Source organism: Parageobacillus thermantarcticus (assembly GCF_900111865.1).
GTDB classification, from domain to species: domain Bacteria; phylum Bacillota; class Bacilli; order Bacillales; family Anoxybacillaceae; genus Parageobacillus; species Parageobacillus thermantarcticus.
Window position 1 is genome coordinate 57672 of the sequence record NZ_FOJS01000003.1, and the last position, 57671, is coordinate 115342.

The 57671-nt window shown below is 45.4% G+C and carries 59 protein-coding genes (2 of these 59 cut by a window edge); all 59 read right to left on the reverse strand.

The genetic code is table 11. The features are described 5' to 3' along the window. A protein-coding gene (locus tag BM278_RS03470) for a BMP family lipoprotein (protein WP_090947971.1) crosses the window boundary here: on the reverse strand, positions 1-1059 show its 5' portion. Its footprint begins 27 nt before the window's first position; 1059 of the gene's 1086 nt are visible here — the first part of the coding sequence; the start codon lies at positions 1057-1059; the stop codon falls past the left edge of the window. Between the two features lie 93 nt (positions 1060-1152). After that, positions 1153-1884 (reverse strand): GntR family transcriptional regulator, encoded by a 732-nt coding sequence (locus BM278_RS03475; RefSeq protein WP_090947972.1) that lies wholly within the window; start codon positions 1882-1884, stop codon positions 1153-1155. 204 nt (positions 1885-2088) lie between these two features. Then, on the reverse strand, positions 2089-4365 hold the full coding sequence (locus BM278_RS03480) for a DNA translocase FtsK (RefSeq protein WP_279625736.1): 2277 nt from the start codon (positions 4363-4365) through the stop codon (positions 2089-2091). 67 nt (positions 4366-4432) lie between these two features. Next, complete coding sequence (locus BM278_RS03485) at positions 4433-4690, reverse strand: YlzJ-like family protein (RefSeq protein ID WP_090947973.1); 258 nt, start codon at positions 4688-4690, stop codon at positions 4433-4435. Beyond that, on the reverse strand, positions 4687-5415 hold the full coding sequence (locus BM278_RS03490) for a ClpP family protease (RefSeq protein ID WP_090947974.1): 729 nt from the start codon (positions 5413-5415) through the stop codon (positions 4687-4689). Before BM278_RS03490 ends, BM278_RS03485 begins: the two co-directional genes overlap by 4 nt. 110 nt (positions 5416-5525) lie before the next feature. After that, positions 5526-7190: a ribonuclease J gene (locus BM278_RS03495; protein ID WP_090947975.1), complete on the reverse strand. Its 1665-nt coding sequence runs from the start codon at positions 7188-7190 to the stop codon at positions 5526-5528. Between the two features lie 141 nt (positions 7191-7331). Further along, positions 7332-8204, reverse strand: a complete 873-nt coding sequence (gene dapA, locus BM278_RS03500; protein WP_090947976.1) for a 4-hydroxy-tetrahydrodipicolinate synthase — start codon at positions 8202-8204, stop codon at positions 7332-7334. Between the two features lie 22 nt (positions 8205-8226). Then, positions 8227-9462 (reverse strand): aspartate kinase, encoded by a 1236-nt coding sequence (dapG, locus tag BM278_RS03505; protein WP_090947977.1) that lies wholly within the window; start codon positions 9460-9462, stop codon positions 8227-8229. Positions 9463-9492: 30 nt separating this feature from the next. Next, a complete protein-coding gene (gene asd / locus BM278_RS03510; RefSeq protein ID WP_090947978.1) occupies positions 9493-10539 on the reverse strand; it encodes an aspartate-semialdehyde dehydrogenase in 1047 nt (348 codons plus the stop codon). A gap of 113 nt (positions 10540-10652) precedes the next feature. After that, positions 10653-11261, reverse strand: a complete 609-nt coding sequence (locus BM278_RS03515; RefSeq protein WP_090947979.1) for a dipicolinate synthase subunit B — start codon at positions 11259-11261, stop codon at positions 10653-10655. After that, positions 11262-12164 carry a dipicolinic acid synthetase subunit A gene (dpaA, locus tag BM278_RS03520; protein WP_090947980.1) on the reverse strand — a complete coding sequence of 301 codons (903 nt, stop codon included), beginning with the start codon at positions 12162-12164 and terminating at the stop codon, positions 11262-11264. 104 nt (positions 12165-12268) lie between these two features. Further along, positions 12269-12508 (reverse strand): YlmC/YmxH family sporulation protein, encoded by a 240-nt coding sequence (locus BM278_RS03525; protein ID WP_090947981.1) that lies wholly within the window; start codon positions 12506-12508, stop codon positions 12269-12271. 104 nt (positions 12509-12612) lie between these two features. Beyond that, positions 12613-13854 (reverse strand): M16 family metallopeptidase, encoded by a 1242-nt coding sequence (locus tag BM278_RS03530; RefSeq protein ID WP_090947982.1) that lies wholly within the window; start codon positions 13852-13854, stop codon positions 12613-12615. A 13-nt stretch (positions 13855-13867) separates the two neighbouring features. Continuing rightward, complete coding sequence (locus BM278_RS03535; protein ID WP_090947983.1) at positions 13868-14830, reverse strand: polysaccharide deacetylase family protein; 963 nt, start codon at positions 14828-14830, stop codon at positions 13868-13870. A 92-nt stretch (positions 14831-14922) separates the two neighbouring features. Further along, the gene (gene pnp, locus BM278_RS03540) at positions 14923-17061 is read right to left on the reverse strand and encodes a polyribonucleotide nucleotidyltransferase (RefSeq protein WP_090947984.1); all 2139 of its coding nucleotides are present in this window, start codon (positions 17059-17061) and stop codon (positions 14923-14925) included. Positions 17062-17219: 158 nt separating this feature from the next. Further along, entirely contained in the window at positions 17220-17489 is a 270-nt protein-coding gene (gene rpsO, locus BM278_RS03545; protein WP_003251659.1) for a 30S ribosomal protein S15, read from the reverse strand. A 91-nt stretch (positions 17490-17580) separates the two neighbouring features. Beyond that, positions 17581-18564 (reverse strand): bifunctional riboflavin kinase/FAD synthetase, encoded by a 984-nt coding sequence (ribF, locus tag BM278_RS03550; RefSeq protein ID WP_090947985.1) that lies wholly within the window; start codon positions 18562-18564, stop codon positions 17581-17583. A gap of 34 nt (positions 18565-18598) precedes the next feature. After that, on the reverse strand, positions 18599-19507 hold the full coding sequence (gene truB / locus BM278_RS03555) for a tRNA pseudouridine(55) synthase TruB (RefSeq protein WP_090947986.1): 909 nt from the start codon (positions 19505-19507) through the stop codon (positions 18599-18601). A gap of 82 nt (positions 19508-19589) precedes the next feature. Further along, positions 19590-19970: a 30S ribosome-binding factor RbfA gene (gene rbfA / locus BM278_RS03560; protein ID WP_090947987.1), complete on the reverse strand. Its 381-nt coding sequence runs from the start codon at positions 19968-19970 to the stop codon at positions 19590-19592. A gap of 15 nt (positions 19971-19985) precedes the next feature. Next, complete coding sequence (locus BM278_RS03565; RefSeq protein ID WP_090947988.1) at positions 19986-20264, reverse strand: DUF503 domain-containing protein; 279 nt, start codon at positions 20262-20264, stop codon at positions 19986-19988. Further along, on the reverse strand, positions 20261-22483 hold the full coding sequence (gene infB / locus BM278_RS03570; protein ID WP_090947989.1) for a translation initiation factor IF-2: 2223 nt from the start codon (positions 22481-22483) through the stop codon (positions 20261-20263). Before infB ends, BM278_RS03565 begins: the two co-directional genes overlap by 4 nt. 19 nt (positions 22484-22502) lie before the next feature. After that, positions 22503-22805, reverse strand: a complete 303-nt coding sequence (locus tag BM278_RS03575; RefSeq protein WP_090947990.1) for a YlxQ family RNA-binding protein — start codon at positions 22803-22805, stop codon at positions 22503-22505. Further along, entirely contained in the window at positions 22795-23085 is a 291-nt protein-coding gene (gene rnpM, locus BM278_RS03580) for an RNase P modulator RnpM (protein WP_090947991.1), read from the reverse strand. The genes BM278_RS03575 and rnpM overlap by 11 nt, the downstream gene beginning before the upstream one ends. Positions 23086-23097: 12 nt before the next feature. Then, positions 23098-24246 carry a transcription termination factor NusA gene (gene nusA / locus BM278_RS03585; RefSeq protein WP_090947992.1) on the reverse strand — a complete coding sequence of 383 codons (1149 nt, stop codon included), beginning with the start codon at positions 24244-24246 and terminating at the stop codon, positions 23098-23100. 24 nt (positions 24247-24270) lie between these two features. Further along, entirely contained in the window at positions 24271-24744 is a 474-nt protein-coding gene (gene rimP / locus BM278_RS03590; protein WP_090947993.1) for a ribosome maturation factor RimP, read from the reverse strand. 321 nt (positions 24745-25065) lie between these two features. Further along, a complete protein-coding gene (locus BM278_RS03595; RefSeq protein ID WP_090947994.1) occupies positions 25066-29376 on the reverse strand; it encodes a PolC-type DNA polymerase III in 4311 nt (1436 codons plus the stop codon). A 124-nt stretch (positions 29377-29500) separates the two neighbouring features. Beyond that, positions 29501-31204 carry a proline--tRNA ligase gene (locus tag BM278_RS03600; RefSeq protein WP_090947995.1) on the reverse strand — a complete coding sequence of 568 codons (1704 nt, stop codon included), beginning with the start codon at positions 31202-31204 and terminating at the stop codon, positions 29501-29503. A gap of 30 nt (positions 31205-31234) precedes the next feature. Continuing rightward, on the reverse strand, positions 31235-32494 hold the full coding sequence (gene rseP / locus BM278_RS03605; RefSeq protein ID WP_090947996.1) for an RIP metalloprotease RseP: 1260 nt from the start codon (positions 32492-32494) through the stop codon (positions 31235-31237). A 17-nt stretch (positions 32495-32511) separates the two neighbouring features. Continuing rightward, entirely contained in the window at positions 32512-33657 is a 1146-nt protein-coding gene (gene dxr / locus BM278_RS03610) for a 1-deoxy-D-xylulose-5-phosphate reductoisomerase (RefSeq protein ID WP_090947997.1), read from the reverse strand. A gap of 20 nt (positions 33658-33677) precedes the next feature. After that, positions 33678-34472, reverse strand: coding sequence for a phosphatidate cytidylyltransferase (locus BM278_RS03615; protein ID WP_090947998.1), 795 nt, complete (start codon positions 34470-34472; stop codon positions 33678-33680). Between the two features lie 5 nt (positions 34473-34477). Then, on the reverse strand, positions 34478-35254 hold the full coding sequence (locus BM278_RS03620) for an isoprenyl transferase (RefSeq protein ID WP_090947999.1): 777 nt from the start codon (positions 35252-35254) through the stop codon (positions 34478-34480). Positions 35255-35409: 155 nt separating this feature from the next. Beyond that, a complete protein-coding gene (frr, locus tag BM278_RS03625; protein ID WP_090948000.1) occupies positions 35410-35967 on the reverse strand; it encodes a ribosome recycling factor in 558 nt (185 codons plus the stop codon). Between the two features lie 2 nt (positions 35968-35969). Continuing rightward, positions 35970-36692, reverse strand: a complete 723-nt coding sequence (gene pyrH, locus BM278_RS03630) for a UMP kinase (protein WP_090948001.1) — start codon at positions 36690-36692, stop codon at positions 35970-35972. A 134-nt stretch (positions 36693-36826) separates the two neighbouring features. Then, the gene (tsf, locus tag BM278_RS03635; protein ID WP_090948002.1) at positions 36827-37711 is read right to left on the reverse strand and encodes a translation elongation factor Ts; all 885 of its coding nucleotides are present in this window, start codon (positions 37709-37711) and stop codon (positions 36827-36829) included. A 155-nt stretch (positions 37712-37866) separates the two neighbouring features. After that, positions 37867-38574 (reverse strand): 30S ribosomal protein S2, encoded by a 708-nt coding sequence (rpsB, locus tag BM278_RS03640; RefSeq protein WP_090948003.1) that lies wholly within the window; start codon positions 38572-38574, stop codon positions 37867-37869. 158 nt (positions 38575-38732) lie between these two features. Then, positions 38733-39206, reverse strand: a complete 474-nt coding sequence (locus BM278_RS03645) for a hypothetical protein (RefSeq protein ID WP_090948004.1) — start codon at positions 39204-39206, stop codon at positions 38733-38735. Positions 39207-39215: 9 nt separating this feature from the next. After that, positions 39216-39461 (reverse strand): hypothetical protein, encoded by a 246-nt coding sequence (locus tag BM278_RS03650; RefSeq protein WP_090948005.1) that lies wholly within the window; start codon positions 39459-39461, stop codon positions 39216-39218. A 22-nt stretch (positions 39462-39483) separates the two neighbouring features. Then, entirely contained in the window at positions 39484-40248 is a 765-nt protein-coding gene (locus tag BM278_RS03655; RefSeq protein WP_090948006.1) for a FliA/WhiG family RNA polymerase sigma factor, read from the reverse strand. An 85-nt stretch (positions 40249-40333) separates the two neighbouring features. Next, positions 40334-40792: a chemotaxis protein CheD gene (locus BM278_RS03660; protein WP_208601741.1), complete on the reverse strand. Its 459-nt coding sequence runs from the start codon at positions 40790-40792 to the stop codon at positions 40334-40336. A 38-nt stretch (positions 40793-40830) separates the two neighbouring features. Further along, positions 40831-41463, reverse strand: coding sequence for a chemotaxis protein CheC (locus tag BM278_RS03665; RefSeq protein WP_090948008.1), 633 nt, complete (start codon positions 41461-41463; stop codon positions 40831-40833). A gap of 36 nt (positions 41464-41499) precedes the next feature. Beyond that, on the reverse strand, positions 41500-41952 hold the full coding sequence (locus tag BM278_RS03670) for a chemotaxis protein CheW (RefSeq protein WP_090948009.1): 453 nt from the start codon (positions 41950-41952) through the stop codon (positions 41500-41502). A 31-nt stretch (positions 41953-41983) separates the two neighbouring features. Continuing rightward, positions 41984-44029 (reverse strand): chemotaxis protein CheA, encoded by a 2046-nt coding sequence (locus BM278_RS03675; RefSeq protein ID WP_090948010.1) that lies wholly within the window; start codon positions 44027-44029, stop codon positions 41984-41986. Between the two features lie 13 nt (positions 44030-44042). Next, positions 44043-45101 (reverse strand): protein-glutamate methylesterase/protein-glutamine glutaminase, encoded by a 1059-nt coding sequence (locus tag BM278_RS03680; RefSeq protein WP_090948011.1) that lies wholly within the window; start codon positions 45099-45101, stop codon positions 44043-44045. Positions 45102-45108: 7 nt separating this feature from the next. Further along, a complete protein-coding gene (locus tag BM278_RS03685; RefSeq protein ID WP_090948012.1) occupies positions 45109-45981 on the reverse strand; it encodes a MinD/ParA family protein in 873 nt (290 codons plus the stop codon). Next, positions 45978-47108, reverse strand: coding sequence for a flagellar biosynthesis GTPase FlhF (gene flhF, locus BM278_RS03690; protein ID WP_090948013.1), 1131 nt, complete (start codon positions 47106-47108; stop codon positions 45978-45980). Before flhF ends, BM278_RS03685 begins: the two co-directional genes overlap by 4 nt. Continuing rightward, the gene (gene flhA / locus BM278_RS03695) at positions 47105-49144 is read right to left on the reverse strand and encodes a flagellar biosynthesis protein FlhA (RefSeq protein WP_090948014.1); all 2040 of its coding nucleotides are present in this window, start codon (positions 49142-49144) and stop codon (positions 47105-47107) included. The genes flhF and flhA overlap by 4 nt, the downstream gene beginning before the upstream one ends. Before the next feature lie 19 nt (positions 49145-49163). Continuing rightward, the gene (flhB, locus tag BM278_RS03700) at positions 49164-50246 is read right to left on the reverse strand and encodes a flagellar biosynthesis protein FlhB (protein ID WP_090948015.1); all 1083 of its coding nucleotides are present in this window, start codon (positions 50244-50246) and stop codon (positions 49164-49166) included. Then, positions 50247-51020, reverse strand: a complete 774-nt coding sequence (gene fliR / locus BM278_RS03705; protein WP_090948016.1) for a flagellar biosynthetic protein FliR — start codon at positions 51018-51020, stop codon at positions 50247-50249. A 6-nt stretch (positions 51021-51026) separates the two neighbouring features. After that, positions 51027-51296, reverse strand: coding sequence for a flagellar biosynthesis protein FliQ (gene fliQ, locus BM278_RS03710; protein ID WP_090948017.1), 270 nt, complete (start codon positions 51294-51296; stop codon positions 51027-51029). 14 nt (positions 51297-51310) lie between these two features. Further along, entirely contained in the window at positions 51311-51979 is a 669-nt protein-coding gene (gene fliP, locus BM278_RS03715) for a flagellar type III secretion system pore protein FliP (RefSeq protein WP_090948018.1), read from the reverse strand. Then, on the reverse strand, positions 51972-52640 hold the full coding sequence (fliZ, locus tag BM278_RS03720) for a flagella biosynthesis regulatory protein FliZ (protein WP_090948019.1): 669 nt from the start codon (positions 52638-52640) through the stop codon (positions 51972-51974). Before fliZ ends, fliP begins: the two co-directional genes overlap by 8 nt. Positions 52641-52661: 21 nt before the next feature. Beyond that, positions 52662-53021 (reverse strand): response regulator, encoded by a 360-nt coding sequence (locus BM278_RS03725; protein ID WP_013401257.1) that lies wholly within the window; start codon positions 53019-53021, stop codon positions 52662-52664. Positions 53022-53043: 22 nt separating this feature from the next. Further along, complete coding sequence (fliY, locus tag BM278_RS03730) at positions 53044-54219, reverse strand: flagellar motor switch phosphatase FliY (RefSeq protein WP_090948081.1); 1176 nt, start codon at positions 54217-54219, stop codon at positions 53044-53046. Beyond that, complete coding sequence (gene fliM / locus BM278_RS03735) at positions 54212-55216, reverse strand: flagellar motor switch protein FliM (protein ID WP_090948020.1); 1005 nt, start codon at positions 55214-55216, stop codon at positions 54212-54214. The genes fliY and fliM overlap by 8 nt, the downstream gene beginning before the upstream one ends. A 28-nt stretch (positions 55217-55244) precedes the next feature. Beyond that, entirely contained in the window at positions 55245-55673 is a 429-nt protein-coding gene (fliL, locus tag BM278_RS03740; RefSeq protein ID WP_090948021.1) for a flagellar basal body-associated protein FliL, read from the reverse strand. After that, positions 55663-55887 carry a flagellar FlbD family protein gene (locus tag BM278_RS03745; RefSeq protein WP_090948022.1) on the reverse strand — a complete coding sequence of 75 codons (225 nt, stop codon included), beginning with the start codon at positions 55885-55887 and terminating at the stop codon, positions 55663-55665. The genes fliL and BM278_RS03745 overlap by 11 nt, the downstream gene beginning before the upstream one ends. Positions 55888-55932: 45 nt before the next feature. Further along, entirely contained in the window at positions 55933-56790 is an 858-nt protein-coding gene (flgG, locus tag BM278_RS03750; RefSeq protein ID WP_090948023.1) for a flagellar basal body rod protein FlgG, read from the reverse strand. A gap of 20 nt (positions 56791-56810) precedes the next feature. Next, the gene (gene flgD, locus BM278_RS03755) at positions 56811-57236 is read right to left on the reverse strand and encodes a flagellar hook assembly protein FlgD (RefSeq protein WP_090948024.1); all 426 of its coding nucleotides are present in this window, start codon (positions 57234-57236) and stop codon (positions 56811-56813) included. Positions 57237-57247: 11 nt separating this feature from the next. Beyond that, positions 57248-57671: the end of a flagellar hook-length control protein FliK gene (locus BM278_RS03760; RefSeq protein WP_090948025.1), read on the reverse strand. 902 nt of this gene lie beyond the right edge of the window; 424 of the gene's 1326 nt are visible here — the last part of the coding sequence; the start codon falls outside the window, past its right edge — the gene reads right to left on this strand; the stop codon is at positions 57248-57250.

A 57671-nucleotide genomic window follows, 5' to 3' on the forward strand; every position in this document is an offset into this window, starting at 1 on the left:
ATATTCTTTGCGGGTCATTGGAACTTTTACTTCGCCTTTAATAATTTTTTGCTTCCATTCATCGACCGCTTTTAACACTTCTGGCTTAATGTTGTCTTGCGTTGGCGCAATGCCGACTCCGTTTTCTGGAAGACCGTATTCAAGCGTTTTTCCGCCAGGGAAATCGCCTTCTTTGGAACGTTTTGCTACGTCATATACGGCAACATCGACCCGTTTTACCATCGATGTCAATGTGACGTTATATGTTTTTCCGTCCACTTTGACAACGCCTTCTGGAGCTTGGTCTTTATCGACGCCAATCACCCAAATTTCACGGTTCGGATCTTTCTTTTTCAAGTCTTTTGCTTCCGAGAATACGCCGTTTCCTGTTCCGCCAGCAGCATGGTAAATGACGTCGATGCCGGAAGCGTACATGCTTGATGCGATCGCTTTTCCTTTATCGGCTTGATCAAACGCACCGGCATATTGCACTTCCACTTTGGCGTTTGGATTAACCGCTTTTACTCCTGCACGGAATCCGCTTTCAAACTTTTCAATTAACGGAATTTCCATCCCGCCGATAAAGCCGATTTTATTCGTTTTCGTCGTTAATCCGGCAACAACCCCGACAAGGAACGAACCTTCATGCTCTTTAAACGTAATGCTCGCCACATTTGGTTCGTCAACGACCGTGTCAACGATCGCAAAATGTTTTTTCGGATTTTGTTCAGCAACTTCTTTTACAGCATCTCCCATTAAATATCCGATCCCATAAATGACATCAAAATCGCTGCGCACAAGTTTATTTAAGTTCGTCGCATAATCGGCGTCGCTAGATGACTGCAAATAATCGTAACCGCCTCTGCCCTTTTTCATCCCATTATCTTTTCCGAATTTTTGCAATCCTTCCCACGCCGATTGATTAAAAGATTTGTCGTCAATGCCGCCAACGTCCGTTACCATCGCAACACTAAACGTGTCTTTGCCGCCGGCATTATCGCCCCCTTGACCGCCACATGCACTTAATAGCATGCCTGTCGCCAACATAAGAGAAAGGGCGAAGCCAAATCGTTTTTTCATGATCAAATTACCCCCTAATCCAATAAAAAATGTGATACTTTCTCATCTTAAATTATGATGATGAAATGATCCTAATATTCGGATGTCACCTCCTTAAAAGTTAAGCCGTTTTCGCAGCACATGGAAGCTAAATTTGTCGGAGCGAAAGTAGTTAATCGAATAAAAAATCGGTTCATCATTTTTATCAAAGTGCATCTGCTTTAAGACAAGCAGCGCAGTTTCCGGCTCGCATTGCAAAATCGGCGACACTTTCTCATGGTAGCCGAGCGGCTCGATGCGGGCTACAGCATAAGCGATATCGCGGTTCACCTGATTATGTAAATTTTCGAACAAGGACTCCTGCTCATAAGAAATTCCTTTCGGCAAATATTTGCATAAAATTTTGTCGATGCAATAGACGACGGGCTCCCCGTCAGCGGTGCGGACGCGCTCGATTAAAAGGATTTCGTCGTCCGCCGAGCATTGGAATTTCCGCATGTCATCTTCCGTCGGCTGTTGCACCGAAGAAGATAAAAAAATCGTCCCAGGCTTCCGGCCCGCCTTCCGGATCATATCGGTGACGCTGTTTAGCTGTTCGATCCCGGACGTGAATAACGGTCTCGAGTTCACAAACGTTCCGACGCCATGCCGGCGGATGATAACGTTTTCTTCTTCCAAAACGCGCAGCGCCTCGCGCAATGTCGCACGGCTGACACCTAGCTGCTTCGCTAATTCAAACTCCGAGGGAAGCTTTTGCTTTTCTTTATACACGCCTGTTTCGATATCATGCTTAATTCGATCAATCACTTGTAAGTATAGGTGGCGGTTGTCTGATTTAATGGACATTGTAAAAAGCCCCCATTTTTCCATTTTGCAGATATCAGACCTCTGACGTTAGACATGTTACCTTTTCGAGATTACTATACCATTTTTTTTTGAATAAATAAATATAGCAAATAAAAATTTTGTCGATGAAAGCAAAAAAAGGTTGACAGCGGTTTCAATGTGACATATTTTTAAAGGAAACAGGCAACACGTTTGCCTGCTTCCCTATGACGTTTTTGCGTTTTCTTTTGAAATGAGCACGGCGCGAGGTTTGCTTCCTTCGTACGGCCCAACGACTCCGCGCGCTTCCATCGCATCAATGAGACGTGCCGCGCGATTATAGCCGATGCGAAAGCGCCGCTGCAACATGGAAACGGAAGCACTTTGCATCTCGACAACAAGCCGGACCGCTTCATCGTACAATTCATCCTCGAATTCTTCGCCATCATTATTCTCTTCGTTTACCATCATTTCTTCATAATATTGTGCTTTTTGCTGGGAAATAACAAAATCGACGACCTCTTCGACTTCTTCGTCGGAAACAAACGCCCCTTGCACGCGCACCGGCTTGGAAGCGCCCATCGGCAAAAATAGCATATCGCCGCGGCCAAGCAGTTTTTCCGCTCCTCCCATATCCAAAATCGTCCGCGAATCGGTTTGCGAAGAAACGCTAAAAGCGATCCGTGACGGAATGTTTGCCTTAATGACGCCGGTAATGACGTCAACGGAAGGGCGCTGTGTCGCAATAATAAGATGGATTCCCGCTGCGCGCGCCATTTGTGCCAACCGCGTAATCGAATCTTCGACATCGGAAGAAGCGACCATCATCAAATCTGCCAACTCATCAATGATGACAACGATGTAAGGAAGAAGCGGCTGCTTTTCTTCCGATTCTTGATTATGGCGCCGTACATATTCATTATACCCTTCGATATTTCGCGTGCCTGTATGTGAAAATAATTCATATCGTCTTTCCATTTCCTGAACCACTTTTTTTAGCGCTTGCGACGCTTTTTTCGGATTCGTCACAACCGGAGCAAGCAAATGCGGCACTCCGTTATATACACTTAATTCCACCATTTTCGGGTCAATCATCATCAATTTTACTTCATGCGGCTTTGTGCGCATAAGCAAGCTTACGATGATTCCGTTAATACATACGCTTTTTCCGCTTCCGGTTGCCCCGGCGATCAACAAATGCGGCATTTTATTCAACTCGGCGACAACGACTTCACCCGAGATGTCGCGGCCTAACGGGATTAATAGTTTTGCCTCTTGTTTGTAGTGGTCAATCGCTTCTAGCACTTCCCGTAAAGAAACGGTCGCAATTTCTTCATTTGGCACTTCAATGCCGATCGCCGATTTTCCCGGAATCGGCGCTTCAATGCGAATGTCTTTCGCAGCAAGGGCAAGCGCAAGGTCATCGCTTAAACTAACGATTTTACTTACCTTCACGCCAACATCCGGGTATACTTCATATTTCGTGACCGCAGGACCAAGATGCACTTGCGTCACTTTCGCCTTTACGCCGAAGCTTTGAAATGTTTTTTCCAGCTTGCGCGCATTTGCGTAAATGTTCGCATGATCTTTCGCTTGGCTTGTTTGTTTCGGAAGGCGGAGCAAATCAAGCGGCGGGAGCTGATAATCGGCGTTTTCCATTTCGGAAAACGCAAGCGGCGGAGACTCTTCTTCCTCCGCGCTTTCCGCCTTTTCTTGCTCTCGTTCTTGTTCTATCTCATTCGAACGCGCCGCAGTAAAATCGGAAATAATCGGCGGCGGGGAGAGCGTCTCTCCCTCTTGCTGCGCGATCGGCTCCGGTGTTTTTGGTTTGCGCCGTTTCTGTTTTTGCGCTTTACTGCCCCAACGTTTTACATCCGCGGCAAATGCTTGCCATTGCCGCCGCAAGAAAGACGCAAATATCATCACCGCTTTTCCGACGGTTTCGCGCAACGATTTTCCCGTAATGAAAACGGCTCCGATGACAAAAAGGAAAAAACAAATCCATTTTGTGCCGAGTTCATCAAATAATTGATAACTGGCGGCAAAGAAAAACGCGCCGATCATCCCGCCGCCTAAATCGGCACTAGCCGATCCGCCGCGCACTTCATCCCAAAACAACTCCCATGTCGTGCGAATGATGCTAGGGTCCAATTGGCCGCGTCGGGACAACAAATCGAATAACGTTTCATGACTAAGCATTAGCAGTGATGAAACGATAATATATGAACCGAGGAGAACTCGGTGGGTAAACGGAGGCCATCGTCGCTTCCAAATGATATAAAATGACAATAGAAACGAGGCGACAAACAATAGCATATACCATTCTCCAAAGAAAAAGCGCGCGATGAACACGAGCGTCTTTCCAACTAACCCAAGGCGCGCCATCGCGATGACGGAAATTGCCAACATCGCAAGACCGATTAGCTCTAATTGAAACGTTTCTTTCCAATGCCGCTTTGACCGTCTCGCTTTTTTTTGCCGTTTCCGTTTTGCCACTATCATTCACTCCAATAAACAAACTGAAAGATGGGAAAAAAGCAGCCAAACTTGGCTGCTTTTTTCCGTCTGTTTATTTATTATACCATGAATGGAGGAGGAATTCATTACGTGTTGCAACGGACATCGGGAATCTTGTTCCCGGCGCGTATTTTTGTTCTAAAAAATGAAGCGGGTTCGTGCTTAAATTTCGCACTATTTCATATTCGCCTGTTTCCGCCTTTTGCACGAGAAACGGAATTCCATCGTAATATACCGTTGTTTGTTTTTCATACTCTTCCGCTGCCGCTTGAAAGACAAGATGCTCCGGCATGATCGTATATAAAATCATTGGATCATCTTCCTTTCACCTGATTTGTTCAGTTCAATCAGTTCGCGCAACTTGTCCATCGCTTTGGAAACGCCGCCGACTTCATCAATAAGCCCGTATCTCACCGCATCAGGGCCGACGACGTTCGTGCCGATATCGCGCGTTAAATTTCCTTTCGAAAACATAAGCTCCTTAAACTTTTCTTCCGTAATTTTTGAATGTTTTGTCACAAAGCGAACGACCCGTTCTTGCATTTTGTCCAAATACTCAAATGTTTGCGGAACGCCGATGACCAACCCGGTCAAGCGAATCGGATGAATCGTCATCGTTGCCGTTTCAGTAATAAATGAATAATCGCAAGAAACAGCAATCGGCACGCCAATCGAATGACCGCCGCCTAACACAATGGAAACGGTCGGCTTCGATAAAGAAGCGAGCATTTCCGCGATCGCTAACCCTGCTTCGACATCCCCGCCTACCGTATTTAAAATCACGAGCAGCCCTTCAATGTTTTGGTTTTGTTCAATCGCCACAATTTGCGGAATGACATGTTCGTATTTTGTCGTTTTATTTTGCGGTGGAAGTTGAATATGCCCTTCAATTTGTCCGACAATTGTCAAACAGTGAATGTTCGTATCAGGCGTCATTTGCGGGACGTTTGTTTGCCCTAGCTGTTGAATCGCTGATGCTGCTTGCTCCTCTTTCGTTTCTTGTTTTTCTTCTGATATGTAGCTTTCTTTTTCCATGCACATTCTCCTTTCTTTCCATCATACGTTTAGTATGCTCGAACTCGAAAAGAAAAATGCCGATAGGAAACTCCTATCGGCATCGTTCGTTGACTTTGAGCATGATCGTATTATACTTCCATAATAATTGGCAAAATCATCGGTTTGCGTTTCGTTTTTTCAAATAAAAATTGGCTTAATGCTTCGCGAATGTTCGATTTTAACGAAGACCATTCGATCACATATGTTTGTAAACATTTATTCACGATATTGGCTACGATTTTCGTCGCTTCATCAAGCAACGTTTCCGATTCTCTTACATAGACAAAACCGCGCGAAATAATCTCTGGTCCCGCGATAATTTTTTTCGCTTCTTTGCTTAATGTAACGACAACGATTAAAATTCCGTCTTGTGAGAGAAGACGCCGGTCTCTTAAAACGATGTTACCAACATCGCCAATGCCAAGACCATCAATTAAAATGTTGCCGTACGGAACTTTTCCGCCAGGACGAGCGACACCGTTGCGAAACTCGATGACATCCCCTTTGTCGATCAAAAACGTTCTTTCTTCGGAGATGCCAACCGCTTTCGCAAGATTGGCGTGTGCCTTTTGCATGCGATATTCGCCGTGAACAGGAATAAAATATTTCGGTTTCATCAAATTAAGCATTAACTTTAATTCTTCCTGACATCCGTGTCCGGAAACATGCACTTTTCTCTCGCGGTAAATGACATTCGCTCCGGCGCGATACAACGAATCAATCGTTTTCGAAAATATTAATTCATAGCCTGGCATCACCGATGCCGCAACGATGACGGTATCTCCTTTTTTGATGTTGACTTGCTTGTGCGCTTGTTTGGCCATGCGAGCTAATGCGCTCATCGGTTCGCCATGCCCGCCGGTTGTCAAAATAATCAATTCTTTATCATCGTAGCGGTCAATGTCATAAATGGAAATCGTCACTTTTTCCGGAAGATGCAAATATCCTAGCCGAACAGCAATATCCATCACTTTATGCAACGTTTTCCCCACAACAGCAACTTTCCGTCCATACTGTTTTGCCGCATGCAATACTTGTTGAATTCTTGTCACGTTTGACGCATAACAAGCAACAAACACCCGACCGTCCGCATTATAGATCACATCGGCAATTTCCTGGGCAACAAGCGTATCCGATCCCGTATATCCCGGTCTTTCCGCATTCGTGCTATCAGATAATAAGCAAAGCACCCCTTGTTCGCCAATTTGCGCCATTTTCCCCAAATCCGCTCGATTTTTGCCATATGGAGTCTGGTCAAATTTAAAGTCGCTCGTATAGACAATGGCGCCTTGGGACGTATGAATGCTAATTCCAACCGAATCAGGAATGCTATGAATCGTTCGGAAAAACGTCACTTTTGCTTTATCAAAAAAAATTTCCGAATCGGAGCGAATTTCGATCAGTTTTGCGTTTGTAATTCCTTGTTCTTTTAAAATCGATTCCGCCAATCCTAACGTCAGCTTCGTTCCGTACACTGGCACCGCGATTTTTTTTAACACATAGGCGATGGCACCGATATGTTCCTCATGTCCGTGTGTTAAAAAAATGGCTTTAATGCGGTCTTGGCGTTCAACGAGATAGCTAATGTCAGGAATTACTTTATCAATGCCAAGCATCTCGTCTTCAGGAAACATGACACCGGCGTCGATGACAAATATGTCGTCATCCAACTCGACTACATACATGTTCTTACCGATTTCCCCGACTCCCCCAAGGGAAAAAATCCTTATTTTCTCTACTTGTTTCGTTCTCAATGCTACGTCCTCCTATGATGATACTAACCCGCTCAAAGTCACTTGACTTTATTATAACTGATGGGAGTTTTTGAATACAAGATTGATGATAGAGCGCTTTTCACGAAAAAACCAACCCACGTAAGGTGGATTGGTTTTTCATCATAGTGTGTTTAGTAGGTTCATTAGTTTGACGCGCTCTTGTTCGGTAAGCGGAACGAGCGGCAGACGAACAGAGCCGACATCTAGCCCTTTTAGTTGCAGCGCTGTTTTTACCGGTACAGGGCTTGGGGCGGCAAACAGTCCTTTCATAATCGGCAATAGTTTTTGGTGCAGTTTCGCCGCCTTAGCAAGTTCGCCAGCTTCGAAAGCGGCGATCATTTGCTTCATTTCATTGCCGATAATATGGGAAGCCACGGACACAACGCCAGCGCCGCCAATCGACAATACCGGAAGCGTAATGCCATCGTCGCCGCTGTAAAGGAGAAAGTCATCGCGCGTGCGGGCAATGATTTCCGTCATCGCATCCAAATTGCCGCTCGCGTCTTTCACGGCGACGATATTTGGAATTTCCGATAGACGAACAATCGTATCGACAGAAATGTTCACGACAGAACGGCCAGGAATGTTGTAAAGCATCACTGGAAGCGACGTGCTTTCGGCAATCGCTTTAAAATGCTGATACAACCCTTCCTGATTCGGCTTATTATAATACGGCGCTACTAACATCACGGCGTCGACGCCAACTTCCTCCGCTTTTTTCGTCAACTCAATCGATGCCCGCGTATTGTTGCTTCCCGTTCCGGCAATTACCGGAACTCGTCCGTTTACGACGGAAACGACATGGCGGAACAAAGCGACTTTTTCTTCCGTCGTCAACGTTGGCGATTCGCCTGTCGTTCCGGCAACAACGAGCGAATCGGTTCCGTTTTCCAGCAAATAGTCGATAAGCTTTGTCGTCTTCGCAAAATCGACATTTCCTTTGCGATCAAACGGCGTTACCATCGCTGTCACGATTTTACCAAATTGGACCAATGCTTTCACTCCTCACTTCAATTTAATCGTATTCCCCCGTTGGCTCCTCGGAAAGATGAAACGCGTCATGCAGCGCGTTCACCGCTTTTTTCATATCTTCTTCTTTCACCAATACCCAGATGGTCGTATGGCTATCGGCCGATTGCAAAATTTGAATTCCTTGTTCCGAAAGAGCCGTAACAATCTTTGCCGTCACCCCAGGGACGCCGGCGATCCCTGCACCGACGGTAGACACTTTCGCGCATCCCGTTGTAACGATCGGTTCATAACCAATGCGGCGCAGAGCAGCGACCGCCCGCTCTGTCATTTCGCCGGAAACCGTATAAACAACACCGTTTGGCGAGATGTTGATAAAATCGACGCTAATTTCTTCATTTGCCATCGCCTTGAAAACGTCAGATTGCAATTCGTAATGCCCTTCTTTTGCCTGCACTTTAATTTGCGTAATATTGGAAACGTAAGTGATGCCCGTCACTAACCGCTCTTTTACATCGCTTCCTTTCTTCGAGCGGATCGAAGATGTGACAAGCGTTCCTAAAGAATCGGAATAGGTCGAACGAACGCGCAGTGGAATTTTTGCCTGCATCGCAATTTCAACAGCGCGTGGATGAATGACTTTTGCCCCTTGATAGGCCATGTTGCAAATTTCTGTGTATGTGACAACATCGAGCGGACGGGCGTTTTCAACAATGCGCGGATCGGCGGTCATGACTCCCTCGACATCTGTAAAAATATCGACCCATTCGGCGTTTAGCGCCGCGCCGAGCGCCGCCGCGGACGTATCGCTGCCGCCGCGGCCAAGCGTGGTAATATCGCCATTTTCCGCTGCTCCTTGAAAGCCGGCAACGACAACGACGTCGTATTCGTTCAACGCTTCCAATACGCGTTCGCAGCGCATTTCAATAATTTTTGCGTTCGTGTGGTCGCTGTTCGTGCGAAATCCTGCTTGCGCGCCGGTAAATGCGGTTGCTTTTATTCCGTGTTTGTTTAGGAGGTTTGTAAAAACAACGCTGGAAATAATTTCACCACAAGCCATCAGCATATCTTGTTCACGCTTCGTGACGTAATTGTCAGCCCCGCCGATGAGGCTAAGGAGCGTATCGGTCGCGTACGGCTCCCCTTTCCGCCCCATCGCCGAGACGACGACAACTACTTTATAGCCGTCTTCCAGCGCTTTTTCAATATGTTTGCGGGCGAAATCGCGCCCGCGGTCATCGCGGACGGACGTGCCGCCAAATTTCTGGACGATAATTTTCATGTTAACACCTCGATGCCATTCGCTCCCCTTTTATTTTACAAGTCCTAGTTTAATTAAACTTTCCGCAATTTGCACAGAGTTCCATGCCGCACCTTTTAATAAGTTATCCGATACGACCCATAAATGGAACGACCGGTCATTGTCTAAATCTTTGCGAATGCGCCCGACGAACACATCGTATTTGCCAACGCAGTCAACCGGCATTGGATATACTTGCTCGCTCGGGTCATCTTGCAAAATGACGCCTGGGGCATCTTTTAATACCGCTTTAATGTCGTCCGCGCTGACGCCGTCTTTTTCAATTTCGATATATACCGATTCGGAATGGCCGCTGACAACCGGAATGCGCACACATGTTGCCGCCACTTGCAGCTCTGGCATATGCATGATTTTTTTCGTTTCATTAATCATTTTCATCTCTTCAAACGTAAAGCCGTTCTCTTGGAATTTGTCAATTTGCGGGATGGCGTTAAACGCAATTTGATAATGTTTGCGGTCCGATTTTACCGGTAAAATTTTCGGAACGACCGGCTCGCCGTTTAACACCGCTTTCGATTGCGCCTTTAATTCTTCGATCGCCTGCGCCCCGGCACCGGATACCGCTTGATATGTGGAAACGATCACTCGTTTTAGGCCGAACGCTTGGCGAATCGGTTCAAGCGCAACGACCATTTGGATCGTCGAGCAGTTTGGATTGGCGATAATGCCGTTATGCCATGTTAAATCGTTTTCGTTCACTTCCGGAACAACAAGCGGTACATTTTCGTCCATGCGAAACGCGCTTGTGTTGTCGATCACGATCGCCCCGCGTTTCACCGCTTCCGGCGCCAATGCTTTTGAGACAGAGCCGCCTGCACTAAAGAGGGCAATATCCACCCCAGAAAAACTTTCCGGAGTCGCTACTTGCACTTCGATTTCTTCATCGCGAAAGCGCATTTTTTTGCCTGCAGAACGTTCCGATGATAATAAAGTCAGTTTTCCAACTGGAAAGTTTCTATTTTCGAGCGTTTGCACCATTTGTTGACCAACTGCACCTGTTGCTCCTACGACTGCGACGTGAAAGCGTCTTTCTTCCATAACCCATTCTCCTTCCGCGTAATCACTCAATCACTTTGGTAAATTTATAGTTTTTATTTTACCATATTCCACTTTATAAGGAGAGAAAATTTTTATGCATACGAATGAATTTTCTACCGATGGTTTGTTTCATCGCGGAACTTCTCAATGATGACAGGCTGAAGCTGCCTTCCTTCCAAAGCGGCGAGAACAGTATCGCGCAAAAGCGACATTTTCGCCACCATCGAATTCGGCTTTGTATGCGGAGCGTCTTGGCCGAACGGAATAAAATAAATGTTTTTCGCCGCCATTAAGCGCATTAAGTTTACCCCGTTTAATCCTAACGCATCGTTCGTGGAAACGCCAAGGACAACCGGACGATGGTTGCGCATCGTCGCCTTTGCCGCCATCAATACAGGGGAATCTGTCATCGCGTTGGCAAGTTTACTCATCGAGTTTCCCGTCAGCGGCGCAATCACCATGCAATCGAGAGGAATTTTCGGACCGAGCGGCTCCGCCTTGACGATCGTATCAATGACTTTGTTGCCCGTTATTTCTTCGAGTCTTTTCACCCATTCTTCCCCTTCGCCAAAGCGAGTGTTTGTCGTTTTTACCGTATACGTAACAATAGGCAGCACCTCCGCTCCTTCTTTTACCAATTTTTCAATTTCCGGCATGACCGCATCATACGTGCAATGTGAACCTGTCAACCCGAATCCGATTCGTTTTCCCTTTAAGCTCATTTACCCATTCCCCTTTCTTTTTTGCAAATCTGCATATAGTAATTGCGAAAGGACATTCGCGATAATTTGTCCCGCCGTTTTTGGCGCGACGACTCCCGGAAGCCCTGGCGCGAGAATCGCTTTCACCCCGCGCTTTTCGGCATAGCGAAAATCGGTGCCGCCCGGCTTTGAGGCTAAATCAACGATAAGCGTATGTGCCGGCATCTTCGCGATGACGCTTGCCGTTACAATGAAATGCGGGACGGTATTAATGCAAATATCGATATCTTGCACTTCTTTTTCTAAATCATTGAGGTGAAAAGGGACAAGGCCCATTTCCGTGATGCGGGCAAGATGCTCGGAACGGCGTGCCCCCACTTTCACTTTTGCGCCAAGAGCAGCAAATGTGCGCGCGACCGTCATGCCGATGCGGCCAAGCCCAAGAACCGCTACGCGCGACCCATGAATCGTAAAATCGGTATGCTGAATGACGATCATGACAGCTCCCTCTGCGGTCGGGATCGAGTTGTAAATCGCGACATCATCGCGTTCAAACAATTGGACGTATTTGCGACCAACTGCTTTCATTAAGTCGTCCAAATAGCGGTTGCTTATTCCTGTATAGACGGTGCAATGCTTCGCTGTTTTTAACAGCATTTCTTCTGTAAACGGAATTTGTTCGTGTGAAAATACCGTATTTACTTTTCCTTCTAACGTCGTTCCATGAACCGGCAAAATAATCGCATCTAAGTCAGCAAAGTCCACTTCATCGATTCGCAGCTTCGTCGCGCCCATAAACTGATGCGCCAATTGGTCAAAACCAACTAAAGATAATTTCGCATCCAATTCAATTAATTTACGAATGACTTCCAATTGCCGCGCGTCCCCGCCGATAATAGCAACATGCATGCCTGTTAGCATCATCTGCTCACCTTCTTTCAGCTTCGTTTCCTTTCACATCTTATGTAAAAAGGGAAATATAGGTGAATATCCTAAAAAAGAAAAGCGACCGCCGTTGGCGATCGCCGTCATTGTTCAGGAAAATCGATAATAATCATATCTGTGCCGATTTTTTTAATATATTTCCACGGAACGCGAATTTCATTTCCATCTTTTCGAAACCGGAACCATTTTCCCGTTGGAATAAGCAACGCTTGAATTTGCCCGGTTTGTTCATTAATTTCTAAATCCGTCTGTCCCAACACCCCAAGCCGTTCGGCTCGTCTTGCATCGACGATTTCCTTGCCGCTTAACTCGCTTAGTCTCACTGCATATTCCTCCTTCCTTTTTATTATTGTAAGATGGGGGAAATAAAAAAATGCCTGCATTTTTTAAGCAGGCATTGCGCAACGATCATGCGATAAACGTATGCTTACGAGCGAATTCGGTTCGGCAATTGACCGCTCGGACTGATTAAGGCGAGCGCACAATCTTCCGCAAAAATGCGGCGCGCAAGTTCATTTACTTTTTCTACAGTGACGCTATTAATTTCTTCAATAATCTCATCAAGCGTGCGATGGCGCCCGAGCAGCAATTCGTTTTTGCCGTTTCGGCTCATCCGGCTATTGGTGCTTTCTAGTCCTAACATTAAACTTCCTTTCATCTGTTCTTTGCTGTTTTTCAGCTCTTTTTCGGTAATCCCGTCCTCTTTTAATTTATCAATCGTTTCTTGAATCGTTTCAAATAACAAATCAAGCTGGTTGCTGCCTGTTCCGGCGTAAATCGCCAATAAGCCGCTATCTTGATAAGAAGAGTGATAAGAAAAGACCGAGTACGCTAAACCGCGCTGTTCACGAACTTCTTGGAAAAGCCGACTGCTCATGCTGCCGCCTAAAATGTTATTTAAAATAATCAATGTGTAAATATCCGGATGGCCGACAGGGAGCCCGTTAAATCCGATGCATAAATGCGCTTGTTCCGTCTCTTTTTGACGCGCTAATTTTTGCGGCTGAAACGACGGCGCTGGCGAGCCGCCAGCTTTTCGCTTTGCCGTGAAAGAACCGAAATAGCTTTCCACTTGCTGAATAAAGCTTTCGTCAACATTTCCGGCGACCGAAATGACGACGCGGTCTGGGGTATAATAATCAGCCATATATCCGCGCAACGAATCGCCTGTAAACGTGCGCAACGTTTCTTCCGTTCCTAAAATTGGATAACCAAGCGGATGGTTCGCATAACACGCTTTGCTTAATAAATCATGAACAATATCATCTGGAGTATCTTCATACATTTTAATTTCTTCTAGTACGACATTTCTTTCTTTTTGCAATTCCTCGTCAACAAACGTAGAATGGAAAAACATATCCGCTAACATTTCAAGAGCAAATGACGCGTGCTCATCTAGCACTTTAGCGTAATAGCAAGTATATTCTTTCGACGTAAACGCATTGACTTGACCGCCGATGCTATCAAACGCTTCGGCAATCTCTTTTGCCGTGCGCGTTTTTGTCCCTTTAAAAAACATATGTTCTAAAAAATGGGAAATACCGTTGTTTTGCTCGGTTTCATTGCGTGAACCTGTTCCAATCCACACCCCGATCGCAACAGAACGCACTGTTGGAATTTGTTCTAGCACAATTCGTACACCATTTTTGCAAGTATATTTGTTAATCAACGCCACGTTCCTCCTATTTTTTTACAATTCTCTTTTCATCTAGTAATGTAGACACATTACCAATTTCATATTCTTTTTGCTGAATCGATATAATCAGCGGCTCAAGCGCTTCCGCCGTCGGCAGCGTCGGGTGCATCAAAATCATGGCACCGCGATGAACTTTGGACATTACCCGTTTCACTATAACAGATGGCGACGGATTTTGCCAATCAATTGTATCGACGCTCCACATAATTGTTTTCATGTCTAAATCCGCAGCGATTTCCACTACATCATCACGATAGCTGCCGCTTGGCGGGGCAAACCATTTGCATTTCACCCCTGTTGTCGCTTCGATCACTTCGTTCGTTTTTACTAGTTCCTCGCGGATTTTTGCATTGCCAAGCGTCTTTAAATCAGGATGGCTATATGAATGATTTCCTATTTCATGACCGGCGTCTACAATCATTTTTGCCATATCGGGGTGATTTTTTACCCAACGGCCTTCCAAAAAAAACGTTGCTTTTACGTGATGCTTTTTTAAAATATCCAGCATTTTCGGAATATATTCATTTCCCCACGCCACATTGATCAGAAGCGCAACCATCGGCTTATCCGGATGTCCGCGGTAAATCGCTTCGGGCGGCAAATCGTCCAAATGAACGCGCGGGGAAACTTGTTTGTACACGAGCTTCCGTTCATCAAATTTTCCATCCTTTTTCATGCTTTCATACGAAGCTTGTACATCCACCTTTAATCCGTTGTAACCGGGAATTGCTTTCCACACTTTATCGATGACCGCATCTTGCGGAGGAATTTCATACTGTTTTGCTTTTTCCACAATTTCCGCATACAGCTTATCGTGTCCTTTCATCGCTACCATGCTCTGTTGTTGCAAGCTGGCAATATATCGGTTCACCGATGGCTGATTGACGATCAACCAAGCAAAGAAAAAAATGATCGCCACCAATAAATAGCGGGTATCGTTTTTGTTCACAACTGTCCCTCCTTTTTATACTACAAATATGTAAAGAAGGGACAAGATAGAACTATCCAAACCATAACAAAGAAGCCTTAAGGAACCAAATCCTAAGGCTTCATTCTATGCCGCTCCGGCCGTCTTCCTCTTTTTTCTTTTTGCTCGCGCAATACCGCTTTTCGCGATAAATTCACGCGTCCTTGTTTATCAATTTCCATTACTTTTACTAAAATTTCGTCGCCAATCGAAACGACGTCCTCGACTCTTCCAACACGCTCTTCCGCCAATTCGGAAATATGAACAAGGCCGTCTTTACCATTGAACAATTCAACAAATGCGCCGAATTTTTCAATGCGCTTCACTTTTCCTAAATAAATCTGCCCGACTTCGACTTCGCGGACAATATCTTCGATAATTTGCTTCGCTTTTTCGTTCATCGCTTCATTGACGGATGAGATAAAAATCGTTCCGTCTTGTTCAATATCGATTTTCACGCCGGTTTCGTCAATAATTTTATTAATTTGTTTGCCGCTCGGTCCAATGACTTCGCGAATTTTATCTGGATTAATTTGCATCGTTAAAATTTTCGGCGCGTACTTCGACAGTTCTTTGCGCGGTTCGCGGATCGTTTGCATCATGTGGTCTAAAATTTCCATCCGGCCTTTTCTTGCTTGCAGCAGCGCTTCCTCTAAAATTTCGCGAGTCAAGCCTTTGATTTTGATATCCATCTGCAAAGCGGTAACGCCTTTTCTCGTCCCGGCTACTTTAAAGTCCATATCGCCAAGATGATCTTCGATTCCTTGAATGTCGGTTAAAATTGTATAATGATCATCATTTTTCACAAGCCCCATCGCAATTCCCGCCACCGGCGCTTTTATCGGCACACCTGCGTCCATCATCGCCAGCGTGCTTGCGCAAATGCTCGCTTGTGAAGTGGAGCCGTTCGATTCAAGCACTTCGGATACGAGACGGATCGTATACGGAAACTCTTTTTCCGATGGAACGACCGGCTCTAACGCCCGTTCGCCAAGCGCGCCGTGTCCGATCTCGCGGCGCCCCGGACCGCGCATCGGCCCCGTTTCGCCGACGGAAAACGGCGGGAAATTGTAATGGTGCATAAACCGCTTCGTTTCTTCAATGCCGAGCCCGTCCAATATTTGCACATCGCCAAGCGCCCCTAACGTGCAGACGCTGAGCACTTGCGTTTGCCCGCGCGTAAACAATCCCGAACCGTGCGTGCGCGGCAGGACGCCGACTGCCGAGGAAAGCGGACGGATTTCGTCGACTCTGCGGCCGTCTGGGCGAATTTTTTCTTCGGTAATAAGCCGTCTTACTTCCTCTTTGACGAGCTTATGTAAAATTTCATTCACTTGTTTTAACGTTTCCTCGTCCGCTTCCTGCTCTTCATATTTCGCGATGACGCCTGCTTTTACTTCTTCAATCGCCGCATCGCGCGCCAATTTTTCTGGCACTTGCACCGCCCGTTTAATATCCGCTTCGGCAAGCTGACGGATTTCCGCCTCCAGCTGCGGGTCAAGCTCGTACAACACGACTTCCATTTTTTCTTTGCCGACTTGGGCGGCGATTTCCTCTTGAAAAGCGATTAGCCGTTTTACTTCCTCGTGTCCGAACATAATCGCTTCTAGCATAATCTCTTCCGGCACTTCATCAGCGCCGGCCTCGACCATGTTAATCGCGTCTTTCGTCCCAGCGACGACAAGATGCATATCGCTTTTTTCCGATTGTTCGACCGTCGGATTAATGACAAACTTTCCATCGACACGGCCGACGGTGACGCCGGCAATCGGTCCTTCAAACGGAATATCGGAAATCGTCAGCGCAAGGGAGGCGCCGAGCAATGCCGCCATTTCCGGCGAGCAGTCTTGATCAACGCTCATCACCATCGAAACGATTTGCACTTCATTGCGGAATCCTTCCGCAAATAGCGGCCGAATCGGCCGGTCAATCAAGCGGCTTGCTAAAATCGCTTTTTCGCTAGGACGTCCTTCCCGCTTAATAAATCCTCCCGGAATTTTGCCAACCGCATAAAGACGCTCCTCATAGTTGACCGTCAGCGGGAAAAAGTCGACGTTTTTCGCTTCTTTGGACGCCGTTGCTGTGCTTAATACGACCGTATCACCATAGCGGACTAACACCGCTCCATTCGCCTGTTTGGCTAACTCGCCGATTTCGACAACGAGCGGCCGTCCGGCCCAGTCTATGGAAAAAACGCGTTTTTCTTGCTCCATATAAGTGAGTACTCCTCTCTATGTACAAATCGAGAATAACGGAATGTATATACTGTTAGTATGGACGAATCATTGACGATGTATCAGTTCCCATTTATTTAATCATAGCGAAAAATCGCCTATATAACTAGCAAAAAAGCGGGAATGCTCCCGCTTTTTTATCGACGTAATCCAAGTTTGTTAATCAATTCACGATAGCGCGTAATGTCCTTATTGCGCAAGTAATTCAATAAGTTGCGGCGTTTACCAACCATTTTCAGCAGTCCGCGACGTGAATGATGGTCTTTTTTATGAACGCGCAAATGCTCATTCAAATTGTTGATTTGCTCTGTAAGGATAGCAATTTGCACTTCCGGAGAACCTGTATCGTTCTCGTGAATTTTAAACTGTTCGATAATTTCTCTTTTACGCTCTTGCGATAATGCCATCCTTGTTCACCTCCTCATCGATAAAACCCCAATTACCGAGCAAGCGGCGGTGACTCGACTTGCCAAGCAATGGTTATTTTGCATACATTCATTAGAATACCTCTTTTTGCGATAAAATGCAAGTGTTTTCCGTGAAATTGCGGAAATATGCTTGCGCTTTTTCTTTGTCCCGCTGAATTTGCGTGATCAATTCGTCCACACTCGCGAATTTTTGTTCGCTTCTTAAGCGCATATGCCACTCGATCGTCATCGTTTCCCCATAAATGTCTTTGGCAAAATCGAAAATGTGCACCTCAATACTTGGCAATCCTTCGCGGGTAGAGTGAAAAGTCGGTTTATAGCCAACATTGCACACTCCTTGCAACACGTCCGACCCCAATTTTACTTTTACTGCATATACGCCAAGCGCCGGCAATAAATAGTCATCATTTAACGCAATATTCGCCGTTGGGAACCCAATCGTTCTTCCGCGGCGTTCGCCGTCCACTACCGTGCCTTCCACTTCATAAAAGCGGCCGAGCAAACGCGGCAGCTGATCGACATCTCCGTTTTTCAGCAACTGCCGGACATAAGTGGAACTTATTTTCTCTCCATCGATGCTCAATTTTGGAATCACCGTCTGCGTAAATTGCTCGCGTGAATGGAACGGCAATGTTTCCATCGTCCCTTTTCCGAGGCGCCCGTAAGTAAAATCAAAACCGGCGACGACGTGCTTCACATGAAGGCCGATAATGTACTGATCAACAAATTCTTGCGGAAATAGTTGCGCAAACGAAGGGGTAAACTCGACAATATATAAATAGTCGACGCCAAGTTCGGCAATTAACTGCTCTTTTTTCTTTAGCGGCGTAATCAAACGAACATGTTTTTCCTTCTTTCCAAGCACGACGGAAGGATGTGGGTGAAACGTCATGACTGCGCTTTTATATCCTTTCTCCGCCGCGATTTTCACCGCGGTGCGAATCACTTTCTGATGCCCAAGGTGGATGCCGTCAAAATAGCCAAGCGCCATAACGGTCGGCGGCAGTTCTTCTTTTTTTATATGATGGGGATGCGAAATAAATAATGTTTTCATTTTTTTTACTCACCTTCTATTTTTGCCTTTTTGGTTATCGAAACACTTTCAGCGGCTTCATCAAGTGAGGTTTACTAGGATGCTTTATATAAAGTGCAAGCGCCTCGTTTTGTTTAGTCATCATCAATACCGGTCCTTGCAATGACTGCAAAAAAGCGGGAAGCGGCAATATCGCACCGTTTTTTACTTTCTCTGCTACTTTATCATTTATTTCATATTTCGGCAAATGAAAAAGCGCCTTTTCCATCGGAAGCAATACGGATTGCACTTGCCCGTTCTCGATGTAATGCTCTAATTGTTCAAATGTGACACAATCTTGCAACGAAAACGGGCCGGATGCAGTGCGAACAAGTTCAGACATATGCGCCGGATATCCAAGTCGTTCGCCGATCATCACGGCTAAAGTGCGGATATAGGTACCTTTGCTGCAAGTGACACGAAAGCGAAACGAAACGGTGTCACCGGAAAACATATCTCGTTCGTCAAGCAACGTTAGTTCATGGATCGTGACGATGCGAGTCGGTCGCTCGACTTCAACGCCCGCGCGCGCGTATTCATATAGTTTTTTTCCTTTCACTTTTACAGCGGAATACATTGGCGGCGTTTGCGCAATTTCTCCAGTCAACTGCCGGAACACTTCTTCGATTTCGCTGCGGCAAATGGCGCGATCTACTTTTTTCTTTGCGATGATTTCGCCATCGCTGTCTTCCGTCGTTGTCGCGATCCCTAATGTCACCTCACCTTCGTACGTTTTCGTCGCTCCTGTTAAAAACTCGGCGATGCGCGTCGCCTTTCCAATGCAAATTGGCAAAACTCCCGATACGTTTGGGTCAAGCGTGCCCGTATGGCCTACTTTTTTTACTCGCAGCATGCGGCGAATGCGCGCAACGCAGTCGTGTGACGTCATTCCAGGCGGTTTGTGCAATAACAATACTCCGTCCATTTGCGCACCCTTTCTGATAAAGTTAATAAAAACAACTTATGTACATAATGGAAATGGATAGACAAATCGTCTATCCATTCATTTATTCCTTTTCGTTTTCCTCTTCTTTTTTCTCGCTTTCGCGTTCCGCGGAAATTTGTCGGATTAACTGTTCAATGCGGTTTCCGTATTCGATCGATTCATCAATTTCGAAAAAGATTTCCGGCGTTTTCCGCAAACGAATGCGTTGACCGATTTCGGAACGGATAAATCCTTTTGCTTTCTCCAGTCCTTTTAAAGTGTTTTGCCGCTGCTCTTCATCACCGAACACGCTAATATACACTTTTGCTTGTTGCAAGTCGCCTGTGACGCGCACATCGGTAACAGTGACAAAGCCGATGCGCGGATCTTTTAATTTGCGGCCAATAATATCGCTTAATTCTTTTTTCATTTGTTCACCGACACGTGTAGCCCGTAAATTCATCACCTATCACCTCGATTAAAACCACTCAAATGTCGTAACCGTCCTTTCCACTTCTGGAAAGGAGTCGATCAAAGCGAGCGCTCGTTGCAGCTCCCGCTCGGTTGTCACTCGGCTCGATGTAATCGCGACAATCCCAAGCGTCGTCCGTTGCCATACGTTTTGGTGATCGATTTCAGCTACGGATATATTATATTTTTGTTTTAGCCGCGTTATTATTCGTTGTAACACGGCGCGTTTCTCTTTTAATGATTGCGCGTCGTAAATAAGGCATTCACAGGCGACAAAGCCGATCATTGTCTTTCCACTTCCTGCATGACGTACGCTTCAATAATGTCTCCTTCTTTAATATCGTTGAAGTTTTTAATGGTCAATCCGCATTCATATCCTTGCATCACTTCTTTGACATCGTCTTTAAAGCGTTTCAATGAATCCACTTCACCTTCATAAACGACAACGCCTTGACGAATGAGGCGGACTTTGCTGTCGCGCGTCACTTTTCCTTCTGTCACATAGCATCCAGCAATCGTTCCGACTTTCGATACTTTAAACGTTTGCCGTACTTCCGCTTGACCGATAACTTTTTCTTCATATTCAGGATCAAGCATCCCTTTCATCGCCGCTTCAATTTCTTCGATCACTTTATAAATGATGCGGTGCAAACGAATATCGACTTTTTCCGATTCGGCGACGCGTTTTGCGTTCGCGTCCGGGCGAACGTTAAAGCCGATGACAATCGCGTTCGATGCGGTCGCCAAAATAATGTCGGATTCTGTGATCGCCCCAACTCCAGCGTGAATAATTTTCACGCGCACACCTTCCACATCGATCTTTTGCAAGGCGGAAACGAGCGCTTCCACTGATCCTTGAACGTCCGCTTTGACAATAATATTTAATTCTTTCATTTCGCCTTGCTTAATTTGTTCAAAGAGGTCGTCTAGGCTGACGCGCGTCTTCATGCTGCGTTGTTCCATCAATTGTTTTTGCGCACGCGCTTCACCGATTTGCCGCGCCTTTTTCTCATCCTCAAACACCATAAAGCGGTCTCCAGCTTGCGGCACTTCGTGAAGACCGGTAATTTCCACAGGTGTCGAAGGACCTGCTTCTTTCACGCGACGTCCCGTATCGTTGACCATCGCCCGCACGCGGCCATACGTGCAACCAACAACAATCGGATCGCCGACATGCAACGTTCCCGCTTGAATGAGCAGCGTCGCAACCGGACCGCGGCCTTTATCAAGTTTCGCCTCAATGACCGTTCCTGTCGCGCGGCGATTTGGATTTGCCTTTAATTCTTCCATTTCGCTAACAAGCAAAATCATTTCCAGCAAATTGTCAATACCTTCACCTGTTTTTGCCGATAGTTTACAGAAAATCGTATCTCCGCCCCATTCTTCCGGAACGAGATTGTACTCCATCAATTCTTGCATCACGCGGTCTGGGTTGGCATCCGGTTTATCGATTTTGTTGATGGCGACAATAATTGGAACATTCGCCGCTTTCGCATGGTTAATTGCTTCTACCGTTTGTGGCATAACACCATCATCGGCGGCGACAACGAGAACGACGATATCGGTGACTTGCGCTCCCCGCGCCCGCATCGTCGTAAACGCCTCATGCCCCGGCGTATCAAGGAACGTAATCTTTTTATCATTGACTGTCACTTGATATGCGCCAATATGTTGCGTAATGCCCCCTGCTTCTTGCTCCGTCACTTTCGAATGGCGAATCGAATCCAATAACGTCGTTTTTCCATGGTCGACGTGCCCCATAATCGTGACGACCGGCGGGCGTTCCACTAAATCTTCCGGATTATCGACGATTTCAATCGATTCGAATTCTGTTTCATCGATAACGACTTTTTCTTCCACTTCTACGCCATAATCGGAACAAATGAGTTCGATCGCATCTTTATCCAAATCTTGATTGATCGTCGCCATCACGCCGAGCATAAATAGCTTTTTAATAATTTCCGACGGTTCGCGACCGAGTTTTTTCGCGAGTTCGGCGACCGTCAACGTTCCTTCGTACGTAATTTTCTTAGGAAGTTCTTTTTCTTTTTTCGTTGGAGGTTCTTGTTGCTGCACAGGCTGCTCGTCTTTTGCTTTTACCTTCGCTTTCACTTTTCCTTTGTTTTTCTTCTTATGCTGATGAAAAATTTTCTTTTCTTGCTGTTGCAATTGTAAATCGTGTTTTTTTCCTTCTTTCTTTTTGCCTGCTCCTTTTTTCTTCGGCACTTTCGCTTTCACTACTTCTTCATCTTCATCATCAAAATCATCGACATAGTTTTTCGGCTTCACTGTTGCTGGACGTTTTTCCTTTGGAGCAGAAGCATGCGGTCGTTCAGGCCGTTCATTTTTTTTGTTGTACGTATGATCAAGCTTTTCCACTACTTCCGGCTCTAACGTCGCCATATGATTTGTCACGTCAATGTTCATTTCTTTCAATTTATGAATAACGTCTTTACTCGATACATTGTTTTTTTTCGCGTACTCATATACACGCATTTTAGACATAGATTCACCCCCATAAAGATCAATCGAGCATCGTTAGTAGTTTGTTGGCAAAACCTTCATCGATCACTGCAACAACGACGCGGGCGTCTTTACCGATCGCGTGCCCGAGCGTATAACGATCAGACACTTTGCGAAGCGGAACACCGTATGAAGAACATTTATCTTTAATTTTTTTCGTTGTATTTTCTGACGCATCCTCCGCTAAAAGCACGAGCTTCGCCCTTCCGTTGCGAATTTCTTTGACCGTCAGCTCCTCGCCTGAAATTACTTTCCGCGCTCGATTCGCCAGTCCTAATAATGATGCCCACCGTTCATTGCTCATTTCGAGCTGCCGTCTCCTTTTCCGCTAACTGAAGCAATTCGTCATACAGCGAATCCGAAATTTCCGTCTTTAAATGATGGGCTAAAACGTTTTTCTTTTTCGCTAATAAAATGCATTCTTTATCTAGCGTAATATACGCTCCACGTCCCGCCTTCTTCCCAGTTGGATCAATCGAAACTTCTCCATCTTTAGAGCGAACGATGCGCACCATTTCTTTTTTTGGCTTCATTTCTCCAGTCACGACGCACTTTCGCATTGGCACTTTCTTTTGACCAGCCATGTCGCTACCCCCTCACTCGATTTTCTCATCTTGCAAATCGAATGATTGGTTGCTGTCATTTTCATTATTGATCGGCGTTTCTTCCGAATCAAGCAAAGTGGATTGCGCGTACGGATCGATTCCCAGTTCTCTCGCTTCCGATTCGCTTTTAATATCGATTTTCCAATTTGTTAGCTTCGCGGCGAGCCGGGCGTTTTGCCCGCGTTTGCCGATCGCTAGCGACAGCTGATAATCCGGCACGATCACCGTCGTCGCCTTTTGTTCTTCGTTGACGATCACACGCAGCACTTTCGCCGGGCTTAATGCGTTCGCGACAAACTCAACAGGGTCTGCAGACCAGCGGACGATATCAATTTTTTCCCCGTTTAGCTCATCGACAACCGCTTGAACGCGCTGTCCTTTTGGACCAACGCAAGCGCCGACCGGATCCACTTCCGGATTGTCAGAATGCACCGAAATTTTCGAGCGGTCCCCCGCTTCGCGGGCAATTGATTTAATTTCGACCGTGCCGTCGTAAATTTCCGGAACTTCTAGTTCAAAAAGGCGCTTCAACAGCCCCGGATGGGTGCGCGATACAAAAATTTGCGGTCCTTTCGTCGTTTTTTCTACTTTTGTTATATACACTTTAATGCGGTCGTGCGGTTTGTACGTTTCGTTTGGCATTTGTTCACTCGCCGGCAAGAGCGCTTCCGTCTTGCCGAGACTGACGTAAACAAAGCGAGGATCAATACGTTGAACAATCCCTGTCATAATATCTTCTTCACGGTCGACAAACTCCGCATAAATAACGCTTCTTTCCGCTTCGCGCACCCGTTGCGTAACGACTTGCTTCGCCGTTTGTGCCGCGATGCGTCCGAAATCTCTCGGCGTTACCTCCAACTCTACGACATCGCCGATTTGATAGTTTGGGTTGATACGTTGCGCCTCTTCTAAAGAAATTTGCAGACGCGGATCATTTACTTCTTCCACTACTTCTTTACGCGCAAATACGCGGATGGTTCCTGTTTCCATGTTCAAATCCACCCGTACGTTTTGCGCTTGACCGAAATTGCGTTTATACGCGGAAATAATTGCTGCTTCAATCGCTTCCATCACAACTTCTTTGCTAATGCCTTTTTCGCGGATAATATCCGCTAAGGCATCGAGTAATTGCGTATTCATGAAACGAAAATCCCCCTTTTGCCATTAAAAAAAGATAACAGCAAGTCTTGCGCTCGCCACTTTCTCATACGGAATATCGATTGTTTTCTTGCGAGTTTTGTCTTTCACAGTGACGGATACTGTTTTTCCGTCAAAACCGGTCAGTTCCCCTTCAAACTCCTTTTCTCCATCAATTGGTTCATATGTTTTAATATATACATTTTTCCCAATCGCTTTTGTAAAATCAGCAGGCTTCTTTAACGGCCGTTCCGCCCCGGGTGAAGAAACTTCAAGAAAATAGTTATGCGGGATCGGGTCGACTTCATCCAATTTCTCGCTTAACTTTTCGCTTACGACCCCGCATTGCTCAATGTCAACCCCTTCATCAGAGTCGATAAAGACGCGCAAAAACCAATTTTTCCCCTCTTTTACATACTCGATATCGACAAGTTCTAAATCCATGTCGGCAAGAATTGGCGTGACTAGTTCTTCTACTATGCTCGTCACCTTTTTGCTCATTCTTTTCCTCCTAACATAGAGAAACTGCGTCGCTCGTTATAACGAGAAAATCCCCTGCAAATTTGCGGGGAATGAAAAGCAATTGGCATTCATTCAAGACGAAAGAGTGGGTTTCCCCACTCTTCCCTTACCCATTATCTTTGCCATTTCCACTAAAACTATAACATATTGGAAAATATATTGCAATGGGAAAACGCGATTCTCGCTTCACTGTATCATCCAATTCCTAACGAGTTAGCTGCATTTTGGATCGCGCGAGTTAGCCCGCCGCGCTTTCTATGGCAAATATTGCGGCAATCGTTCAAACGAAACTAGCCAAGTTTAAAATAAAGAAAGCTGATTATGATCTGGCAGCGAATCAAGGCAGCCGCGGCTTTCTAAATATTCGATGAGCGTCTTTGACAGTTTTCCGCGCTGCTGCAAATCTTCTTTTGATAAAAATTCCCCTTCTTCGCGGGCGCGGACAATGTTGAGCGCCACGTTCGTCCCAAGGCCCGGGATCGCGTTGAACGGCGGAATAAGCGAATTGCCGTCAATGACAAATTCGGTCGCCTGCGAACGGTAAAGATCAATGTTTTTAAACGAGAAGCCGCGTTCGCACATTTCCAAAGCAACTTCCAATACCGTCAACAAGCTTTTTTCTTTTGCCGTCGCGTTCAACCCTTTCGCGTTTATTTCTTCAATGCGTTTGCGAATCGCCGCAGATCCTTTAATCATCGCATCCAAATCAAAATCTTCCGCGCGCACTGTAAAGTAAGTGGCATAGTACAAAAGCGGATGATGCACTTTAAAGTAAGCGATGCGGACCGCCATTAACACATATGCGGTAGCGTGCGCTTTCGGGAACATATATTTAATCTTTTTGCATGATTCAATATACCATTCCGGCACGTTATGTTTGCGCATCTCTTCTTCGAATTCCGGCGTTAACCCTTTTCCTTTCCGCACCGATTCCATAATTTTAAACGCAAGCGACGGCTCGAGTCCGCGATAAATTAAATAAACCATAATGTCGTCGCGACAACCGATTACTTCGGAAAGTGTGCAAGTACCGTTTTGAATTAGCTCTTGAGCGTTTCCAAGCCAGACATCCGTTCCGTGGGAAAGTCCGGAAATTTGCACGAGCTCGGAAAAGGTTTTCGGCTTCGTTTCCTCAAGCATCTGCCGGACAAAACGCGTCCCGAATTCCGGAATGCCGAGCGTGCCGACATTGCACATAATTTGTTCTGGCGTGACGCCAAGCGATTCGGTGCTGCTGAAAATTTTCATCACTTCCGGATCGTCCGTTGGAATCGTTTTTGGATCGATGCCGCTTAAATCTTGAAGCATGCGGATGACTGTCGGATCGTCGTGCCCAAGAATATCGAGCTTCAAAAGATTGTCATGAATCGAATGGAAATCAAAGTGCGTCGTGCGCCATTCGGAACTCGTATCGTCAGCTGGATATTGAATCGGCGTAAAATCGTAAATGTCCATATAATCCGGAACGACGATGATGCCGCCTGGATGCTGCCCTGTCGTTCGCTTCACCCCGGTGCATCCCGCGGCAAGGCGGTCGATTTCCGCACTGCGCAGCTGCAAGTTCAAATCGCTCGCATATCCTTTGACAAAACCGTACGCCGTTTTATCGGCGACAGTGCCGATCGTTCCCGCACGGTATACGTTATCTTCCCCGAACAGCACTTTCGTGTAGTTATGGGCGCGCGGCTGATATTCGCCGGAGAAGTTCAAGTCGATATCCGGAACTTTGTCGCCTTTAAAGCCAAGGAACGTCTCAAACGGAATATCGTGCCCATCTTTTTTATATTTCGTGCCGCATTTCGGGCAGTTTTTATCGGGCAAGTCAAATCCGGAACCGACCGAGCCGCCGTTGAAAAATTCCGAGTGCTTGCAGTTCGGGCAGACGTAGTGCGGCGGCAGCGGATTGACTTCGGTAATTTCCGTCATCGTCGCGACAAACGAAGAACCGACCGAGCCGCGCGAACCGACAAGGTAGCCATCATCGAGTGACTTTTTGACAAGCTTGTGAGAAATTAAGTAAATGACGGCAAAACCGTGTCCAATGATGCTCTTTAATTCTTTTTCCAATCGCTCTTCGACAATTTTCGGAAGCGGATCGCCGTAAATTTCTTTGGCACGGCGGTAGCTCATTTCGCGAATTTCCTCTTCCGCCCCTTCGATGCGCGGCGTATACAGCTTGTCTTTAATCGGCTTCACTTCGCCGATGAGATCAGCGATTTTTTGCGTATTCTTAACGACAATTTCTTTTGCTTTTTCTTCTCCTAAAAAGGAGAAACATTCGAGCATTTCGTCGGTCGTTCGGAAATAGACGTCCGGCAACTCATAGCGGTTGAGCGGATTTGCCCCGCCTTGGGAATGAATCAAAATTTTTCGGTAAATTTTGTCTTCCGGGTTTAAATAATGCACATTTCCGGTCGCAACGACAGGAATGTTTAATTTTTCCCCGAGCATGACGATCTTACGGATAATTTCCTTGATCATATTTTCATCTTTGACGTAATCCATTTCAATCAACGGTTTGTATACTTCCGGCGGATGCACTTCGAGAAAATCGTAAAATTTCGCGATTTCCTCGACTTCTTCCGGTGCTTTTTGAATCATATTGTCAAACACTTCGCCTTTGTCGCAACCGGAACCGACTAAAATGCCTTCGCGGTGCTGCTGCAGCACCGAGCGGGGAATGCGCGGAACCCGATAAAAATATTTCACGTGCGATAAAGAAACGAGCTTGAACAAATTTTTTAGCCCAACGTCATTTTGCGCAAGCAGCGTCACATGGAACGGCCGGGAGCGCTGGTACGACACTTCTTCCTTCGAACGTTTGTTTAATTCATCATGATATAAAATTCCCCGTTCTTGCGCGTCTTTTAACAGCCGCATCAGCAAATATCCGGTTGCTTCGGCATCGTAAATCGCCCGGTGATGCTGCGTCAACTCAATGTCGAATTTTTTACAAAGCGTGTTCAAGCGATGGTTTTTCAAATCCGGATATAAAAACCGCGCCAATTCAAGCGTATCGATAACCGGATTCGTCACTTTGCCAAGGCCGATTTTCGCAAAACCAACATTTAAAAAACCGATGTCAAAACTAGCGTTATGCGCGACAAGGACGCTGTCGCCAATCCAATCGTAAAACTGGCGCAGCACTTCTTCCACATCTGGGGCGTCTTTCAGCATGTCATCGGTAATTCCTGTCAGCTCGATCGTTGTCATTGATAATGGATGGTGCGGGTTGGCAAACGATGTGAACCGGTCGATAATTTCGCCGTCTTTTACTTTCACCGCGGCAAGTTCAATAATCGTATTATACACCGCCGACAACCCGGTCGTTTCCACGTCAAACACGACGTACGTATCTTCGGCAAGCAAACGATGCGCTTCATTGTAGGCGATCGGCACGCCATCGTCGACAATGTTTGCTTCCACGCCGTACAATACTTTCATGCCATATTTTTTTGCGGCGCTGTACGCTTCCGGAAACGACTGCACGACAGCATGGTCCGTAACGGCAATCGCCGGGTGGCCCCATTTTTTTGCCTGTTCAATGAGCTTCGTAACAGACGTAACCGCGTCCATTTGGCTCATTTGTGTATGCAAATGAAGTTCCACCCGTTTTTCCCCTTCCGGAGCGGTATCTTGCCGTTCTTTCGCCTTCACCTCATTAATATCATTGGCGATCAGCACAAGGTCGCGGACAAACGTATCGTTTTGCACGCTTCCTCTTACTTTCACCCACATCCCTTTTTTTACATCCGCCATCAGTTCGGCATCCTCTTTATCGCGCGAAAACATTTTCACTAAAATCGAGTTTGTGTAATCGGTAATTTTTAACGTTAATAACGTCCGCCCGCTTTTTAATTCTTTTGCCTCAGCATCAAACACATATCCTTGCACGACGACGCGCCGTTCTTCTTCCACGATGCTGTCTAGCGTGCGAACTTCCTCGTCCTCTCTAATCGGATAGCCGATAATAAGCGGTCCCGTCGGTTCATCTGCCGCCGGCTCTTCTTTCGTTTCTTTCGCCGTCATCTCCGTTAACGCCGCTAAAGCGCGCTCGGCGTCTTCTTGCTGTTTTTGCGCCAAAAATTGCGCAAAATCTTTTTCCGACTGTTTGACTTCCGTTTCCAGCTGCAAAGGCGGGAAACCGAACGACTGATATACTTCAGCCATTCTTTTGGCAAAACGCCGCTTCACCGCCATTGCTTCTGCCTCATTGTGGGCGATCACATACAGTTTATTTCCTTTTACGCTCGGAACTTGCTCATGAAGCAGCGACAAAAGCGGGGAAGCCCCTTCTTGCAGCTCTTGCAAACAGTGCGTCCAATAATCGCGGACATCGGATTCCGTAAAATGCGAATCCATTGTTTGAATGGTATATTTCACGTTGGCGATATGATGAAACGCATGAACAAGCTTTTGCGTAAACAGCTGATAAACGCGGTAAGGCAAAATTTTCGGCAGCAAAAAATAAAAATGCCAACATTTTTTCTCCTTTTCAATGACAAGTTTTTGAATACCAGCTTCCAAGAAATATGGAACCAATTCGTCTGACGTCAATTCAAGCTGCTGCAACAACACTTGAAATCGCTCTTTTTGCTCGTTCGTTAACATGACGTCGATCCTTTCCCCTCTCAAAATGGTACATGTTCGCTCTTAATTACATAATAACAGAAGGGCTGTCTGAAAAGTAACATTTCTACTTTTCATCAGCACAGCCCTAGAAAATTTCCGCAATTTATTTTTGTAAAAGGCGTTGAATCGTGTCAATCAGTTCATGGACAGGCACTTCCGTTGATTCGCCTGTTTGGCGCACTTTTACTTCCACGATTCCTTCACTAGCGCGCTTCCCGACTGTCACCCGAATCGGGATCCCGATTAAATCGCTGTCGGCAAATTTGACGCCGGCGCGCTCCGGACGGTCATCATACAATACTTCAAAGCCGGCTTGTCCCAATTTTTCATACCACTCGTCGGCGAGCTGGCGCTGCTCTTCATTTTTTGCATTCGCCGTGATAAGGTGGACGTGGAACGGAGCAACCGCCGCTGGCCAGACGAGACCGTTTTCGTCAGCAAACTGCTCGGCAATCGCCGCGACTAGCCGCGAAACGCCGATTCCATAGCAGCCCATGATCATCGTTTGCGAACGTCCATTTTCATCCAAATAAGTTGCGTTCAACGCTTCGCTGTAACGCGTGCCCAATTTAAACACGTGGCCAACTTCAATGCCGCGGGCAAAGCGGATCGTGCCTTTTCCATCCGGAGACGGATCTCCTTCTTGAATAAAACGCAAATCGGCATATTGAGAAACGGTAAAATCGCGCTCTGGATTGACGCCAATATAATGATAGCCTTCCTCATTCGCTCCACATACGCCATTGACGATCGCTTTTACGGCATGATCGGCAACGACGGTGACGGATTCGCCAACGCCGATTGGCCCGAGCGAGCCGACTTCGCAGTTCATCACTTGCTTCGTTTCTTCCGGCGACGCAAGCTCGACGACGGATGCGTCAAACAAGTTTTTCACTTTTACGTCATTTGCCTCATGGTCGCCGCGGACGAGCACGAGCACGTAACGGTCATCGACTTTAAACAGCAATGATTTAATGCATTTTTCCGGTACGACCTGCAAATACGAAGCTACTTCCTCAATCGTTTTTTGCCCCGGCGTATGCACTTTCTCTAGCTCGCGAAGCGGTTCATCGCTTTTTTCATATGTAGTAATGACAGGGGCCATTTCAATGTTCGCCGCGTAATCGGAAGCGTCGGAATAAGCGATCGTATCTTCGCCGATTTCGGACAAGACCATAAATTCGTGCGTGTCTTTTCCGCCGATCGCTCCGGAATCGGCAATAACGGCACGGAAATTTAAACCGCAGCGGCGGAAAATGTTCGAATACGCTTCATACATCTTATTGTACGTTTCGTCCAAACTTTCCTGCGACGTATGGAACGAATACGCGTCTTTCATAATAAATTCGCGGCCGCGCAATAAACCGAAGCGCGGACGTTTTTCATCACGGAATTTCACTTGAATTTGATAAAGCGTAAGCGGCAAGCGTTTATATGATTTCACTTCGTCACGCACAAGCGTCGTAATCATTTCTTCATGCGTCGGCCCGAGCGCAAAATCGCGTTCATGCCGATCTTTCAAGCGCATCAGTTCCGGACCGTACGAATACCAGCGGCCGGATTGCTGCCATAATTCTGCTGGTTGCAGCGCCGGCATGAGCAATTCGATCGCTCCGGCGCGATTCATTTCTTCGCGAATAATCGCCTCTACTTTTTGTAATACGCGCTGCCCAAGCGGCAAAAACGTGTATACGCCGCTGGCGCTTTGCCGGATAAACCCAGCGCGCAACAACAGCTGGTGGCTTTTCACTTCCGCGTCTGCAGGCACTTCCCGCAACGTTGGAATAAATGATTGGCTTTGTCTCATTTTCTTGCACCTCTTTTTCTCTATCTCTTTTTATAGGAAAAACTTTTGAATGTCATTCCATGTTACGACAAGCATCAACAACATTAAAAGGGCGAAACCGATAAAGTGCACGATTCCTTCTTTTTGCCGGTCAATCGGCTTACCGCGCAGCGCTTCGATGGCGAAAAAGAGCAACCGCCCGCCATCAAGCGCAGGAAGCGGCAATAAGTTGACAATGCCAAGGTTAATGCTTAAAATCGCTCCCCATTTCATTAAATAGTAAATTCCCGATTGCGCCACTTTGCCGGTCGAAACGGCAATGCCAACAGGGCCTGAAAGCATATCGAGCTTAAATTGGCCAGTGACTAACTGTCCGAGACCGACAAGAATTTCTTTTGTCCAGTAGTACGTTTCCATGATCCCTTGTTTTAATGAGCCAAAAACCGATTTTTCCATCGGCTGGTACGCACCGATGAGGCCGATCGTTTCTCCCTGCACTTTTTTCGCCTCAGGCGTTACAACGATGTCCATCACTTTTCCATCTCGTTGTATTTTAAAAAGCAATTCTTCTTCCGGATGGGCGCGAATAATATTCACCACTTGCGTCCACGTTTTGACCGGTTCATTATTGATCGAAAGAACGATATCCCCTTGCTGAAGGCCAGCTTCCCGCGCCGCGCCTTCTTTTGTCAGTTCGCCGATGATCGGTTTGTCGACCGGATATCCTTGCAGCAAGCCGATGAGCAAAAACACGACAAACGCCAGCACAAAATTCATAAGCGGTCCCGCCAAAATCGTCATCGTCCGTTGCCCTAGCGTTTTTGCGACAAATTGGCGATGGTATGGGGCTATTTGGATTTCTTGGTGATTGACGACGAAAAAGGCAGGCTCATTGACAGAAAAGCGTTCGAGCCGTTCCTCATTTTGCTCGACATAGCCGGTAATGTACATATGATGTTCCAAATCCGCTTGTTCAACCTCAATGATTTTCGCGTTTGGATAGTTGTCTTTATGGTTGACAACAATTTTATCGACGTTGCCGTTTTTGTCTAATACTAACCCGACAACTTGCCCCGGCTTAATTTCGATCATTTCCGGATCTTCGCCGGCCATGCGGACAAAACCGCCCAACGGAAGCAAACGAATCGTATATACGGTTTCGTTTTTCTTAAACGAAAATACTTTTGGACCGAAACCGATGGCAAACTCACGGCATAAAATCCCCGCGCGTTTAGCGAAAATCAAATGACCAAGCTCATGGAAAAACACAAGTGCGCCAAAAATAACGATAAACGCAATGATCGGTTCCAATGTTTCAACCACCTTTTTCATAGTAGTGACCGCACGTACTGACGCGTCTCCGCATCAATTTCGCGAATCTCCTCCAGCGACGGCTCTTTGACAAGCTTATGCCGCTCCAACGCACGTTCAATATATTCTTCAATAGCAAGAAATGCGATGCGACCTTGCAAAAAGGCGGCAACCGCTTCTTCGTTTGCGGCGTTTAACACCGTTGGCAGCGATCCACCTACTTTTCCTGCTTCATATGCCAACCGCAAGCAGCGATAACGGTCGAAATCCACCCGCTGAAAGTGTAATGCACTAATTTCCGCTAAGTCAAGCGGCTTGGCTTTTATAAGCGGTAAGCGTTCAGGATATGTTAAAGCGTATTGGATCGGCACGTGCATATCCGGCATTCCGAGTTGGGCAATGATGCTTGTGTCGCGAAACTGAACGAGCGAATGAATGATGCTTTCACGATGCAATAACACATCAATTTGCTCATATGGAAGCCCGAAAAGCCAATGCGCTTCAATCACTTCCAGTCCTTTATTCATCATCGTCGCCGAATCGATCGTAATTTTTGCTCCCATCGACCAGTTCGGATGGCGCAACGCTTCTTCCACCGTGACATTTTTTAATTCTTCCCTCGTTTTGTCGCGAAAACTGCCGCCAGATGCTGTTAAAATAATTTTCTCCACATTTTTCTTTTTTTCTCCTTGTAAACATTGAAAAATTGCCGAATGTTCGCTGTCCACCGGCAGCAACGAAACGCCGTGTTTTTTGGCGGCCGCTGTCACAATATGCCCCGCGGTCACCAACGTTTCTTTGTTCGCTAGCGCAATCGTTTTGCCAGCCTCAATCGCCCGCAGTGTCGGAACAAGTCCGACGCTTCCGACGACGGCTGTCACAACGATGTTCGTTTCTGGAAAAACGGCTGCTTCCGTTAAACCATCTTCACCATAAACGATCTTCACTTTTCCTGCATATTCGCTGCGAAGCTGATCATACGCGTCCGCATCGGCGACAGCGACAAGCCGGGGGGCAAATTCTTCAATAATCGCTCGTGCCATGTCCACATTTTTTCCAATCGATATTGCCGTTAGTTGAAATTGATCCGGATGCAAGCGAATGATATCCAACGTCTGCGTGCCAATGGAGCCGCTCGCTCCTAATATGCTAATATATTTCAATCCCTTCACTCCTAACTCCCTTATAACACGACATTCATGAAAACAGATAAAATCGGCGCAATGAACAATAAGCTATCAAAGCGGTCTAAAATGCCGCCATGCCCCGGCAAAATATTTCCTGAATCTTTTACGCCATAATGCCGCTTAAATGCGGACTCGACTAAATCACCCAACTGCCCAAACACGGAAAGAACGATCGTCAGCGCAATGAGAATGCCGAAGCTGTCAAAAAGGTTTGTACACAGTTGGTACACAATAGCAACAATGACGGCGCAAACGATTCCGCCAATCGAACCTTCCACCGTTTTGTTTGGGCTAATTTCCGGCCAAAGCTTGCGTTTTCCCCACGCCCGGCCGATAAAATACGCCCCGATATCCGTCGCCCAAATCGTAAATAAAGCATACACCATATACGCCAAGCCAATAAAGCGAATTTCCATAAAATAATAAAATCCGAAGCCAACGTATAAAATAGATAAAAATAGAAATCCCGCCTCGTCGAACGTAAACGCGTTTTTCGTTACCACTGTATATACGAGCAACAATAATACAGCGAGGACGAACAATTCGCTTTTCGTTACGTTTAAAGATTCGAGCCAATGGGCGTATGTGTTCGGAATCAGAAGCGCCCATAAAAGCAAGAAACCAATGATTCCTTCCGGCGAAAACGCGCGGAGACGTTTCATCCGTAATAATTCAAACAGCCCAATGGTTGCTAATATATATGTTACTATTATAAACGGAAATCCGCCAAAAATCACAATCGGCAAAAACAACGCGGCGGCGATAATACCAGTAATAACTCGTTGCTTCATCTCGTTTAAACTCCTCCAAAACGGCGATTGCGCTTTTGAAATGCGGCAATCGCTTCTAATAAATGTTGTTCCGTAAAATCCGGCCATAATACATCCGTGAACCAAAACTCTGTATACGCAAGCTGCCATAACATAAAATTGCTTAAACGTATTTCTCCGCTTGTGCGGATAAGCAAATCCGGATCCGTTAAATCTTTTGTCATCAAATACGAAGACACTAACTCCTCCGTAATTTGTTCCGGAGATAACCGTCCGTTTTGAATTTCTTTGGCAATCTGCTGCATCGCATATGTAATTTCCGCGCGGCTCCCATAGTTTAAGGCAAAGTTCAAAATCAATCCTGTATTGTCCTTTGTTTCATGAATCGCCTTTTCCACCGCCCGCCGTGTATGTTCAGGAAGCTGTTCCGTATTCCCGATCACGCGTACGTTTACATTTTCTTCAATTAATTCCGGAAGAAACGTCGTTAAAAATTGTTCGGGAAGCTTCATCAAATACTCTACTTCGCTTTTCGGGCGCTTCCAATTTTCAGTCGAAAACGCATATAATGATAATATTTTAATGCCAAGTTCGTTAGCAAAACGAGTAATTTTGCGAACGACTTGCATTCCTTCGTAATGGCCCGCCGCCCGCGGCAAGGCCCGCTTTTTCGCCCATCGTCCATTGCCATCCATAATGATGGCGACATGCTTTGGAATCGGATGTTGCAATATATCCTCTTTTGTGTAAACAAGAGGAGAGGATGATTCATCCTCTTTATTTTTCCAAATTTTATTAAACATACTAGTCCTCCATATGATGATATTTTATTATTAATGTACCATGCGACTAGCGATTTTTGGAACAAACATTTTTGCTTTATCTACTTTCCTGTTTCATTGCCTTTCCATTATAGCAAAAAAACCCTCCATGAATATAGAGGGTCTTTTTCGTTTCATCACACTTCCATTACTTCTTTTTCTTTTTCTTTCGTAATCTCATCGATTTTTGCGACATGTTTATCTGTCAGCTTTTGAATATCGTCTATATAGCCACGCAGCTCATCTTCTGTAATTTCACCATTTTTCTCCAGCTTTTTCAACTCATCATTCGCATCGCGGCGAATGTTGCGCACAGCAACTTTCGCGTCTTCGGAATATTTTTTGACAAGCTTCACCAGCTCGCGGCGGCGTTCTTCCGTTAACGGCGGAATCGCAATGCGAATGACTGATCCGTCGTTAGACGGGGTTAATCCTAAATCGGAGGATAAAATCGCTTTTTCAATATCTTTGATAATGGATTTATCATACGGCTGAATGACAAGCAACCGCGCTTCCGGAGCGCTAATACTTGCTAGCTGGATAATTGGCGTCGGTGCGCCGTAATAATCCACCGTTATTTTTTCCAATAAGCTCGGATTGGCCCTTCCTGCACGAATCGTTACAAGTTCACGAGTAAACGCCTGGACGGCCTTATCCATTTTTTCCTTTGCAGTATTGATGATTTGCTGTACCATCGCTATTTCCCCCTCACGATTGTTCCAATATTTTCACCAAGAACGGCTCGTTTTATATTGCCTTCTTCCATAATCGAAAAAACAATTAGCGGAATGTCGTTATCCATGCATAACGAGGAAGCAGTGGAGTCCATTACTCCCAATCCTTGCTTAATGACATCTAAATAAGATAATTCATCATATTTCACCGCATTTTCATCGATTTTCGGATCAGCGCTATATACGCCATCAACGTTGTTTTTCGCCATTAGAATAACGTCTGCTTCAATTTCAGCAGCGCGCAACGCCGCCGTCGTATCTGTCGAAAAGTACGGATTCCCCGTCCCTGCCGCAAAAATGACGACGCGTTTTTTTTCGAGATGACGAATGGCTCTTCTTCGTATGTAAGGTTCAGCCACTTGCCGCATTTCAATCGATGTTTGCACTCTCGTCTCGACGCCGAGATGTTCGAGGCTATCTTGAAGAGCAAGCGAATTCATGACCGTTGCGAGCATTCCCATATAGTCCGCCGTCGCACGGTCCATTCCCATCTCGCTGCCCGTTTTTCCGCGCCAAATGTTTCCTCCGCCAACAACAACGGCAATCTCCACGCCAAGCTCGGCAACTTCTTTTATTTGTTTCGCAATCGATTGAATAATGGCAGGGTTAATGCCAAATCCTTGTTCCCCTGCTAACGCTTCACCGCTTAATTTTAGCACAACGCGCTTATACTTTGGTTTTTCCATGTCGAACCTCCATGCAGCTGATTAGGAAAAGCGAAACGCTAAAATGGGCAAAAAACATCGCACCACTTTTGGAAAATCGTGATGCTATATTTTGAAAAATAGGGAACACGGTGTGTGTTCCCTATAGACTTCGCTCATTGCTTTCTCATTTGGTTCATTACTTCTTCGGCAAAGTTGTCTTGGCGTTTTTCCATTCCTTCGCCAACTTCATAACGAATAAATTTTTTCACTGTCGCACCGTTTGATTCAACATATTGGCGTACTTTTACATCTGGATTTTTCACGAACGCTTGCTCTAACAAGCAAACATCTTCGTAAAATTTGTTTAAACGGCCCTCTACGATCTTTTCTACGATATGTTCAGGTTTTCCTTCATTTAATGCTTGCTGTTTCAACACTTCCCGTTCACGATTCACTTCTTCTTGCGGCACTTGATCGCGAGAAACGTATTTCGGACGCAATGCGGCAATATGCATCGCAACATCTTTCGCGACTTCTTGGTTTGTTGTTCCTTCTAATAATGTTAATACACCGATGCGTCCGCCCATGTGTAAGTACGCGCCAAACACCTCATTGTCGCCTTTTTCCACTGTTTCGAAACGACGCAACGTCAATTTTTCGCCAATTTTTGCGATCGCGGCATTAATGTGATCTTGAACCGTTGTTCCGTTGTCCATTGTTTGCCCAAGCGCTTCTTCGAGCGTGGCAGGCTTATGTTTTAACAAATGGGCGGCGAGCTCTTTCACTAGCGTTTGGAACGCTTCGTTTTTCGCTACGAAATCCGTTTCTGAGTTTACTTCTAAAATAACAGCGCTGTTGCCGTCGACTTCGATGAGCGTCGTTCCTTCCGCAGCGATGCGATCCGCTTTTTTCGCCGCTTTCGCGATTCCTTTCTCACGAAGCCAATCGATCGCTTTTTCCATATCGCCGTTTGTTTCGGTGAGCGCTTTTTTGCAATCCATCATCCCCGCGCCCGTTTTTTCGCGTAATTCTTTTACCATTTGTGCTGTAATCGCCATAAATAAAAATCCTCCTTTAAACTCGCATATATGTATCATTCGAGCGAAATTTCGCCCTCTTCCATACCTATTAGTATAGCCAACAACGGCTGATTTCTGTCTCAAAAAAAGGTGATAAAAGGCTTTCCCCTCTTATCACCTTTCGCAAAAACACGTTACTCAGCAGCGACGACCGCTTCTTCGCCCTGTTTTGCTTCCAACACCGCGTCGGCAATTTTGGAAGTAAGAAGTTTTACGGCGCGAATCGCATCGTCATTCGCTGGAATGACATAGTCGATTTCATCCGGATCGCAGTTTGTATCGACAATGCCGATAATCGGAATGTTTAATTTGCGCGCTTCCGCAACCGCGATGCGCTCTTTGCGCGGATCGATGACAAACAATGCGTCCGGCAATTCTTTCATCTCTTTAATGCCGCCTAAAAATTTCTCTAGACGTTCTTGCTCTCTTTTCAAGCGGATGACTTCTTTTTTCGGAAGTACGTCAAAGATGCCGTCTTCCTCCATTTTTTCAATTTCTTTTAGACGTTTAATCCGCTTTTGAATCGTTGCGAAGTTGGTTAACGTGCCGCCTAACCAGCGTTGATTCACATAAAACATGCCGCAACGTTCTGCCTCTTCTTTCACGGACTCTTGCGCTTGTTTTTTCGTACCGACAAACAAAATTTTACCGCCGTTCGCTGCTAATTCTTTTGCAAAATTATATGCTTCTTCCATTTTTTTGACGGTTTTTTGCAAGTCGATAATATAAATGCCGTTGCGTTCTGTGAAAATATATTTTTTCATTTTTGGGTTCCAACGGCGAGTTTGATGTCCGAAATGAACACCTGCTTCAAGCAATTGTTTCATGGAAATAACTGACATTATAGCTCCTCCTATTTATTTGGTTTTCGTTCCTCCGCCCATATCATTTTTAAGCAAGACTGACAAAGTCAGCACCGTTGCTTAAATCCATGAGCGTGTGTATTCACACCACGTAAAAATATATCATAACTACCTACGACAATCAAGCGATTATTTGCCTACTTTTGGCGAAATTTTAACAACAGCTCGATTTCCGTTTTTCCTTTTTTTAAAATTTTCGCGATTTCTTCAATCGTTTTTCCTTGTTCATAAAGCTTCCACGCCTCGTCGGCGAGCGAAGGAGGAGCTGCTTGCTGGCGTATATCAACGATGTCTTTCACATCGCCGACGTTAGGAAAATAGTCAGGCAGCTCTTCCTCTTTTGCCGATGTCTCCTGGGCGATAGAATGGTTTTTTTTCACATCTTCCTTAGAACGATTGCCCATCATGTCGGATAGTTTTTTTAGAAAACGCTCGTTTTCTTCTTTCCATTCTAATAAATAGGCGGAAAACGTTTGCTCCATCTCCTCTGTCATTTGTTGCTGATGCTTTTCTGTTTCCTTCACTTTCGATAATTGTAAATAAAGCAAAATAATCAGAAACAATGAAAGCGCATGAAGTACAAAACTAATAACAAGCAGCAGTGCAATCATCGAATCCCTCTATCCTACAATGTCAATGGTTTTTCCTTTATATGGATGAATATGTTGCTTGTTTCGCTCACGACCAATGTTGGCGCTCGTGCGCTTTTCTGTCACTTGTCTTCGCGCTCGCTCCATTTGCTTTTTTGTCGCTTCAGCAATCTGCGATTGTGCGAGCTGCGGATAATAATGAACATCGTTTTGAATTTTTCCGGCATCATACGTTTTTGGCAGAGCGATTTGCAATTCGACTAATTTCATATCCATATTATCCCACTTCCTTTTTCGGCTAAAGCGCCTGTTCCAAAATTTTGCGCAACTTAAAAATCGCTTTGGAATGAAGCTGGGAAATTCTTGAGGTGGAAAGTCCTAAAATTTCTCCGATTTCCGTAAAAGTAAGTTCTTCTTTATAAAACAAGCTAATGACAAGCTGCTCTTTTTCGCTTAGCTGCTGAATGACTTCCGCTAATTTTTCGTATAATTCCTGTTTTAAGACTTCTTCCTCCGGAGAAGGCGTTTTTTCATCGCGAATCGCTAAAAGCGCGCTTTCTTCTTCCTCATTTTCCGCAGCAACATGTTGAAAGGATAAGACATTTGCAAAAAAATTCTCATTTACTATCGTATATACTTCCGCTTCTGCGATCCCTAATTCATCTGCGACTTCTTTTGCAGTAACGGACCGCATGTAGCGCTGTTCCAGCTTTTCGATCGTCTCTTCAATTTTTTTCGCTTTTTCCCTTATGCTGCGCGGAAGCCAATCTTCTTTGCGGAGTCCATCGAGAATCGCGCCGCGGATGCGAAACGAAGCGTACGTGTCAAACTTTAAATCACGGGAGGGGTCAAATTTTTCGAGCGCGTCGTAAAGTCCGATTAATCCAAGGCTGATCAACTCTTGTTTGCTAATATTTTTCGGCAGCGACGCAGCGATTCGTTGAACGTGATAATGAACAAGCGGCATATATATTTGCACGAGCTTATTTCCAGCTTGTGGATCACGGTCATATATCCAACGATCCCAATATTTACGCTCTTCTCCTGCTAAAACGTTCGTCATGTGATTCCACCTCATTCTCTACAAAATGCCGCTGTTTGTTATAATAATACCATTCCTTTCGGCGATAAATCACCAATCCGTTTCATCATATTTCCTTAACCCCTTGATTTACTGTGCGAATCGATAAAACAGTCGTTTTCGGATTAAATTCGATCGTCCGCCCGCTGCTACCACCGACGTCTTCCGCAACGATTGGAATATGGAACCGGTTCAGCTGCTGTCTAAGCGCCTCAACGTTTCTTTCTCCGATTCGCATCATATCCGTACTTTTGGACGAAAAGGAAAACATTTGCGCCCCACCAGCCATTTTCGCCTTTAGCATCTCCCTTCTTCCTCCCGCCCGGACAACGAGACGGATTAACGCTTCAACTGCTGTATCCGCATATTTTGCAACATTAATCGTTTCCGATCTCGCCATGGAAGAATCAGGAAGCATCACGTGTGCCAATCCTGCCACTTCTTTTAAATGATCAAAAATCACGACGCCGACACATGATCCCAATCCAGATGTTCGTATTAAATTTGGCGCATGCACAACGTTCATATCGGCAATGCCGACTTTCACTACATGAACAGTTTCACTCACGAAAGATCCACACCTAGCGCACGAAAAATGGAAGCGAACGAATCTGGATCAGGAAGCAAGAAAAAATGACCATTGACGCTGTCTTCCGGGCGTCGCTCATCATACAAAGCCGTATCGATAAGAATGGCGTAATCGCCAGCGCGAGACAATTCGAGCAACCCATATTGCAAAATCGCTCCGATCATATCAATGGTCAACATCGGAACAGACGGATAAAGGGTTAAATTCGTAAAATCAGCCAATGCGGAAAGATAGGAACCGGCAAGGATATTTCCCAGTTCTTGCAGCGCTGATTGTCCCAGTTCTGACAGATGTCCATTCAACGTAACCGTTTCATCACCTGTCATTTGCCGGATAAATCGCTCCGCCTGCGGCAACGAAAGCACGAAAAACATATTTCCTGGCGCATCCCCTTCAATGCGCAAATATACGCATGCCACTACTTGCTCCGCGCCCCCGATCAGTTCCATCATTTCATTAAATGCCGCAATTTGCACGTGCGGCACAGTCATTTCAATTTTTTTATTCAATAGTTTGGACAATGCGGTCGCTGCGTTTCCCGCCCCGATATTGCCGATTTCTTTTAAAATATCAATATGAGTGCCACTTAATTTATTAATATGTTCCATCAACTAGCAACCCCTCCCCCGAATGAACACGAAACGTCATGATGAACGTCTTTCAGTCCCAAGCACTTTCTCTAAATTTAACAAAATGAGCAATCTTTTTCCCACTTTTGCCACCCCATGAATATAATCCGCTTCCACAGCTTCAATCGTTTCTGGTGGCGGTTCAATGCTTGAAGCTGGTACATCGAGCACATCGCTGGCGGCGTCGACAATCAACCCGACTTCTATATCTTGAAGCGCAACGATAATAATCCGCGTTTGTTCGGAATAAGGGACAGACGAAAAACCAAATCGCTCCCGCAAATCAATAATCGGCGTCACTACGCCGCGCAGATTAATCACACCTTTCACATAATGCGCCGTACGGGGAACGCGAGTAATATGCTGAACTTTTTCAATGGAACGAACGAATTGAACAGGGAGCGCATATTCTTCATTTTTCAACTGAAAGACAATGACTTTCAATTCTGACTCTTGAACGGTAGCCATGTTTCTTTCCTCCTTTCGGTCAAAGCGTCGTCTATTTAATTAATGCATTGCAATCGATAATCAGCGCCACTTGCCCATCGCCCAATATCGTTGCGCCAGAGATGGCAAACACGGAAGTTAAATAGTTCCCTAATGACTTTAATACAACTTCCTGCTGCCCGATGAATGAGTCAACAACGAGACCGGCCATTTTTTCTCCTTTGCGAACGATGACAATTGAAACAAATTCTTCCTCTTCCGCAACAGTCGGTATTTCAAAAATTTCTTTCAAAAACACAAGCGGGACAACTTTTCCGCGAAAATCAATGACTTGCTGATTATGTGCGTGAAAAATGTCTTCTTTTTTAATGATCGCCGTTTCAATAATAGACGACAACGGAATCGCATATTTTTCTTGTTGAATTTCCACAAGCAATACGGAAATAATCGACAATGTCAGCGGAAGCTGAATGGAAAAGAGCGATCCTTTTCCTTCCTCGGAATCTACTGTAACCGTGCCGCCAAGCGATTCGATCGTGCTTTTAACAACATCAAGCCCGACGCCGCGCCCGGAAATATCGGAAATTTTATCCGCTGTCGAAAAACCGGGAGCGAAAATAAGTTCATATATTTGTTTATCCGTTAAATTTTCGGCATTTTGTTTAGAAACGACACCTTTATCGATCGCTTTTTGCAACACTTTATCGCGGTTAATGCCGGCGCCATCGTCTTCTATCTCAATAAACACATGATTGCCGCTATGATATGCTTTCAGCTTGACCGTTCCTTCTTCCGGTTTGCCGCTTGCCCGGCGCACATCCGGCGTTTCAATGCCATGATCAATCGCATTGCGGAGAAGGTGAACGAGCGGGTCGCCGATTTCGTCAATCACCGTGCGGTCAAGTTCTGTTTCCGCTCCGATGATTTCTAAATTTACCTTCTTCCCTAATTCGCGCGCCAGCTGGCGAACCATGCGCGGAAAGCGGTTAAACACCGTTTCTACCGGCACCATGCGCATATTTAAAATAATGTTTTGTAAATCGCTGGAAATGCGCGACATTCGTTCCACCGTTTCGTGAAGTTCCGGATGGTTCAATTCCCGGGAAATTTGTTCCAAGCGCCCGCGGTCGATGACAAGTTCCTCGAATAAGTTCATTAAAATATCGAGGCGTTCGATATTGACGCGAATCGTTTTATTCGCTGATGCAGAATGTTTTGTCGCTGCGTTCGGCTCAGAACCTTTCTTTTGTTTTTGCTGCTGTTTTTTCTCCTCGGTTTGAACCGTCGCCGCTTCTTGCTGCTTTGCTTCTGCTTTGGCGGCTTCAGCAACGCTTGCTTTCTTCCGCTCCTCAACATCAAACGGCACGACGTCTACTTCTTCAATCTCAGAAACTTTCATAATCCGCTCGCGTAACTCTTCAGCTGATTTTTTCGATACAACGGTTACGATGAATTCTTGGTCAAATTGCTCCTCTTCCAGCATCTCTACAGGCGGATTCGATTTAATCACTTCTCCCGCTTCGTTTAACGCTTCAAAAACCATAAACACGCGCGCCGCTTTCAATAAACAATCGGCTCGCAATTTAACGCGTATTTCGTATGCGAAAAAACCTTGCTCTTTTGATTGCTGCAACACATTGTACTCAAATTCTCCGTAAGTTTGCGAAAGCGATGTAGAAGAAGGGCTAGGCTGCTCTGTTACTAATTCAGTTGGTGACTCTCCTCGTTCAATTCGCTTTAATTGTTCCACGATTTCTTCTACGTCACGCTTACCATCGCCGCCCTCGGCAATGGACGTAATCATCGCTTCCAAATGATCAACTGCTTGAAAGACGACATCTAGTATTTCCGAAGTAACGGTAATTTTATGATTGCGGATCCCGTCAAGCACATTTTCCATTTGATGGGTCAAATTCGCTAAATCCTCAAACCCCATTGTCGCAGACATTCCTTTCAGCGTATGCGCTGAACGGAAAATTTCATTTACAATCGACATGTCTTCAGGCGCTTTTTCCAATTCTAGCAGCTGTTCATTGATCGTTTGCAAATGCTCTTTACTTTCGTCAATGAAAACTTCTAAATATTGGCTCATGTCCATCGCCTTTTCCCCCTTACCCCTCTACATATTTAGCAATCATTTCCGCAATTTGTTCTAACGGCACGACCATATCTACTACGTTTGCTTGAATCGCCGCTCTCGGCATCCCGAACACTACCGCCGTTTTTTCATCCTCAGCAATCACTTTTGTATTTCCGCTTTCTTTTAATCGCCTTAATCCCATCGTTCCGTCCGACCCCATTCCCGTCATAATCACCGCAATTTTTTCATAATCCGTCAACGCGCTTATCGACTCAAACAACACATCCACAGATGGACGATGCCCGTTTCGCGGCGGCGACTGTTCCACGCAAGCGGTAAGCGATCCTTTTGCTTCATGAACTAATAAATGAAACCCGCCGGGCGCAATATAAGCGGTGCCGTTTTGTAGCGTTTCCCCATCTTCCGCCTCTTTCACGGCGATCGATGAAAGCGAATCAAGTCTTTGCGCCAATGATTTCGTAAACCCTTTTGGCATATGTTGAACGATCATAATCGGTGCGGCGATATTTTCCGGCAATTTCGTTAACACTTGCTGCAAAGCGCGTGGCCCTCCTGTCGACGTTCCGATACAAACGATTTTTTTGCGTTGATGCTTCCGATCGCAAACCGTTTTTATCCGTTGATTTGCCCTCATCTCGCCTGCGTTGTCTTTAGATATCGCCCGCACGTTGGCGCGGCTTGCCAACAACACCTTGTTGATCAATTCTTCTTTCACTTTATATAAATCGAGCGAAATGACGCCAGACGGTTTTGCGACAAAATCGACCGCTCCGTATTGCATTGCAGTGATCGTATTTTCCGCGCCTTCTGTCGTCGTACTCGATAACATGACAACAGGAAGCGGATGTTTCGTCATCATTTGTTTCAGCGTCTCGAGTCCATTCATTATCGGCATTTCGACATCCAATGTAACAACATCCGGGTTTAACAGCGAAACTTTTTCTAACGCTTCCTTGCCGTTTCTAGCCGTTCCGACTACTTCAATTTGTGGGCTTTCGGAAAGAAAATCAACAATCAACTTACGCATAAAAGCTGAATCATCGACAACGAGTACTTTCACCTTGCTCATGTATGCTCTACCTCTCTAAAAGAAAATGCCGCAGTCTAGCAAAGAAGTTAAACGGACGATGGACCCGTTCTTCATCGATGGACCGCGCCGACAAATAACGATCAGTTAGCATATGCATCGCGCGGCTCACTTTTGAAACAGGATCGAACAACAAAAACGGAGTTTGCCGCACCACCGCCTTAGAGACAGAACGATCTTCCGGCAAAACGCCTAATGGAATAATGTCCTTTTGAAGAAATTGTTTCGCCACACGTTTTAACCGCTGAAGCGTATCCCGCCCTTCTTGCTCCGTTTGGGCCCGGTTGACGATGAGATAAAACGGGACATTTTTTTCTTGCATGTGAACATATTTCATCATCGCGTATGCATCCGTAACCGCTGTCGGTTCCGTTGTCGTAACGATAAAAATTTCATGAACCGCCTTTAAAAGACGGAGGCGGTCTTCGGAAATACCCGCTCCCATATCGAAAATCAAATAGTCGTATTGTTCTGAAACCGATTGTAACTGTGTCAAAAAGTAGTCGATTTTTTCATCATCCATCGTAAACACGTTTGCCAGTCCCGTTCCCCCGGCAATAAACGAAATATTTTCCGGACCGTTTTTAATGAGCTCATACAACGAAAGTCGTTTGTAAAATAAATCAATGATCGTCGCGCTAGACGATTGGCCGAGCAAAATATCGATGTTTCCCATCCCGATATCCATGTCAAGCAACAATACACGAAAACCGCGTTTAGATAACGTAATCGAAAAATTCAGCGAAACGTTCGATTTGCCTACCCCGCCTTTTCCACTGGTGATCGCAATCGCTTTTGTTTCCCCTTGTCGTTCGCTTTGTCTACTTAATCGCAACCGTAAGCTTTCCGCTTGATCTCTCATACTCGTTCGACTCCAAACAACATATTGATAATGTGTTCAACAGTTGCTTCGATCATATCGTCGGGAACGTTTTGTCCGTTTGTTAAGTAAGATGCCCCTACTTTATATTCCATCATTAAATTAAACATCGCACCGTAATGAGTTGTTTCATCCAACTTTGTAAAAATAAAGCGATCAATCGGAATAAGGGAAAACTGTTCATAAATGGCTTTCATATCGTCATATTTTGCCGTCAGCGCAAATACGAGAAATGTCTCCATTTCTTCATCAAAATCGATCATATTTCGCAAATCGTTTACATATTGTGGATGACGGAAATTTCGTCCTGCCGTATCAATAAGCACAACATCGCGATCGGACAGCTTTTTCTTCGCTTCATGGAAATCTTGTAAGTTATAACAAACTTCAAGCGGTACATTTAAAATTTTCGCATATGTTTTCAATTGATCAATGGCAGCAATCCGATACGTATCCGTTGTAATAAACGCAATGCTTTTTCCATGATGCAAAACGCAGCGCGCTGCGATTTTGGCCAATGTCGTCGTTTTTCCTACCCCTGTCGGTCCGACGACATTAATATATTTTTTTTGAAAGGAGATTCCACCAAACGGAAGCGGTGATAATTTTTCCTTCATTATTTCTTTTGCCCAAGCAAACACTTGTTGTTCCGTCGCGGTTCCGCCGTTTGTATACCATCGTTCTAGCAAATCAGCCATAATTTCTTGCACAAGCGGAGCGGAAATTTCTTGCTTTACAAGCTGGTAGTGCACTTCATTCAACGGCCCTGGATATTGGGAAAAGCCGGAACTGACATTCGTTGACAGCTGTTTTAACATCGTTTTTAACTCTTTCAGTTCATGAAGCAACTCCGCATCTTCTTTCTGCTTTTTCTCGGCAAGAAACGAGGCGGAAAAAGAGGCCTCCTCCTTTTTTCTTTCCGATCTTTGGCGCGCAGGCTGCGGATCGACGGCGGCTATCACCTCGATATTTTTTTTCGTAAACAACCCGAAAAATCCGCCTTTCCGAACGACTTTTGAATTTAAAATCACCGCGTCGTTTCCAAGTTCGGCGCGGATCATTTTCATCGCTTCCGGCATCGACGGCGCAACAAATTTTTTTACTTTCATTCTATATCCACCATCCCAACACTTTGAACTTCCACATTCGCTTCAAGTTCATTGTAAGATAAAATCGGCAAGTTTGGAAAATGCCGTTCCGTCAATTGCCGCACATACATGCGAACAGCAGGGGAACAAAGCAAAATCGGCGTTTGATTCGCAAACGGATGCTGTTCAAGCTGTGCGGCAATCGCTGCGATGATCGACTGCGACAACGCCGGATCAAGCGATAAATAACTGCCGTGTTCGGTCTGTTGCACTGCGTCGGCGATCGTTTTTTCGACTTTTCCCGATAACGTAATTACTTTTAGCGGCTCCCCCGGAATGACATATTGATTCGTAATTTGTCGCGCCAACGCTTGCCGCACGTATTCCGTTAATATGTCCGTATCCGTCGTTATGCGGGCAAAATCCGCCAACGTTTCAAAAATAAGCGGCAAATTTCGGATCGATACTTTTTCTTTTAATAATTTCGCTAACACTTTTTGCACTTCGCCGATCGAAAGCGGGTTCGGGGTCACTTCTTCCACTAATACCGGATACGATTCTTTTAAATGATCAACAAGCTGTTTCGTTTCCTGACGCCCTAACAGTTCATGGGCATGCGCTTTTAACACTTCTGTAATATGCGTGGAAACGACGGAAGGAGGGTCAACAACGGTATAGCCCAACATCTCCGCCCGATCTTTCATATCTTCAGAAATCCATTTCGCTGGAAGCCCAAACGCCGGCTCCACCGTATCGATCCCTTCAATGGAATCATCTTCAATTCCTGGACTCATCGCTAAATAATGGTCTAAAAGCAACTCGCCGCGCGCCACTTCATTTCCTTTAATTTTCAAGCGATACTCATTCGGCTGAAGTTGAATATTATCGCGTATACGCACAACCGGAATAACTAATCCCAACTCTAAGGCAAGCTGCCGACGGATCATGACGATCCGATCAAGCAAATCTCCGCCTTGGTTCGCATCTGCAAGTGGGATCAAGGCATAACCAAATTCAAATTCGATTGGATCAACACTCAACAGCTGAATGACACTTTCAGGGCTTTTTAGTTCATCCATTTCCACTTCTTCTGTTTCTTCTTGCGAAGGCGCTGCTTCTTGGCGGGCCGCTTGTGTGGTAAAACGATATCCGCCAAGCGCAAGCAAACCGGCGACCGGAACGGTGAGTACATCATTAATCGGCGTAAGCAATCCTAATAAGAAAATCGTTCCTGCTGTTACATACAGCATTTTCGGAAACGCAAACAGCTGCTTCATAATATCGCCGCCGAGATTGCTATCCGATGCGGCTCTTGTCACGACAATCCCTGTAGCCGTTGAGATTAATAATGCAGGAATTTGGCTGACGATTCCATCGCCGACGGTTAATAGCGTGTAGCGCTGTGCCGCCTCCGATATGTCAAGACCTTGTTGAACGACGCCAATCACCATGCCGAATAGCATGTTGATGACGACAATAACCATTCCGGCAATCGCATCGCCTTTGACAAACTTGCTTGCCCCATCCATCGCTCCATAAAAGTCCGCTTCTTGGGCGATTTTTTCGCGGCGCTGCCGCGCTTCTTGCTCCGAAATCATTCCGGCGTTTAAATCCGCGTCAATGCTCATTTGCTTCCCCGGCATCGCATCAAGCGTAAAACGCGCCGCCACTTCCGATACGCGTTCAGCGCCTCTTGTAATGACGACAAATTGGATGATGATTAAAATCAAAAACACGACGAAACCGACGACGACATTGCCGCCAACGACAAACGTCCCGAACGTTTCGACGACTCCGCCCGCTTCTCCTTTGCTTAAAATCGAACGAGTCGTAGAAACGTTTAACCCTAGCCGAAATAGCGTCAAAAGCAATAAAAGGGACGGAAAAATCGAAAACTGCAGCGGCTCTTTCATATTCATCGACGTAAGGAGAACCAACAGCGCAAGCGAAATATTGATAATGATCAACACGCTCAATAGCCATGACGGTAGTGGTATAATCAGCATTGCGACAATTAAGACAACCATCAATAACACCGATAAATCTCTTGCTTGCATACATGTTCTCTCCCTACTGCTAAACTTTTCGTTTCAAGCGGTACACGTATGCTAAAATTTCCGCTACCGCTTTAAAAAACTCTTCCGGAATCATATCGCCTACTTCCGTTTGCCGATAAAGCGCCTGGGCAAGCGGACGATTTTCTACCGTCACGACATCATGCTCTTTCGCAAGTTGCTTGATTTTGATAGCAACGTAATCGACGCCTTTCGCGACGACAATCGGCGCATCCATCTTTCCATCTTCATATTTCAGCGCCACTGCATAGTGCGTCGGGTTCGTGATGACGACGTCGGCTTTCGGCACTTCTTGCATCATCCGCCTCATCGCCATTTCCCGCTGCTTTTGCTTAATTCTAGACTTAATTAATGGATCTCCTTCTGTTTTTTTGTATTCGTCTTTAATATCTTGTTTAGACATTCGGATATTTTTTTCAAATTCAAAACGCTGATACAAATAATCGAAAATCGCGAGAAACAGCAGAGCAAAAGAAGCGTAAAGCCCCATTTTTACCGTTAAACTAGCTAATGAACTTAATGTCGCTCCCAACGATTTCGTCGTTAGCGACAAAATGTGGTCAAGCTGAAACCATAGCAAAGCAAACGTAACAAGCCCGACAACGCTGATTTTTAAAAGCGATTTTAGCAGCTCGACAAGCGCGCGCAGCGATATCATCCGCTTAAACCCTTGAATGGGATCAAGCCGGCTCCAGTTGATTTTCAACGGTTCTGTCGTAAACAGAAACCCTACTTGCAAAAAATTGGCCAAACAAGCGGCGGCCACTGCCGCGAGAAAAATCGGCGCGACAATCATCGCTACATTTTTTAACAATGTGAGAAAAATGCGGTGAACCGAATCAATGGTTAGATCGATAAGCGTGTATTGTTCAAACGATTGATGCATGAACCGCAAAACCTGCTCTTTATAATGAGTTCCGGAGAAGTACAAAACGAGAAAAACAACGAGCATGACAAGCGCCGTGTTAACGTCGGCGCTTTTGGCAACTTGCCCTTTTCCGCGAACTTCTTGCCGCTTTCGCGGAGTCGCTTTTTCCGTTTTTTCGCCGGCAAAAAATTGCAAATCAAGGCGCAATCCGCTCATTTATGGTCCTCCTAAAAGTTTCATCAGCTCGCGCATCGACAAAAACATCGTGTCGAACAAATGGCGAACAGCAATAAACAACGCTGCCATCGTTACAATTAGCAGTATAAACCCCACGGCAATTTTCACTGGAAACCCGACGACGAAAATATTGAGCTGCGGGACTGTCCGTGCCACAATTCCAAGCGCAACGTCGACTAAAAATAAACAACCGACAAGCGGGACCGACATTTGAAAAGCGATGGCAAACATCGCGCTAAACGATTTAACGATGTATTCCGCGACATGACCGTCGTCCAAACGCGGCCAATGGTCAAGCGGAATAAACCGATAGCTGTAAAACACTCCGTCGAGCAGAAGATGGTGCCCATTTACTGAAAGCAACAGCAACAAAGCAAACGTGTAAAAATATTGCCCCATCAACGGATTTTGCGCGCCTGTTTGCGGATCGATGACATTGGCGATGGCAAACCCCATTTGAAAATCGATCAACCCGCCGACGATTTGAATCGCCGATATGATCATATAGGCAAATAAGCCGATGCAAAGACCGACGAGCACTTCTTTGACCACAAGCAGCACATACATGTCGTCTAAAGCGATCGCCGGTTTAGAAATAGCAAAAAATATCATCCAACTTAGAAAAAACGACAGTCCGACTTTGTGCGCCATTGGAATCGTTCGGTACGAAAACAGCGGCAATGTCGCAAAAAAGGAAGCGACCCGCGCAAAAACGAGCAAAAACGCCGGAAAATGCAACCATAATTGCTCCATCACTCATCAGCCTATATATTTTGTTAAATTGTTAAAAATCTCGTACGCATATGATACCATTTTCGTCAACATCCACGGCCCGAAAAAAACAAGCCCGACTAATACGGCGACGATTTTTGGCACAAACGCGAGCGTTTGCTCTTGAATTTGCGTCGTCGCTTGGAAAATGCTAATAATAAGCCCAACGGCAAGGGATAACAAAAGAAGCGGACCGCTTACGATTAAAATCGCATATACTCCTTGCTCGGCCACACGAATGACAAAATCGGCGCTCATATTTGCCACCTACTTTATTGAAAGCTTTCTAACAGCGATTTCACGACTAAATACCACCCATCGACAAGGACAAACAGCAAAATTTTAAACGGCAAGGAAATCATCACAGGCGGCAGCATCATCATTCCCATTGACATCAACACGCTTGCGACAATCATATCGATGACAAGAAATGGAATAAAAATCATAAACCCCATTTGAAACGCCGTTTTTATTTCGCTGATCGCAAACGCCGGAACAAGCGTTGACAACGGAATATCTTGCACGGTTTTCGGCTTTTTCGCGCCGCTATATGATAAAAATAATGCCAAATCTTTTTGCCGCGTATGCTTGCTCATAAACTCTTTAATCGGCACAGAAGCGCGTTCATACGCTTGCTCCAAATTAATTTTTTCCGAAAACAACGGTTGCAGCGCCTGATCGTTTATTTCTTTAAAAGTCGGCGCCATAATGAAAAACGTCAAAAACATCGCTAAACCGATCAACACTTGGTTTGGCGGCATTTGCTGCGTTCCAAGCGATGTGCGAACGAACGATAAAACGATAATAATGCGCGTAAAGCACGTCATCATAATTAAAATGCCAGGAGCGATGGACAATACGGTTAACAGCAGGAGCAGTTTCACGGACGTGGAAACATTTTCAGGAGCGACTTGATTAAACATTTGCATAAATTCATTCATCGGATGCCGTTCCTTTCTGTTCAATCTGCTTCAATAGTTCTTTACGCTTCGTTGACAACTCCTGCATTTGTTTTGCGAACATCTCGCGAAACGCATCATGGCGATCGTCTGCCTGTTTCCGTTTCGCTGTCAAATAACCGCGCATACGGGCACTCCATTTACTCGGTTCCAACATTTGCTGCAATCGTTCATTATGCATCGCTAAAATTTCGTTTATTTCTTGCTCATCGTCGATTTCCCGCAATAATTGAATCGATTCGCCGACCCCAATCACAAGAATATGATTTCCTACTTTCACTAATTGGACCGAACGATTGGTGCCAACGCTTGTCCCGCCAAGATGTTCGATGACTCCTTTTTTTCCGGAAAACAACTGGCCGCGACGATGGAGAAATTTTAGCAATCCGTAAATGAGCAAAAGTACAAACGCCGTTGCGCCAATGAGTTTGATGACATCCCAAACGGAAAAAGGTGACCGTTGCTCATCTGCCGTTGGCGCAACTTCATTTTTATTTGCATTAGCCGGCTGCTCGCACAAGTCAGGATGCTTTAAGCATTCTTCCACGGTCGGCGATTGCTCCGCAAAAACAGGAAGCCCTGTTTGCGCAGCAATCGCGACAACGATGCATAAAAACAACGGAATGATTCGTAACTGTAGCAAACTTGCTCCACCTCTTGCGCTTTATCCAAGCGTTTTATTGATCGCTTCAATGACACGGTCAGCTTGGAACGGTTTGACGACAAAATCTTTTGCACCTGCTTGAATGGCGTCAATGACCATCGCCTGCTGCCCCATCGCCGAACACATAATGACTTTTGCATTGCTGTCAATTTTTTTAATTTCTTTCAACGCGGTAATACCGTCCATCTCCGGCATCGTAATGTCCATCGTTACGATATCGGGACGAGTTTCTTTATACTTTTCAATCGCTTGCAAGCCATCGGCCGCTTCTGCTACTACTTCGTGCCCATTTTTTGTTAAAATGTCTTTAATCATCATTCTCATAAATGCAGCATCATCGACAACCAATATTCTTGCCATTGTCTATGAACCCCCTAAACGATTATTTTAGCCTTTTTAAGCGATCGCTTTGGCTAATAATATCTGTAACGCGCACGCCAAAATTTTCATCAATCACAACAACTTCCCCTTTAGCAATAAGCTTATTGTTTACTAATATATCAACAGGTTCTCCGGCCAATTTGTCCAATTCGATAATCGAGCCTGAGGACAAATGTAAAATTTCTTGAACAGAACGTTTTGTACGGCCAAGTTCGACGGTAACTTGAAGCGGAACGTCAAGGAGAAGCGACAAGTTTTTTACTTCTGTATCCACCGGTGGAGACGGCTCAAATTCAGCAAAATCAGCCGACTGAATTTGTCGTTCTCCCACTCTAGCGTTCGTCCCAAAATGATTTGTCGTTTCACGCGCCTCCGTTTTGGAAGGTTCATAAGACGGCTGTGCACCGCTTGTTCCAGCCGTTACTGAAGATTGGGAGGCCGCCGCCTCTTGCGCAGCAGTTTCTTTTCCCGCTTCTGCCGCACTGTTGGAAGAATTTGTTTCGCCATTGGAATGAAGCAGCTGCTGCACAAGCTCTTTCGCAAAATCAATGGGCAATAGCTGCATAATGCTCAAATCAATTAAATCGCCAATTTTCAAACGAAAGGAAACTTTAATAAATATATCTTCGTTCGGCAAATATTCGATTCCTTTTTTTTCTTTTATGTCCAACAGGTGAACGGTCGGGGGAGAAATATCGACACGTTTGCCGAAAATGGTGGACATCGACGTCGCCGCTGACCCCATCATTTGGTTCATCGCTGCCTGCACAGCGCTTAATTGAATTTCTCCCAATTCGCCCGCTGTATTCGTCCCATCACCGCCCAGCATCAAGTCCGCGATAATAGCCGCGTCTTCTTGCTTAATGACAAGCAAATTCGTTCCTAAAAATCCATCCGTATAATTGACTTGAATCGCCACGTACGGCTGCGGAAATTCGCTGTCAACATTTTTTCGTTGAATGATCGAAACGCTTGGCGTCGTGATTTCGACTTTTTGATTTAACAGCACCGACAGCGCTGTTGCCGAACTTCCAAACGAAATGTTGCCAATTTCCCCTAGCGCGTCTTGCTCAAGCGGCGATAATACTTCATCCAGCTGGGGAATATCGTCATTTTCATCTGTCCCGCGCAACAGCGCATCGATTTCATCTTGCGATAGCATCTCATCATTATTCATCATCGTAATTTTCTGCCCCCTTAAACGTATCTAAAATTTGTACCGCCAACCTTCTATTTTTTTTTCCTGGCTGACCAATAAATTTTGGAATGTTCCCGACTTTGATAAGAAGCGGCTGCTGAATAGATTGATCGAGTTCAATTACATCGCCGACTTCCAGCTGCAAAAAGTCTTGAATGGTAATGGTTGCTGTGCCAAGTTCAACTATAATTGGAAGTTTGGCGAAGCGAATTCGCCGCTCAAGCGCTTCTGTTTCTTCCGGCGAACTCTCTTTTTTTTGCGCCTGCATCCAATAATGGACAGAAAGCTTTGGCATAACCGGCTCTAGCACAATATAAGGAATGCAAATATTCATCATTCCGCTCGTCTCGCCGATTTGTGTGTTCAGCGAAATCACGACAACCGTATCATTCGGAGAGATCATTTGCAAAAACTGCGGATTTACTTCAAAATTTGTGAAAACAGGATCAATTTCCGCAACCGATTCCCATGCGTCGCGCAAATTGGAAAAAGCTTTATCAAACAAATTGGACATAATCCGCGTTTCAATTTCCGTTAAATTATCGACTTTGTTCACGCTCGTTCCGCTTCCGCCCATCACGCGATCAAGCATCGCATAGGCGACGTTTGGATTCACTTCCACTAATATATGCCCATTCAGCGGCGGAACTTCAAAAACGTTTAAAAACGTCAATTTCGGAAGGGAACGAATAAACTCTTCATACGGTATTTGATCGGCCGACGCCACCGATATTTGCACGTATGTACGCAATTGCGCTGCAAAAAAAGTTGTCAACAATCTCGCCAAATTTTCGTGAATGCGCGTTAAGCTGCGGATTTGATCTTTTGAAAAGCGGAGCGCCCGCTTAAAATCATACACTTTCACGCGTTTTCCTTCTTCTTCTTTTTTCAGCTCTTCCGCGCTTATTTCCCCCGTAGACAATGCGGCCAACAGCGCGTCGATTTCGCTTTGCGATAATACTTCGCCAGTCGTCATGATCGTTGTTCCCTCCTAACGGTACAAACTATTGGAGGACAAAGGAGGTAATGTATACTTGCTCCACTTTTCCATTTTGCATAATTTGATTAATTTGCTGTTTTAAACGCTCTTCAAAGGAAGTCATCCCTTTTTTTCCTTTAAAGCTTTCTGCTTTCATTTCAGAAAGTTCTTCGATAATAATATTTTTAATTTGAAAGTCGCGTTTTTCCGCTTCTTCTTTTCCTTCTTTACTATTTGTTTGAATCTTAAAGGAAATTTTCACATATCTTCCGTCTGCTAAATTCGTCGTGATTTCAGGGATGTCGATCGAACTTTCCACAATTTCGTCAGCGCTTGGCGTGCTTTGCTCTTTTTCCCCTGTCAATTTCAGCACGGCAATTAACGCGATCGCACCGATAAGGGCGATAATAACTAATAGGATTAGCATCGTTTTGATTAACCGATTACTTTTCACTTTCTGATCCTCCTAAGCCTTCCGGTAAGCGCAGCACCGCAATTTGCCGGTAGAAGCCGCTTACCAATGCGGTGACCTCTTGCACTGATTCGCGTACGACAAATTTTTTTCCGTTTGTTAATGTAATCGTTGTATCCGGAAATGCTTCGACTTGTTCAATATAAATCGCATTTAATACAAACTTTTTTCCGTTTAGCCGCGTTAACGTAATCATGGATGCGCAGGGCACTAGCCGGCGGCTAGTACCCTCCCCCCTTTACTATTTCTTCAAGTTAACAAGTTCTTGCAAAATTTCATCAGATGTTGTAATAATGCGCGTATTCGCCTGGAAGCCGCGCTGCGCAACGATCATTTCCGTAAACTCCTCCGCAAGATCGACGTTGGACATTTCCAGCGTGCCGGCGACAATCGTGCCGGTTCCATTAGTGCCAGGAGCGCCTGTCTGAGGGTTGCCAGAGTTAGCTGTCGGTCTGAAAAGGTTGTCCCCTACCTTTTCTAATCCTTCGTTATTAGCGAATTTTGCTAATTGGATTTTACCTGCGCTCCGTAAAGCCCCCGTTGAATCTACATAGCTTACAGTTCCATCTGAACCAATACTAACACTTTGCGCACTTTTAGGAATTCCGATGCGTCCGCTTGTACCAAGTAAATAGCGTCCGTCAGCACTGACAATATATCTAAAATCATTATCAAGATTAGTAGTATTATTAGGATTATCTCCAGCATCAAGATAAAAATTACCTGATCTTGTATATAATAGATTTGTCAAATCATCTGGATTTGGTGTACTTCCATTTTTCTCTCCTAAGACAAAAAATCCGTCGCCAGAAATCGCCAAATCTAGCGGGCGCCCTGTCGGTTGCGTGCTTCCTTGCGTATGGACGGTATCAATGGCTGCCAGCTGCATTCCTAAACCAACTTGCTTCGGGTTTACTCCGCCACGATTTGCTGTCGGACCGCTTGCCCCGGCGATTTGCTGGCTGACTAAATCTTTAAAAATCGTTCTTCCTTTTTTAAAGCCATACGTATTGACATTGGCGATGTTGTTTCCGATGACATCCAACTTTGTTTGGAAGTTTTTCATCGCGCTAATTCCCGAATACATCGAACGAAGCATTTCGATCCTCTCCCTTTCATTTATTTGGATTCTACTTTTATAACAAGGCTCGCATCGATTGTCACGCCATTATCCAACTCTAGAAAAATTTGATTATCTTTTTGCGACACCGACTTCACGATCCCGCTTTTTGTATCTCCTTCTTCTTGCCAATACACGTTTTTGCCGATCCATTCACTGTAGCGAAGCAGCGCTTGACTATTTTGCGTTTGCATCAACCGCTCGAACATGTTGGAAATATTGATCATTTGTTCTAGAGTAGAAAAATTCGCCATTTGTGCGATAAACTCTTTATCTTCCACCGGGTTTAACGGATCTTGGTTTTGCAATTGGACAAGCAAAATTTTCAAAAAATCGTCTTTTCCTAATATTTGGTTTCCAGTTTTTCGTTCGGGCGGCTTATAGTTTTCCAATAGCAAACTCGGATCAATTCCATTTGTTGTCACAGCTTTCCCTCCTATGCTTCCACATCGATCATTTCTGTCATAAACTCGTCATGGAAAGATTGTTTTTTCGCTTTTTCTTCTTTTCGCTGCTGGCGCTCTTTTTGCTCATGTCCGCGTTCTTCTTGATAAAATGCAGGCATATAGCGGTCTTGCGCCAGCGCGTCCCATTTTTCCACCGTGATATTTTCCGTTGATAAAACGTGATATAGCTGCGGCAAGTTTGCATCTAAAAGCTCTTTCGCTGAATCTGTCGATGCGATCAGCTTTGCCGTCAACGTCCCATGTTCGCGCGCAATTTTGACAGTCAATGTTCCTAAATGTTCAGGATAAAGGCGAATGACGAGTTGCGCATTTCCGTTTTGGAAACGGGTAAATCGCCCCGATTGGACAATATTTGTTAATTGCTGGAGAAATGATTCATTGATTTTTGAGCCG

Coding starts and splice junctions, on each gene's coding strand:
- BM278_RS03475 (WP_090947972.1), bottom strand. CDS start 1,884: ATGTCCATTAAATCAGACAACCGCCACCTATACTTACAAGTGATTGAT.
- BM278_RS03660 (WP_208601741.1), bottom strand. CDS start 40,792: ATGAACGTTGTGCATGCGCCAAATTTAATACGAACATCTGGATTGGGA.
- frr (WP_090948000.1), bottom strand. CDS start 35,967: ATGGTACAGCAAATCATCAATACTGCAAAGGAAAAAATGGATAAGGCC.
- flhF (WP_090948013.1), bottom strand. CDS start 47,108: ATGAAAGTAAAAAAATTTGTTGCGCCGTCGATGCCGGAAGCGATGAAA.
- BM278_RS03725 (WP_013401257.1), bottom strand. CDS start 53,021: ATGGCAAGAATATTGGTTGTCGATGATGCTGCATTTATGAGAATGATG.
- dapG (WP_090947977.1), bottom strand. CDS start 9,462: ATGAAAATTATCGTCCAGAAATTTGGCGGCACGTCCGTCCGCGATGAC.
- BM278_RS03685 (WP_090948012.1), bottom strand. CDS start 45,981: ATGAGAGATCAAGCGGAAAGCTTACGGTTGCGATTAAGTAGACAAAGC.
- BM278_RS03490 (WP_090947974.1), bottom strand. CDS start 5,415: ATGGAAAAAGAAAGCTACATATCAGAAGAAAAACAAGAAACGAAAGAG.
- pyrH (WP_090948001.1), bottom strand. CDS start 36,692: ATGGAAAAACCAAAGTATAAGCGCGTTGTGCTAAAATTAAGCGGTGAA.
- BM278_RS03645 (WP_090948004.1), bottom strand. CDS start 39,206: ATGATTGCACTGCTGCTTGTTATTAGTTTTGTACTTCATGCGCTTTCA.
- ribF (WP_090947985.1), bottom strand. CDS start 18,564: ATGAAAACATTATTTATTTCGCATCCCCATCATATAAAAAAAGAAGAA.
- flhA (WP_090948014.1), bottom strand. CDS start 49,144: ATGCAAGCAAGAGATTTATCGGTGTTATTGATGGTTGTCTTAATTGTC.
- BM278_RS03575 (WP_090947990.1), bottom strand. CDS start 22,805: ATGAGCAATGAACGGTGGGCATCATTATTAGGACTGGCGAATCGAGCG.
- BM278_RS03595 (WP_090947994.1), bottom strand. CDS start 29,376: ATGTTAACGAACGAGCAAAAAGAGCGATTTCAAGTGTTGTTGCAGCAG.
- BM278_RS03675 (WP_090948010.1), bottom strand. CDS start 44,029: ATGGACATGAGCCAATATTTAGAAGTTTTCATTGACGAAAGTAAAGAG.
- rpsB (WP_090948003.1), bottom strand. CDS start 38,574: ATGTCAGTTATTTCCATGAAACAATTGCTTGAAGCAGGTGTTCATTTC.
- BM278_RS03600 (WP_090947995.1), bottom strand. CDS start 31,204: ATGAGACAAAGCCAATCATTTATTCCAACGTTGCGGGAAGTGCCTGCA.
- nusA (WP_090947992.1), bottom strand. CDS start 24,246: ATGAATACGCAATTACTCGATGCCTTAGCGGATATTATCCGCGAAAAA.
- pnp (WP_090947984.1), bottom strand. CDS start 17,061: ATGGAGCAAGAAAAACGCGTTTTTTCCATAGACTGGGCCGGACGGCCG.
- tsf (WP_090948002.1), bottom strand. CDS start 37,711: ATGGCGATTACAGCACAAATGGTAAAAGAATTACGCGAAAAAACGGGC.
- BM278_RS03515 (WP_090947979.1), bottom strand. CDS start 11,261: ATGAGCTTAAAGGGAAAACGAATCGGATTCGGGTTGACAGGTTCACAT.
- flgG (WP_090948023.1), bottom strand. CDS start 56,790: ATGCTTCGTTCGATGTATTCGGGAATTAGCGCGATGAAAAACTTCCAA.
- BM278_RS03565 (WP_090947988.1), bottom strand. CDS start 20,264: ATGATCGGCTTTGTCGCCTGTGAATGCCTTATTTACGACGCGCAATCA.
- rnpM (WP_090947991.1), bottom strand. CDS start 23,085: ATGGCTGGTCAAAAGAAAGTGCCAATGCGAAAGTGCGTCGTGACTGGA.
- BM278_RS03650 (WP_090948005.1), bottom strand. CDS start 39,461: ATGGATATGAAATTAGTCGAATTGCAAATCGCTCTGCCAAAAACGTAT.
- fliP (WP_090948018.1), bottom strand. CDS start 51,979: ATGAATGAATTTATGCAAATGTTTAATCAAGTCGCTCCTGAAAATGTT.
- BM278_RS03615 (WP_090947998.1), bottom strand. CDS start 34,472: ATGAAGCAACGAGTTATTACTGGTATTATCGCCGCCGCGTTGTTTTTG.
- BM278_RS03665 (WP_090948008.1), bottom strand. CDS start 41,463: ATGGAACATATTAATAAATTAAGTGGCACTCATATTGATATTTTAAAA.
- rimP (WP_090947993.1), bottom strand. CDS start 24,744: ATGAGCAAAAAGGTGACGAGCATAGTAGAAGAACTAGTCACGCCAATT.
- infB (WP_090947989.1), bottom strand. CDS start 22,483: ATGTCTAAAATGCGTGTATATGAGTACGCGAAAAAAAACAATGTATCG.
- dpaA (WP_090947980.1), bottom strand. CDS start 12,164: ATGATGCTAACAGGCATGCATGTTGCTATTATCGGCGGGGACGCGCGG.
- fliY (WP_090948081.1), bottom strand. CDS start 54,219: ATGAATAATGATGAGATGCTATCGCAAGATGAAATCGATGCGCTGTTG.
- fliQ (WP_090948017.1), bottom strand. CDS start 51,296: ATGAGCGCCGATTTTGTCATTCGTGTGGCCGAGCAAGGAGTATATGCG.
- BM278_RS03655 (WP_090948006.1), bottom strand. CDS start 40,248: ATGACGAACGTTTTAGCAGGAGAAGAGCGTAAATATTGGGATCGTTGG.
- BM278_RS03485 (WP_090947973.1), bottom strand. CDS start 4,690: ATGATTTTATATACGATCATGCCGGAGCATCTTGTCTTTCAAGCGGCA.
- fliM (WP_090948020.1), bottom strand. CDS start 55,216: ATGACGACTGGCGAAGTATTATCGCAAAGCGAAATCGACGCGCTGTTG.
- BM278_RS03670 (WP_090948009.1), bottom strand. CDS start 41,952: ATGGCTACCGTTCAAGAGTCAGAATTGAAAGTCATTGTCTTTCAGTTG.
- asd (WP_090947978.1), bottom strand. CDS start 10,539: ATGGAAGAAAGACGCTTTCACGTCGCAGTCGTAGGAGCAACAGGTGCA.
- rbfA (WP_090947987.1), bottom strand. CDS start 19,970: ATGAATTTACGGGCTACACGTGTCGGTGAACAAATGAAAAAAGAATTA.
- BM278_RS03680 (WP_090948011.1), bottom strand. CDS start 45,101: ATGAGCAAGGTGAAAGTACTCGTTGTCGATGATTCAGCTTTTATGCGT.
- BM278_RS03620 (WP_090947999.1), bottom strand. CDS start 35,254: ATGTTTAATAAAATTTGGAAAAATAAAGAGGATGAATCATCCTCTCCT.
- BM278_RS03480 (WP_279625736.1), bottom strand. CDS start 4,365: ATGATAGTGGCAAAACGGAAACGGCAAAAAAAAGCGAGACGGTCAAAG.
- truB (WP_090947986.1), bottom strand. CDS start 19,507: ATGGACGGAGTATTGTTATTGCACAAACCGCCTGGAATGACGTCACAC.
- BM278_RS03745 (WP_090948022.1), bottom strand. CDS start 55,887: ATGATTACGTTAACGCGGCTAAACGGAAAAAAGTTTGTATTAAATGCG.
- flhB (WP_090948015.1), bottom strand. CDS start 50,246: ATGAGCGGATTGCGCCTTGATTTGCAATTTTTTGCCGGCGAAAAAACG.
- fliR (WP_090948016.1), bottom strand. CDS start 51,020: ATGGAGCAATTATGGTTGCATTTTCCGGCGTTTTTGCTCGTTTTTGCG.
- rpsO (WP_003251659.1), bottom strand. CDS start 17,489: ATGGCATTATCGCAAGAGCGTAAAAGAGAAATTATCGAACAGTTTAAA.